Annotated in this window: 47 protein-coding genes and 1 tRNA gene (2 of these 48 only partly in view); 11 read left to right on the top strand and 37 right to left on the bottom strand. The window is 68.6% G+C overall.

The annotated features are described in order from the left end of the window. The 3 genes in view from CGZ91_RS03790 to CGZ91_RS03800 are tightly spaced (at most 43 nt apart) and all read right to left on the bottom strand, a layout consistent with a single transcriptional unit that may run on beyond the window. Window positions 1-1057: the 5' portion of an AAA family ATPase gene (locus CGZ91_RS03790; RefSeq protein WP_229116403.1), read on the bottom strand. The gene continues 38 nt to the left of window position 1, outside the view; only the first 1057 of its 1095 coding nucleotides appear in the window; it begins with the start codon at window positions 1055-1057; its stop codon lies off the left edge, out of view. Window positions 1058-1100: 43 nt separating this feature from the next. Continuing rightward, complete coding sequence (locus tag CGZ91_RS03795; protein WP_094452633.1) at window positions 1101-1445, bottom strand: hypothetical protein; 345 nt, start codon at window positions 1443-1445, stop codon at window positions 1101-1103. Beyond that, on the bottom strand, window positions 1442-2200 hold the full coding sequence (locus CGZ91_RS03800; RefSeq protein ID WP_094452635.1) for a DUF4129 domain-containing protein: 759 nt from the start codon (window positions 2198-2200) through the stop codon (window positions 1442-1444). The genes CGZ91_RS03795 and CGZ91_RS03800 overlap by 4 nt, the downstream gene beginning before the upstream one ends. A 101-nt stretch (window positions 2201-2301) precedes the next feature. Between CGZ91_RS03800 and CGZ91_RS03805 the strand changes: the two genes are divergently transcribed. Continuing rightward, window positions 2302-2799 carry a SixA phosphatase family protein gene (locus CGZ91_RS03805; RefSeq protein WP_179229197.1) on the top strand — a complete coding sequence of 166 codons (498 nt, stop codon included), beginning with the start codon at window positions 2302-2304 and terminating at the stop codon, window positions 2797-2799. Between the two features lie 44 nt (window positions 2800-2843). On the opposite strand, the gene CGZ91_RS03810 is transcribed toward CGZ91_RS03805, so the two are convergent. The 11 genes from CGZ91_RS03810 to CGZ91_RS03860 all read right to left on the bottom strand — a co-directional run bounded on the left by CGZ91_RS03810 (window position 2844) and on the right by CGZ91_RS03860 (window position 17026). Then, entirely contained in the window at window positions 2844-3098 is a 255-nt protein-coding gene (locus CGZ91_RS03810; protein WP_094452639.1) for a hypothetical protein, read from the bottom strand. A 141-nt stretch (window positions 3099-3239) separates the two neighbouring features. Further along, window positions 3240-5057 carry a DUF2207 domain-containing protein gene (locus CGZ91_RS03815; RefSeq protein ID WP_094452641.1) on the bottom strand — a complete coding sequence of 606 codons (1818 nt, stop codon included), beginning with the start codon at window positions 5055-5057 and terminating at the stop codon, window positions 3240-3242. Between the two features lie 56 nt (window positions 5058-5113). Next, window positions 5114-5189 (bottom strand) — tRNA-Thr (locus CGZ91_RS03820). 58 nt (window positions 5190-5247) lie between these two features. Beyond that, a complete protein-coding gene (locus CGZ91_RS03825; RefSeq protein ID WP_094452643.1) occupies window positions 5248-6882 on the bottom strand; it encodes an alpha/beta fold hydrolase in 1635 nt (544 codons plus the stop codon). 68 nt (window positions 6883-6950) lie between these two features. Continuing rightward, entirely contained in the window at window positions 6951-8282 is a 1332-nt protein-coding gene (locus CGZ91_RS03830; protein ID WP_094452645.1) for a DoxX family membrane protein, read from the bottom strand. A gap of 131 nt (window positions 8283-8413) precedes the next feature. Continuing rightward, complete coding sequence (locus CGZ91_RS03835; protein WP_094452647.1) at window positions 8414-9607, bottom strand: DNA polymerase III subunit delta'; 1194 nt, start codon at window positions 9605-9607, stop codon at window positions 8414-8416. Further along, the gene (tmk, locus tag CGZ91_RS03840) at window positions 9604-10230 is read right to left on the bottom strand and encodes a dTMP kinase (protein WP_094452649.1); all 627 of its coding nucleotides are present in this window, start codon (window positions 10228-10230) and stop codon (window positions 9604-9606) included. The genes CGZ91_RS03835 and tmk overlap by 4 nt, the downstream gene beginning before the upstream one ends. After that, a complete protein-coding gene (locus CGZ91_RS03845) occupies window positions 10227-11588 on the bottom strand; it encodes a CYTH domain-containing protein (protein ID WP_094452651.1) in 1362 nt (453 codons plus the stop codon). The genes tmk and CGZ91_RS03845 overlap by 4 nt, the downstream gene beginning before the upstream one ends. 53 nt (window positions 11589-11641) lie before the next feature. After that, window positions 11642-14401 carry a type I DNA topoisomerase gene (gene topA / locus CGZ91_RS03850; protein WP_094452653.1) on the bottom strand — a complete coding sequence of 920 codons (2760 nt, stop codon included), beginning with the start codon at window positions 14399-14401 and terminating at the stop codon, window positions 11642-11644. A 125-nt stretch (window positions 14402-14526) separates the two neighbouring features. Beyond that, complete coding sequence (locus tag CGZ91_RS03855; RefSeq protein ID WP_094452655.1) at window positions 14527-16032, bottom strand: DUF7059 domain-containing protein; 1506 nt, start codon at window positions 16030-16032, stop codon at window positions 14527-14529. A 34-nt stretch (window positions 16033-16066) separates the two neighbouring features. After that, a complete protein-coding gene (locus tag CGZ91_RS03860) occupies window positions 16067-17026 on the bottom strand; it encodes an alpha/beta hydrolase (protein WP_094452657.1) in 960 nt (319 codons plus the stop codon). Between the two features lie 438 nt (window positions 17027-17464). Here CGZ91_RS03860 and CGZ91_RS03865 point away from each other — a divergent pair, with 438 nt between their 5' ends. Further along, the gene (locus tag CGZ91_RS03865; protein WP_094452659.1) at window positions 17465-19018 is read left to right on the top strand and encodes a DUF222 domain-containing protein; all 1554 of its coding nucleotides are present in this window, start codon (window positions 17465-17467) and stop codon (window positions 19016-19018) included. A 198-nt stretch (window positions 19019-19216) separates the two neighbouring features. On the opposite strand, the gene CGZ91_RS03870 is transcribed toward CGZ91_RS03865, so the two are convergent. From CGZ91_RS03870 to CGZ91_RS03900, 7 genes are all read right to left on the bottom strand, one after another. After that, window positions 19217-20869 carry an extracellular solute-binding protein gene (locus CGZ91_RS03870; RefSeq protein ID WP_144276771.1) on the bottom strand — a complete coding sequence of 551 codons (1653 nt, stop codon included), beginning with the start codon at window positions 20867-20869 and terminating at the stop codon, window positions 19217-19219. A gap of 237 nt (window positions 20870-21106) precedes the next feature. Then, window positions 21107-22741 carry an extracellular solute-binding protein gene (locus tag CGZ91_RS03875; protein ID WP_179229198.1) on the bottom strand — a complete coding sequence of 545 codons (1635 nt, stop codon included), beginning with the start codon at window positions 22739-22741 and terminating at the stop codon, window positions 21107-21109. A 176-nt stretch (window positions 22742-22917) separates the two neighbouring features. After that, a complete protein-coding gene (locus CGZ91_RS03880; RefSeq protein ID WP_094452665.1) occupies window positions 22918-24540 on the bottom strand; it encodes an extracellular solute-binding protein in 1623 nt (540 codons plus the stop codon). A 137-nt stretch (window positions 24541-24677) separates the two neighbouring features. Further along, window positions 24678-26318, bottom strand: coding sequence for a type 2 periplasmic-binding domain-containing protein (locus CGZ91_RS03885; RefSeq protein ID WP_094452667.1), 1641 nt, complete (start codon window positions 26316-26318; stop codon window positions 24678-24680). Between the two features lie 271 nt (window positions 26319-26589). Next, window positions 26590-27579, bottom strand: coding sequence for a carbohydrate ABC transporter permease (locus CGZ91_RS03890; RefSeq protein WP_229116404.1), 990 nt, complete (start codon window positions 27577-27579; stop codon window positions 26590-26592). Beyond that, on the bottom strand, window positions 27576-28649 hold the full coding sequence (locus tag CGZ91_RS03895) for an ABC transporter permease (protein ID WP_094452669.1): 1074 nt from the start codon (window positions 28647-28649) through the stop codon (window positions 27576-27578). Before CGZ91_RS03895 ends, CGZ91_RS03890 begins: the two co-directional genes overlap by 4 nt. Before the next feature lie 298 nt (window positions 28650-28947). Continuing rightward, window positions 28948-29955, bottom strand: coding sequence for a hydroxyacid dehydrogenase (locus CGZ91_RS03900; RefSeq protein ID WP_179229199.1), 1008 nt, complete (start codon window positions 29953-29955; stop codon window positions 28948-28950). A gap of 105 nt (window positions 29956-30060) precedes the next feature. Here CGZ91_RS03900 and CGZ91_RS03905 point away from each other — a divergent pair, with 105 nt between their 5' ends. Then, window positions 30061-30537, top strand: coding sequence for an NfeD family protein (locus CGZ91_RS03905; RefSeq protein WP_094452673.1), 477 nt, complete (start codon window positions 30061-30063; stop codon window positions 30535-30537). Window positions 30538-30572: 35 nt separating this feature from the next. Further along, window positions 30573-31835 carry an SPFH domain-containing protein gene (locus CGZ91_RS03910; protein ID WP_094452675.1) on the top strand — a complete coding sequence of 421 codons (1263 nt, stop codon included), beginning with the start codon at window positions 30573-30575 and terminating at the stop codon, window positions 31833-31835. Window positions 31836-31853: 18 nt separating this feature from the next. On the opposite strand, the gene hrpB is transcribed toward CGZ91_RS03910, so the two are convergent. Genes hrpB through CGZ91_RS03940 form a run of 6 tightly spaced genes read right to left on the bottom strand, consistent with a single transcriptional unit; the run spans window position 31854 to window position 38075 of the window. Beyond that, on the bottom strand, window positions 31854-34310 hold the full coding sequence (gene hrpB, locus CGZ91_RS03915; protein ID WP_229116405.1) for an ATP-dependent helicase HrpB: 2457 nt from the start codon (window positions 34308-34310) through the stop codon (window positions 31854-31856). A gap of 19 nt (window positions 34311-34329) precedes the next feature. Further along, complete coding sequence (locus CGZ91_RS14505) at window positions 34330-34983, bottom strand: HAD family hydrolase (RefSeq protein ID WP_094452679.1); 654 nt, start codon at window positions 34981-34983, stop codon at window positions 34330-34332. After that, on the bottom strand, window positions 34980-35909 hold the full coding sequence (locus CGZ91_RS03925; protein WP_094452681.1) for an ABC transporter substrate-binding protein: 930 nt from the start codon (window positions 35907-35909) through the stop codon (window positions 34980-34982). Before CGZ91_RS03925 ends, CGZ91_RS14505 begins: the two co-directional genes overlap by 4 nt. Before the next feature lie 18 nt (window positions 35910-35927). Continuing rightward, the gene (locus CGZ91_RS03930) at window positions 35928-36587 is read right to left on the bottom strand and encodes an ABC transporter permease (RefSeq protein WP_094452683.1); all 660 of its coding nucleotides are present in this window, start codon (window positions 36585-36587) and stop codon (window positions 35928-35930) included. Next, window positions 36584-37249: an ABC transporter permease gene (locus CGZ91_RS03935; protein ID WP_094452685.1), complete on the bottom strand. Its 666-nt coding sequence runs from the start codon at window positions 37247-37249 to the stop codon at window positions 36584-36586. The genes CGZ91_RS03930 and CGZ91_RS03935 overlap by 4 nt, the downstream gene beginning before the upstream one ends. Window positions 37250-37256: 7 nt before the next feature. Beyond that, window positions 37257-38075, bottom strand: a complete 819-nt coding sequence (locus CGZ91_RS03940) for an ABC transporter ATP-binding protein (RefSeq protein ID WP_094452687.1) — start codon at window positions 38073-38075, stop codon at window positions 37257-37259. Between the two features lie 120 nt (window positions 38076-38195). Between CGZ91_RS03940 and pta the strand changes: the two genes are divergently transcribed. After that, window positions 38196-40304 carry a phosphate acetyltransferase gene (pta, locus tag CGZ91_RS03945; RefSeq protein ID WP_229116406.1) on the top strand — a complete coding sequence of 703 codons (2109 nt, stop codon included), beginning with the start codon at window positions 38196-38198 and terminating at the stop codon, window positions 40302-40304. 77 nt (window positions 40305-40381) lie between these two features. Beyond that, window positions 40382-41590, top strand: coding sequence for an acetate/propionate family kinase (locus tag CGZ91_RS03950; protein WP_094452689.1), 1209 nt, complete (start codon window positions 40382-40384; stop codon window positions 41588-41590). Between the two features lie 35 nt (window positions 41591-41625). Here CGZ91_RS03950 and CGZ91_RS03955 read toward each other — a convergent pair whose 3' ends face one another. From CGZ91_RS03955 to CGZ91_RS03965, 3 genes are all read right to left on the bottom strand, one after another. Further along, window positions 41626-44022, bottom strand: a complete 2397-nt coding sequence (locus CGZ91_RS03955; RefSeq protein ID WP_229116407.1) for a sodium-translocating pyrophosphatase — start codon at window positions 44020-44022, stop codon at window positions 41626-41628. 234 nt (window positions 44023-44256) lie between these two features. Then, entirely contained in the window at window positions 44257-45726 is a 1470-nt protein-coding gene (locus CGZ91_RS03960) for a catalase (protein ID WP_094452693.1), read from the bottom strand. A gap of 37 nt (window positions 45727-45763) precedes the next feature. Beyond that, window positions 45764-46183, bottom strand: coding sequence for a Fur family transcriptional regulator (locus tag CGZ91_RS03965; RefSeq protein WP_094451655.1), 420 nt, complete (start codon window positions 46181-46183; stop codon window positions 45764-45766). Window positions 46184-46242: 59 nt separating this feature from the next. On the opposite strand from CGZ91_RS03965, the gene CGZ91_RS03970 reads away from it, so the two are divergent. Beyond that, entirely contained in the window at window positions 46243-48600 is a 2358-nt protein-coding gene (locus tag CGZ91_RS03970; protein ID WP_094452695.1) for a DEAD/DEAH box helicase, read from the top strand. Between the two features lie 24 nt (window positions 48601-48624). On the opposite strand, the gene CGZ91_RS03975 is transcribed toward CGZ91_RS03970, so the two are convergent. From CGZ91_RS03975 to CGZ91_RS03985, 3 genes are all read right to left on the bottom strand, one after another. Further along, the gene (locus CGZ91_RS03975; RefSeq protein ID WP_094453005.1) at window positions 48625-49005 is read right to left on the bottom strand and encodes an Rv3654c family TadE-like protein; all 381 of its coding nucleotides are present in this window, start codon (window positions 49003-49005) and stop codon (window positions 48625-48627) included. A 26-nt stretch (window positions 49006-49031) separates the two neighbouring features. Continuing rightward, complete coding sequence (locus CGZ91_RS03980; protein ID WP_094452697.1) at window positions 49032-49424, bottom strand: TadE family type IV pilus minor pilin; 393 nt, start codon at window positions 49422-49424, stop codon at window positions 49032-49034. Window positions 49425-49491: 67 nt separating this feature from the next. Further along, window positions 49492-49716 carry a DUF4244 domain-containing protein gene (locus CGZ91_RS03985; protein ID WP_094452699.1) on the bottom strand — a complete coding sequence of 75 codons (225 nt, stop codon included), beginning with the start codon at window positions 49714-49716 and terminating at the stop codon, window positions 49492-49494. 252 nt (window positions 49717-49968) lie between these two features. On the opposite strand from CGZ91_RS03985, the gene CGZ91_RS03990 reads away from it, so the two are divergent. Next, entirely contained in the window at window positions 49969-50382 is a 414-nt protein-coding gene (locus tag CGZ91_RS03990; protein WP_094452701.1) for a hypothetical protein, read from the top strand. Window positions 50383-50410: 28 nt separating this feature from the next. Here CGZ91_RS03990 and CGZ91_RS03995 read toward each other — a convergent pair whose 3' ends face one another. From CGZ91_RS03995 to ssd, 4 genes are read right to left on the bottom strand one after another with little or no spacing between them, the layout of a single operon-like run. Then, the gene (locus tag CGZ91_RS03995; RefSeq protein WP_179229113.1) at window positions 50411-51202 is read right to left on the bottom strand and encodes a type II secretion system F family protein; all 792 of its coding nucleotides are present in this window, start codon (window positions 51200-51202) and stop codon (window positions 50411-50413) included. Continuing rightward, window positions 51199-52011 (bottom strand): type II secretion system F family protein, encoded by an 813-nt coding sequence (locus CGZ91_RS04000; RefSeq protein WP_094452703.1) that lies wholly within the window; start codon window positions 52009-52011, stop codon window positions 51199-51201. The genes CGZ91_RS03995 and CGZ91_RS04000 overlap by 4 nt, the downstream gene beginning before the upstream one ends. Beyond that, on the bottom strand, window positions 52008-53183 hold the full coding sequence (locus CGZ91_RS04005) for a TadA family conjugal transfer-associated ATPase (RefSeq protein ID WP_094452705.1): 1176 nt from the start codon (window positions 53181-53183) through the stop codon (window positions 52008-52010). Before CGZ91_RS04005 ends, CGZ91_RS04000 begins: the two co-directional genes overlap by 4 nt. Next, on the bottom strand, window positions 53183-54298 hold the full coding sequence (gene ssd / locus CGZ91_RS04010; RefSeq protein WP_179229112.1) for a septum site-determining protein Ssd: 1116 nt from the start codon (window positions 54296-54298) through the stop codon (window positions 53183-53185). Before ssd ends, CGZ91_RS04005 begins: the two co-directional genes overlap by 1 nt. 148 nt (window positions 54299-54446) lie before the next feature. Between ssd and CGZ91_RS04015 the strand changes: the two genes are divergently transcribed. The 3 genes from CGZ91_RS04015 to nhaA all read left to right on the top strand — a co-directional run. Then, window positions 54447-55193 carry a class I SAM-dependent methyltransferase gene (locus CGZ91_RS04015; RefSeq protein ID WP_094452707.1) on the top strand — a complete coding sequence of 249 codons (747 nt, stop codon included), beginning with the start codon at window positions 54447-54449 and terminating at the stop codon, window positions 55191-55193. A 117-nt stretch (window positions 55194-55310) separates the two neighbouring features. Next, window positions 55311-57266 (top strand): acetate--CoA ligase, encoded by a 1956-nt coding sequence (gene acs, locus CGZ91_RS04020; RefSeq protein ID WP_094452709.1) that lies wholly within the window; start codon window positions 55311-55313, stop codon window positions 57264-57266. Window positions 57267-57414: 148 nt separating this feature from the next. Next, on the top strand, window positions 57415-57671 hold the beginning of the coding sequence (gene nhaA, locus CGZ91_RS04025; protein ID WP_229116409.1) for a Na+/H+ antiporter NhaA. Its footprint extends 955 nt past the window's final position; the window shows 257 of its 1212 coding nt (coding positions 1-257); it begins with the start codon at window positions 57415-57417; the stop codon falls past the right edge of the window.

Raw genomic sequence — 57671 nt, forward strand, 5'->3', positions numbered from 1 at the left:
GCACGGGGACGCTGGCCAGCACCTCGGCGATGACCTGCTCGGCGGTGATCTGCTGGAGCCACAGCTCCGGCTTGATCGTGATGCGGTGCGCCAGCGCGTACACGGCGATGTCCTTGATGTCCTCGGGCACGACATAGTCGCGGCCGCGGATCAGGGCGACTGCCCGCGACACCGTCAGCAGGGCCTGCGAACCACGCGGCGAGGCGCCGACCAGGATCGAGTTGTGGCCGCGGGTCGCCGCGGCGACCCGGACGCAGTAGCGGCCGATCGACTCGTCGATGCGGACGTCCTCGACGGCCGACTGCAGTGCCAGCAGGCCTTCGGCGTCGATGACCTGCGGCACCGAGGTGTCGTCCGTACGCCGCTGCATGCGGCGCTCCAGGATGTCCCATTCCTGGTCCTGGTCGGGGTAGCCGAAGCCGAGCCGCAGCAGGAACCGGTCCAGCTGGGCCTCAGGCAGCGGATAAGTGCCCTCGTACTCGATCGGGTTGGCCGTGGCGAGCACGTGGAACGGCCGCGGCAGCTGATGCGTGGTGCCCTCGACGGTCACCTGCTTCTCCTGCATGGCCTCCAGCAGCGCCGACTGGGTCTTCGGAGGGGTTCGGTTGATCTCGTCGGCCAGCAACAGGCCGGTGAACAGCGGACCCTCGCGGAACTCGAATTCGTGGCTGCCCTGGTTGTAGAGGAAGGAGCCGGTGACGTCACTGGGCAGCAGGTCGGGGGTGAACTGCACCCGGTCGAACTTCAGCCCCAACGCCTGCGCCAGGCTGCGAGCGGCCAGCGTCTTGCCCAGACCGGGGTAGTCCTCCAGCAGCACGTGGCCGCCAGCCAGGATGCCGGCCAGCACGAAGGAGAGCTCCTCCTCCTTGCCGACCACCACGGTGGAGACCGCCTTGACCACGTCGGCGGCGGCCTGCACGGCCTGGTCGAACGGCATCGAGCCCGGCGCCTGACTGGACGTCTGACTGCTGGGTGCGTGGTGGCCCGATTCGGTCACCGCATGCTGTGGCACGGCGCCGGTCTCGGCCGCGTTCTGGGGATCCGGTGTGTTCGTCACGAGGTCCTCTCTTGGCCGTCAGTGGTGACGGCCGGGGGTCGGGTCAGGCGTGCTTGCTGGTCTGGTCGTGCTGGGTCTGGTGGTGCTGGTCCTGCTCGGCCTCGTCCGCCTCGGAGGTGGCCTGAGGTACGTCCAGCGGGGTGCTGTCGTCGGTGAGCCGGAAGCGCGGTTCGGGGCCGCGGTGCCACTCCCGGCCGGCGATGCCGCCGTCGGCCCGGCTCATCTGCCACCACAACACCGCCACGCTGAGCGCCACCACGGCTCCCAGCACAGTGAAGTAGATGGTCGAGGCCTGTCCGCCGGAGGAATTGGTGGCGAAGGCGAAGAAGACCACCGCGGCCGCGCCGAGCACGGCGATGGCGACGAGCACCCGGTTGGCTGTGATCATCGGTCCCCTCCTGAGGCGGCTTCCAGAGCGGCCAGGCGTTCCTGCTCGAGCCGCTCGGCTTCCTTGCGGTCGGCAGCGGCCTGGCGTTCGGCGGCCTCACGCACGGCGGTGATGATCGCGGTCAAGGCAGCCCGGGCCTGGTCCAGGTCCTCGCGGGAGGTTTCATGTCCCGAGAATCGGGCCCGCCGGTAGAGCCCGGCGAGATCGATGACGTCGGTCTGGGCGGCGCGCAGTTCGGCGGCGAGCCGGGTGGCGTACTCGGTGCTGGTCTCCCAATCCTCGCGGGGTTCGCTGACCGCAGCACCGGCGCGTTGCACCGCCTGCCAGGCGGCGATGATGCCTTCGAAGGAGTAGTCCTCCAACTGCAGCAGGGCTGCCTGTCCTTCTTCCTCGAGCTGATCGGCGACCTCGGTGCGGCGTACGCCTGGTTCCTTCGGCTTGGGCAGCTCGATGTTGCGTTCCCGCAACCAGTTGATGAAGCGGACCAGGAAATAGATGCCGACCGCGAGCAGCACCAGCCCGGCGATGACCAGCGCCACGTTGACCATGGACTGCAGCAGATCATCGCTGCCGTCGGGGGAAATCTGGGGCTGAGTCATCCCGGTCGGGACTGCGGGCGTGACCTGCTGCGGGGGCGGCGGTTCCCATCGGATGTCCGGCGCGAGATAGACCTGCTGTCCTCGGGCGACCGCAACAATCACGATGAACACACCGACCACAGCAAGGACGACTTGCCACCACCGTCGTTGGCTCATGGCCCCAAGGTAGCAGTAAGGCTTTACCGGTGCCGCTCGATGGCAACGCTGCGGGCGCGTCTAGGGTGGTCGCAAGCCGAACATCATCGTGGAGGTACGCCGTGAAACGCCAGCGACAGCTGTGGTTGTTGCGCCATGCCGAGGCAGCGCAGCCGGCCGCACGGGATCTGGACCGGCCACTGACGGAGCGGGGTCAGCGGCAGGCAGCCCAGTTGGGCGAGACGCTGGCGGCAAGCAACGTCCTGGTCGATCTGGTGCTGTGCTCGCCGGCCCGGCGCACCCGCGAGACGTTGGCGGGCCTGACGCTGGCCCCGGAGCCGGAGGTCCGGATCGTCGGCGGGATCTACGAGGCCGGCGTCGACACCCTGCACGAGCTGGTCCGCGAGATCGACGAGACCGCGACCACGGTGCTGATGGTGGGCCACGCCCCGGGCATTCCGGGGCTGCTGCACGCCTTGGCCGATGCCGACTCGACGACCCGGCTGGCCCCCGTGGCGCATCATTATCCGCCCGCAACAGCAGTACGCCTAGTCTCGCCGCTGCGCTGGCAGCAGTGGGACCAGGCGTACCTGTCACAGGTGCAGCTGCCTCAGGCCTGAGCCCGCGACCACTGCGGTCGGTTGATGGTCGTTGCAATTGCCCGTCAGTTGGCCGTGCCGTTGAACGGGCTGCCCTGCTGCGGCGCTGCGCCCGACTGGTTGCCGTCCGCGAGTGCGGCTGCTTCGGCCCCGGTCATCGGCCGGTGCTGCTGGCCATCGCTGGGAGCCTCGGCCACCTGCGCGTAGGCGTCGCTGGGCACCTCGGGCTCCTGGTTGGAATCCTGCTCCGTGGCGTAGATCGCCTCGCCGGTGCCGGGCTCCATCTCCTGCTTGGCCGGATCCTCTGGCGTCGTGCTCATCGGGTCCTCCTGTTGGTTGGGCGGCTACTGTGCCGCTTGGACCGGGCGGGGTGTACGCCCGTGACCACATTTTGCCGTATCGGGCTGCGACACTCTGCGCCGGGGTGTCCCTCAGGTGCGTGGCCGCCACCCATCTGTCGCTCACCAACCGCCGACCGAACCACCGCCGGCGCCACCGCCACCGGAGAAGCCAGAGCCACCACTGGAGGAGTCCGAGGGCGCTGTCATGGCTTCGGTGGTGGCGCTGCTGAAGCTGTCCAGTGCGCTGGTCAGGGAACCGCTCGACAGCAGCGATGAGGTCGCCATGGAACCGGCGTACCACGAGGTGTCGGCGGTGTACACGCCACGTTCGCGCAGCTCGTCGAAGACCTTCACCCAGCGCTCGGCCACCCCGAACACGACGGCGTAGGGCAGGTACTTCGAGAAGATGTCGACGCCCTCCTCGAACTTGATCTGCTCGGCCTCGGCGGTGGACAGGTACAGCCTGAAGCCCTCGATGCGAGCCTGCAGCGCGGTGCCGTCGGGGGTGCGCGACGGCATCTTGCCCGACAGCGCCATCACGACGACCCCGGCCAGCGCCACACCGACACCCAGCCAGCCCAGGCCGAACAGGAAGCCCAGTCCGAAGGCGGCTGCGCCGCCGACCAGCACCGCCGCCATGCCGATGCCGATCCAGCGTGCCCGGACCTTGGCGGGCGACTCCGCGAACCAGCCACGCTTGACGGTCTGCAGGTCCAGCTCGGACTTCACTGCGGTGACGGTCTCCGGGAAGGTGCCCTCGTTGAGGTCCTTCAGCCGAGCCTCGGCGCCGTCGGCGAAGAAGGCGTCATAGAGGCGTCGCTCCCAACCGGCCAACTCCCCCGGGTTGCGGTCTCCCTGCACCACGGTGAAGTCCTTCGGGTCGTCCTCGCGGATGCTGAGGAATCCTCGCACCGCCAGGTCGAGGATGGTCGCCGTGACGTCCTCGGAGTCGGCGGACTCGTCGACCACGGTGCCGATCAGACCGGGCTGAATGCCCTCGGGCGGAGCGAACTCGACCGCCACCGGCCCGGTGGACCTGGCGGTGGTGCTGGCCGCGTCACCGGACAGGCCCGGGGTGACGCCGGCGTACTGCTGGTCGCGACCCTTGCGGCGCACCTGCACTCCCATCAGCGCGGCACCGCCCACCGCGAACAGCCCGCCCAGCCCGATCGAGACCGGGGAGGGTTCGAACATGGTTTCCAACGACGCACGCCGGGAGGTGAAGAACTCGGGGTCCTGGAAGGTGCCGGCACCGACGCCGGCGACGATCTGCCAGCCGTCATTGGAGTTGGGGATGAGGATGTCTTCCTCGAATTCGGCGACCTCGCCGCTGTGCTTGGCCCCACACGGGTAGGTGTAGCCGTCCCCCGAGAAACAGGCCGACTGCTGGATCTCGCCGGGCATGGTCACCCGGGCGGTCAATCGCACCGTCGGGATCTCGGCCGCGCTGAGGATCGACCAGCTGAGCTCATCCATCCCCGACCCGGTCCGGTCGGCCGGGTTGACCAGTCCCCTGATCGTGGCCTTCACCTGATAGCTCTGCAGCCCGGTGACCTCGACGTCCTCGTCGCCGATCCGCAAATAGCGAATGCCCTTCTCGGTCTCCTCCTGAACGTCCGCGGGGGCGCCGGTGCTGGAGCTCGCCGACACGTTCTCGATCTTGTAGTTGCGCCAATGCTCCGGGTCGTCGGCCATCTCCTGCCGTTCCGGCAGCCCGATGACGGGCCCGTGCCCGGGCGTACCGAAGTCGAAGTCGAAGTCGTAGGTGACGTGGACCGTGCCGTCCGGATCGACGACCGCCTCGACGTGGAAGCGCTCGATCGCCCAGTCCTCGTCGTCGGCGTACGCCGGCGCAGCCAGCACCACCATCGGCGCCACCAGCAGCAGGGCCAGCAGAGCTCGGAGCATTCGGGTGGCGGGCCAGGTGGAGGTACGCATGCCCCAAGACTAAGGGGCCCCACGACAAACGGCCCCGGAAGCTTCCGGGGCCGTACTGGAGCCGCTTACCAGATTCGAACTGGTGACCTACGCTTTACGAGAGCGTCGCTCTACCACCTGAGCTAAAGCGGCGTACCGACGAACGAGTATACGCATCTGCTCGGCAGCCCGCACCTTCGCGATTTCCCCCTCAACAGGTGGCGTCCTGGTCCGGCAGCCCGGCCCCGGTCAGGTAGCGCACCACATGGTCATCCACGCAGGCATTGCCCATCCCGTAGCTGCCGTGGCCATCACCCTCGCGGGTCACCATCACGGATCCCACCATCGCCTGATGGGTCTTCAACGCCTCCTCGTACGGGGTGGCGGAGTCACCGGTGGACGCCACGATCAGCACGCCGGGAGCGCCCTCGCCGGTGATGTCGGGTTCGTCCCGGGCGCCGGTGGGCCACTGCTCACAGATCACCGAGGGACCGAAGTACTTCCCGAAGAAGGGGGCCTGCTCCTGGTCCTGCGCCCACTGTTCCCGCCCCACCGCCAGCCCGCGGTCCTTCCAGTCGACGCACTGGATCGCCCAGAACGCGTAGGTCAACGTGTCATAGCTGCCTGCGGCACTGCGGTCATTCATGGCATCAGCGACCCGCAACATCGCATCACCGTCGCCGCCTTCGGCCGAGGTGATCATCCGGGCCACGAACTGCCACGAATCCGGCCCGCCATAGAGCGGCAGGATGATCGCACTGACCGCCAGCGACAGGGTCAGTTGCCGGTCCCCGACGGGCAGCGGCGAGTGCCGCAGGCTCTCCACCAGCGCGGTGATCCGTTCGATGACCGCATCCGGGCTGTCGCCCAGGTCACAGCTGCGGTCCGCGACGCACCATTCGGCGTACGCCCGCAGTTGCCGGTCGAAGCCGATCGCCTGGATCGCGCCCTCCTCGTCGGAGATGTTGACCGGCGCGTCCAGCACGATGGCGCCGGCGTTCTCAGGGAAGACATGGGCATAGGTGGCGCCGATCTGGGTGCCGTAGGAGTACCCCAGGTAGCTGAGCTTGGCATCGCCAACCAGGTGGCGCATCAGGTCGAGGTCCCGGACGGTGTCCTCGGTGGAGATGTGGTCCAGCAGGTCCCCGGAGTGCTCGGCGCAGGCCTGCCCGAAGTCGAAGGCGGCCTGCCGGTAGGTCTCGTATTCGGCATCGGTCTCCGGAGCCGGGTTGGTCTCCAGGAAGGCGTCGGTGGCGGGTCCGTCGAGGCACTGGACGGGGGTGGATTCGCCGGTGCCGCGGGGGTCCCAGCCGACGATGTCGAAGTCCTCGAGGCCGTCGGTGCTGAAGGACTGGGCCAGCGACCGCCCGCCCTGGCCGGGACCGCCGGGGTTGACGAAGATGCTGCCGCGAGCCGGCTGCCGCTTGGCCGGCACCCGCAGCAGCTGCAACTCCAGCGAACGGTCCCCCGGATCCGACCAGTTGAGCGGGGCGCGGATCGCGGCGCACTCCGCGGTCCCGCAGCGCTCCCATTGGATGCCCTGGTCGAGGTACGCCTGCAGATCACCGAGCGCCGGGCCGATGCCGGGCACGGTGCTCGGAGCCAGGGCGGTGTCGGGGCGGTCCGGGGAGGTGCCCTGGACTCGGCCGGCCGCGTTGCGTTCCTCGTTCTGGCCCGGCTCGCGGGGCTCGCTGGGACCGCTGGTCGGTCCGGATCCGGCGGGCCCGGACCGCGGCCCGTCGGTCATGCCACCGGTGCCGGACGGCGTACATCCGGTCACCAGCAGGGCGGCAGTCAGGACTGCCACCAGGGTGATCCACCGGGAAGTGCGGGGCGACCGGTTCATGGGGGCAGCCTAACCGGACACAGTTCGGCCCCGGCCTGCGAACAGGACCGGGGCCGAGGGACTGCGTGTCAGGCGCGTGCTGCGGCCTTGCGGCGACGGCGGCCGCGAGTGAGCGCGGCATCCATGCTCCAGCCGCCGGCACCGATGGTGAGCAGCAGGAAGCCGGAGATCGCGAGCATCAGTTCGAGCTCACCGGAGAAGCCCGGCACGCCCGGCTGGAAGGGGCTGAAGGCGCCCCAGTAGACCAGCGCCAGGGCGCCGCCGGTGATGAGGGTGACGCCCAGGCCCGACAGGCGGGTGAGGAAGCCCGTGATCAGCGAGAGTGCGATCAGCACCTCGCAGACCGCCACGACGATCGCCAGGATCGACGGCTCGGGCAGCACGGTCTGGCCGAAGAACTCCTGGGTGCCGGGCAGGTCCTGGAAGTGCTGGATGCCGTGGATGCCCATGATGCCGCCAAGCACGACCCGGAAGAGGAAGAGCCCCAACGACGGGAAGAACTTGTGGGTCGTCGGCTTCTGCACCACCGGAGCGGCCGTCTGGGTCTGCTGGACCTGCTGCGTCGACTCCTCCGGCAGCCGCTCGCGGGTGCCGAGGGCGCGGTCGCGGGCCTGCCGGTCCGTGGTGCGGGGCTGCTCCGGGGCCGGCTTTTCCTGGACCGGCGGCATCTGCTGGGTCGGCGCCGGGTCATCGCGACGGCTGCTGGCGGCGGCACCGAGACCGGCACCGGCAGCGCCGGCACCCACGCCTGCGCCGGCTGCAGCGGAGTGGTCACGATCCTGGCCGCGCGTCGACTCTTGGCTGCGCGGGATCTGCTGGGTCGCCTCGGGATCGTCGACAGGCTGGTTCGACACCACCTGAGTCGGCTCGGCGTCGTCGTCGGCGCCCTCACCGTACGCCGCCGCGGCACCGGGAGTCCGGCTGCTGTCCTGAGTGCGGATGTCCTGCCCGACCGTCGAGGTGGTGTCACCGGGCAGGGCGCCGCCCAACTGCTGCCCCGGGGCCGAGCTGGTGGAGCCGGCGCCGCTGGTCGGGCTGTCGTTGGTCGGACCGTCGTTGGTCGGGCCGTCACTGGTCGGACTGTCGCTCGCCGGGTTCACGGCGCCAGTGTCCGGGCCGGTCTCGGCCGCGCTGTCCTGCGGCACGCCGGCCTGCTGGTCCGGCTGCTGACCCGGCGCGGGATCTGCTGCGGTCCCGCCATCGGTGGCCGGCTGCTGGCCCATGATCTTCTCCGCCACCGATGGTGTACCGGTCTGCTCCGGGTTGCCGCTGGCGCTGTCGGCGCGGTTGTCGCGGGCGTTCCGGAAGAGCGACTCGGTGGATTCCTGGTTGACGTCGGTACCCTCGCCTGCGGCAGACTCCTGCGGCACGGCGCTGTCGTCCTTGCTGTTGCTGGTCACGGGACCATCCTCACGTTCGGCCTCACGGCGGCGGGCATGGATACGGGACACATTCTCGCAGCCGCACCGCCACCAACCGGGCACGACACCCGGTCAGAGCGGGATTTCCTGCGACGCCACGGGTGAGTCGGTCAGGCCGGTAGCCCCAGTTTGACCATGAGCGCCTCCACCGCCAACAGCGGCGCAACATTGCCCTCGAGCGCCACCATGCAGGCCTCCAACGCATCGAGCCGACGCACCGTGACCTCCGGTGTACTGGCATCGGCGACCTGGGCCACCTCGGCGACCAGGTCCGGGTTGACCGGCTCGGCGGCTGCCCCCAACTGGCGGGCCATCACGTCCCGGTAGAACGCCGTCAGTTCACTGATCGCCGACGCCAGCCCGTCGCGTTGCAGCCGCTTGGAACGAAGCTTCTGCTGCTCCTCGAGGTCTCGGAAGGCGGCCGCGACGTGCCGTTGTCGGCGGCCCTTGCCGCCGCCCTCCCCCAACTGTTCGGCGAGTTCGGCGGCTTCGGTCTTGTCCAACTCACCGGTACGCCGGCTCGCCTCGGCCGCCGTGGAGTCGACCAACTTCTGGGCCGCAGTCAGGCACGCCGCCAGACTGGTCAGCCGGGTCGGCAGCAGCAACACCTCACGGCGCCGCTCCCTCACCTCGGGGTGGCGCGCCAACGCCCGGGCTCGCCCGATGTGCCCCTGGCTGGCGCGGGCGGCCAACCGTGCGGTCTCGGCATCGCAGCCATCCCGGCGTACCAACAAATCGGCGATCGCGTCGACACTGGGGGTCACCAGCCGCAGCTGTCGGCAGCGGGACCGGATCGTCACGATCAGGTCCTCCGGGGTCGGGGCGCACAGGATCCACACGGTCCGCGGCGCCGGCTCCTCGATGCTCTTCAGCAACGCGTCCGCGCCCCGCTCGGTGACCCGATCGGCATCCTCGACGACCATCACCTGGTGGCGGCCGGTCGCCGGCGCCAACGCCGCCGAGCGCACCAGCTCCCGCACCTCGTCGACGCCGATGGAGAGCTTCTCGGTCCGCACCGAGGTGACATCAGGGTGGTTGCCCGACATCACGCTGCGACAGGCGCGGCAGTCGCCACACCCGGTGCGCCGCTCGCACTGCAGCGCCGCGGCGAAGGCCAACGCCGCATTGGAACGCCCCGACCCGGGCGGTCCGGTGAACAGCCAGGCGTGGGACATCGCATGTCGGTCCCGGTCGGCGCCGGCGATCGCGGCGCGCTGCAGCACCTCCGCGGCCCGATGCTGGCCCACGACGTCCTGCCAGACACCGGTCATCACGGTCTGGTCCACTCCCGCAGCAGTCGTCATCCCAGCGCCTCCACCGCAGCCAACACCTGGGCCGCAATCCGGTGCACCGGTTCCCGCGCCGGCAGCACCAGGTAGCGCTCCGGCGCCGCGGCAGCCAGGTCGAGGAAGCCCTGCCGGACCCGGCGGTGAAACTCCAGCCCGGCCGACTCGAGCCGGTCCAACTCGGCCTTGCCGGCCAGCGCATCGGCGGGGTCCATGTCCAGGACCACGGTCAGGTCCGGCACCAACGCACCGGTGGCCCAGGCCGCCAGCCGAGCCAGGTCCTGCGCCGGTTCGCCGCGCCCGGGCCCTTGGTAGGCCAGCATCGAATCGACATAGCGGTCGCAGACCACGTCGCTGCCCTGCTGCAGCGCGGGATGGACCACCTGGTCGACGTGCTGGGCCTTGTCGGCGGCGTACAGGAGCGCCTCGCAACGATCGGACAAGGTGGCGTTCGGATCGAGCAGGATCTCGCGGATCCGGGTGCCGACCGCCTCCCCGCCGGGCTGTCGGGTCGCGACCACGGACCTGCCGGCGCCCTGCAGCGCCTCGGTCAGCAACCGCACCTGGGTCGACTTGCCGGCCCCGTCGCCGCCCTCGAAGACAATGAAGCGGCCCCGGCCGGCCGTCGCGGGCGACCTCACCGCTTGCCTCGCGGCTTGACCTGGCCGGTGACCTTCGCGCGCAGCTTGGGCCACCGCTTCGCGAATCGGCGGCGCGCCACCGCGCGTTCCCGGCGGTGCGCCTCGTAGTCGCGGCCGGCGTCGAAGGCATCCTCGACGGTCAACCCTGCAAAATCGGGCCGGGCCAACGGATCCGCCGCTGGTTCAGCCAGGGCGGCCAACCGGCGTACGCTGCGGCGCAGCCTGCGGGCCAGCTTCGGCTCCAGCCACCACACCAACTCGATCACCGAACCGAGCTCCTTGGTCGCGGTCAGCAACGCTCGCCAAGCATCGGTGGAGCCGGCTTCGGGCGCCGCCGCCAACGAGTCACCCAACGCCAACACCGCGGCTGCCTGTTGCTGCAGCCGTTCCCGGACCGCCTCGTCGGCGGCGCGGGCGCCGCCGTCGCCGAGCGCCGGGGCCCGGGAGGCGAGCACCAACCGGTCCAGCACCGAGGCATACAGGGCCGTACGCCAGGGCTGCTCGGTCGCCAACAGTTGGTCCAGGTCGGTGCGCAGTTCGCTCCACCACCGCGGCTCCCACCAGGCGCTGAATCCGGCGAGTTCCTCGCGGGTGCCGGCCAGGGTGCGGACCAGTTCCTCGGAGTCGGCAGCCTCGGCCCGGAAGGCGAGGTCACCGCGGACCAGCTGGCGCAGCCGGTGCCCGACGACCCCGACCGCGAGCTGTTCGACGGTCTCGTCCTGGCTCACCTTCACCGGCGGCGGCACATCGGACAGCCCGGTCGCCGGGGCGCCGATCCGCTGCTGCAGGGAAGGGAAGCGGGTCACCACGATCGCGCCTGAGGCGGTCAGCAGTCTTTCCAGGGCGGCGAACTGCTCATCGGTGGCGCGGTCGGAGACCAGCTTGACCTCGCGGTAGCGGGCGGTCGTCAGTCCGCCGCGCCGGACCGTCACCTGGTCATCGCGGACCCGCGCCAGCACCGCGCCGGCCTGATCGCGCAGTTGATAGGTCTGCCGCTGGCAGTCCAACCCGGCCACCGGACCCAGCGGGGCCCGGCGCCACAGCGGCACCAGCCGGTCCAGCAACTCCAGCGGCAGGTCGGCGCTGCCCATCGGCTCGGTGTACTCGCGGGGCAACATCGGCGCCCAGTTCGGGCAGGCCAGATACCAGTCGCCGGTGGAGCGCATCACCCGGTGGGCCAGCACCACGCCGCTGCGCAGCAGCCGAAAATCAGGGGCGTCGAAGACGGTCGCCTGCAGGTCGTAGGTGTCGCTGACCTGCCGCACCACCGCTGCCACGCCGGCATTGCCCCGGAACTGGAGCGGCGCCCCTGCGTACGACATCTCGCAGCGCAGGACACGCTGATGGTCCTTGGCCATCCCCACCTCCGATCGATCCGGGCCTCAGGCGCGGAGTCTATCGACCCGGTCCGTCAGGAAGGGGTCGACTTCCCCGCTGCCGGCTTGCGGGTGGCGCTGCTCTTGGCCGGGGCCTTCTTCGCGGCGGCCTTCTTCGCCGGCGCCTTCTTGGCGGGCGCCTTCCTGCGGGCCGGCGCCTTCTTGGCAGGCGCCTTCGCGCGACGTTCGGCGAGCAGCTCGGAGGCCCGCTCATCGGTCAGCGTCTCCAACGAGTCACCCGTCCGGAGGCTGGCATTGGTGACACCGTCAGTGACATAGGGACCGAAGCGGCCATCCTTGACGACCATCGGCTTCTCGGAGACCGGATCCACACCCAGCTCCTTCAGCGGCGGCTTGGCCGCGGCCCGGCCACGTCGCTTGGGCTGAGCGAACAGTTCCTCGGCCTGCTCCATCGTGACCGTGAAGATCTCGTCCTCCGACCCCAGCGAACGCGAGTCGGTGCCCTTCTTCACGAACGGCCCGTAGGGGCCGTTGCGGGCGATCACCTCGGTGCCGTCGTCGGTGGTGCCGACCACTCGCGGCAGCGACAACAGTTGCAGCGCTTCGGTGAGTGTCACGGTTTCGGGCTGCATCGACTTGAACAGCGAGGCGGTACGCGGCTTGGCCGACTTCGGCGCATCCTCGGGCAGCACCTCGGTGACGTAGGGGCCGAACCGGCCAGTCCGCGCCACGATCGGATTGCCGGTCTCGGGGTCGATGCCGACCTCGCGCTCCTCGCCCATCGGCCGGGCCAGGAACTCCTTGGCCTGTTCCAGCGTGAGCTCGTCGGGGGGCAGGTCGTCGGGGACATTGGCCCGCTTCTCCTTGCCCTCGGCGTCGGTCTCCTCGACATAGGTGCCGTAACGCCCGACGCGCACCACCACACCGCTGTCGAGATCGCCGACCGGGAAGGTCGACATGGCTCGGGCGTCGATCTCGCCGAGCTCGTTGACCAGAGCCTGCAGCCCTCGCTCGCCCTGATCGGGATTGCCGAAGAAAAACTCCGACAGCACCGCGACCCGTTCGGCGCGGCCGTTGGCGATCTCGTCGAGGGTCTGCTCCATCCCGGCCGTGAAGTCGTAGTCGACGAGCTGGCCGAAGTGCTCGACCAGCATCCGGGTGACCGCGAACGCCAACCAGGTCGGCACCAGCGCTGCACCCTTCTTGAAGACGTAGTCGCGGCTGGTGATGGTGCGGATGATCGAGGCGTACGTGGAGGGTCGGCCAATCTCCAACTCCTCCAGCCGCGCGACCAGCGTCGGCTCGGTGTAGCGGGCCGGCGGCTTGGTTTCGTGACCGTTGGGAGTCACCTCGGTGGCGGTGAGCTGCTGTTGCTGCGACAACTGCGGCAGCTTGGTCTCCTTGTCGCCGCGGCCGGCATCGTCGTAGACCCGCAGGAAGCCGTCGAAGGTGGTGGTGCGGCCGGTGGCGGTCAGCCCGTACTCGGCGACACTGCGCTCCCCCACCGCAATCGGCTCGGGAGTGGTCGCCTCGATCTGGACTGTGACCGATTCCACCTGGGCGTCGGCCATCTGGGAGGCCAGGGTACGCCGCCAGATCAGCTCGTAGAGCCGGAACTGGTCGCCAGTCAGGCCGGTCTGCGCCGGCGTCTTGAAGGTGTCGCCTGCGGGGCGGATCGCCTCGTGGGCTTCCTGGGCGTTCTTGACCTTCGACTTGTACATCCGCGGCGAATTGGGCAGATAGTTCTGCCCGTACAGCTGGCCCGCCTGGGATCGGGCCGCGCTGATCGCCTGGCTGGACAGCTCGATCGAGTCGGTACGCATGTAGGTGATGAAGCCGGCCTCGTAGAGCTGCTGGGCCACCTGCATGGTGCGCTGGGAGGAGAAACCGAGTTTGTTGCCGCCCTCCTGCTGCAAGGTCGTGGTGCGGAACGGGGCGTACGGCTGCCGCTTGCTGGCGCGCGATTCAACGCCGGTGACGACGTACGCCGCCTGCTCCAGCCCCGTGGCGATCCGGCGGGCACTGGACTCGTCCAGCTGTTCGACCGGATCCTTGGCCTTCACCTGGCCGCGGTCGTCGAAGTCACGGCTCTCCGCCACGCGTACGCCGCCGACGGTGCGCAACCGGGCCGGGAAGTGCGGCTCATCCTTGGCCGATGCCTGCTGATCCTGCGCCAACGCCATGGTGGCGGTGACGTCCCAGTAGCTGGCGGAGCGGAAGGCGATCCGTTCCCGCTCCCGGTCGACGATCAGGCGGGTCGCGACCGACTGGACTCGGCCCGCGGACAGCCGCGGCTTGACCTTCTTCCACAGCACCGGGGAGACCTCATAGCCGTAGAGCCGGTCCAGGATCCGGCGGGTTTCCTGGGCATCCACCAGGTCGGTGTCAAGATCGCGGGGATGCTCGACGGCCTCCAGGATCGCGGCCTTGGTGATCTCGTGGAAGACCATCCGGCGGGCCGGCACCTTGGGCTTGAGTTCCTCGAGCAGGTGCCACGCGATCGCCTCGCCCTCCCGGTCACCGTCGGTGGCGAGCAGGAGCTCGTCGGCGTCCTTGAGCGCGGCCTTCAACTCACGCATCGTGGATCGCTTGTCGGCGGCCACCACGTAGAGCGGGGCGAAGTCGTCGTCGACGTTGACGCCCGTGCGGGCCCACGGCTGGCCCTTGTACTTGGCCGGTACCTCGGCGGCGCCGGTCGGCAGGTCACGGATGTGACCCCGGGAGGAGAGCACCTCATAACCGGCGCCGAGATAGCTGGCGATCTTGGTGGCCTTGGTGGGCGACTCCACGACAACGAGTCGTTGTGCAGCACCGTTCTGGGGCTTGTTGGCCACGCCCTCACTCCTTTGAATGTTCGTTCCTACCGTCCCCAGCTGCCTTGATGCCGCGCGGTTCCACCGGTCAACACCGGCACACTCTACGTCACCGCCTCAGCGGGCCCGATCAGCGTTGCAGAAACTCAGCTTTGCAGAAAACCGAGCAGGATCAGCTCCCGCAGCCGCGGCGCGAGCCGAGCCCGGAGCCCCGATGCCGGTTCGTCGAGCACCTGCCCGACCGCATCAACCAGGACGCCCAGGGTCAGGTCGCCGTCGCAGGCGCCGACCACCGCCGCAGTCGCGGTGTCGACGATCTCAGCCCGTCCCAGTCCGAACCGCTGCCGCAACACGATCGCCTCGGGGTCGTCGGCACCGGGCTGCCCGATCGCCTCCTGGGAGACCCCCTCGACCGGTCGCGGTGCCAGCTGCCACAGCTCCGTCTCGCTCGCGCGGGCCAGCCACAGGCTGTCGCGGGTGGCGGCGTACGCCTGCCCCACCGGTTGGTGGACCTGGTGCGGCCACGCCTCATAGCGGCGTACCGGATCCTCGCGGTGGGAGTTGACCACCAGCACCCAGCCCATCGACACCCCGGTGATGCGCTGCTGGGCGAAGTAGTCCAGCCAGGCGTCGTACCGATGCCGCCAGTGCGGCGTACGGTCCAATCCGGCGTCGGTGAGCCAGACCTCGATGTATTCGTAGGGATCCAGCGACTCCCGTTCCAGGAACCACGCGTCGGCGCCGGCCGGCAGCCACGCCGCCACCCGGTCCTGCCAGTCCTGGCCGTCGATCTGAGCCCAGTTGCCCAGCACCTGCAGACAGCCGCCCTCGGTCAGGTGGGCGCCGCTGCCGCTGATCACCTGGGCCACCAAACCGTCGGCCTCGAAACCGCCCTCGCGGTAGGTCAGCGCTGCCGTGTCGGGCGGGCTCATCACGTACGGCGGATTGGTGACGATCAGATCGAAGCGTTCCGAGACGGGTTCGTAGAGGCTGCCGAGCCGCAGTTCGGCGCTCGCCCCGGACAGCGCCAGGGTGAGCTCGGCGAGCTCCAGGGCGCGCCGGTTGAGGTCGGTGGCGACCACGTGGTTGGCGTGTTGGGTCAGGTGCAGGGCCTGGACGCCACAACCAGTCCCGAGGTCCAGCGCCGAGTCGACCGGGGTCGGCATGGTGAGCTGGGTCAGCGTGGTCGAGGCGGGCGAGACCCCGAGCACATAGTCGGCAGCCGGGTCCGGGGCGACATGGTCCAGCCCCGGGGTGAGGTCGGAGACGATCCATCCCAGATCGCCGGCGTCGCTGGCGTACGGCCGGACATCCACGGCGGCGCGCACCCGTCCGGCGCCGGCAGGGTCGGGTACGCCGGTGATGAGGCCGGCCGCGGTGACGGCCTCGAAGCTGTCAGGCAGGGCGGCGCGGACCTGCTCGGCGGGCAAGTCCTGTTGCAGCGTCCAGAGCCGGATCAGGGTCGCCAGCGGGTCATCCGCGCCGGCCAGCGCATGGTGTTCAGTGAGGGCACGGTCGGCAGCGACGGTCGTGTTGCGACCCAACCCGAGCTGACCGGCATCGCCGATCCGCTCCAGGAGTCGGTCGACCCGATAGTCGGCGGCCTCGAGGTCGGGCCGCAATTGCTGGGCCAGCTCGGCTGCGTCGGGCATTCAGCGCACCTCTCTGTTCAACGCACGGCTCTGTTCAACGCACTTCGGCGATCCGGTCAGCGATCCACGAGATGGCGCGGTCGATCATCTCGCTGCCGATCGCAACGCCGTCGGGGCCTTCGAAGACATGGCCGCCGTCGGTGACCACCAGCTCGACTTGGTTGCCGGTCTGTTCCAGATCCTTGGCCAACCCTTCGGACTGCGCCAGCGGCACCACGTCGTCGTCGCGACCGTGCACCAGCAGGGTGGGCGGCAGGCCCGGACGGACCAGACCGCTCGGAGATGAGCCCGGGGTCTCCCAGCCCTGGGCCTCCAGAGCGAGCAGCCGGCGCACCAGCGAACGATCAACCCCGGCGGGCAAGTTGGCCGGAATCGCCGACAGCGGCACCGGCCGGTGGGTGTCGAGCCCCAGCGAGGCCGCCAGCAGGGTGACGCCACTGCCGGGCTGGGCGCCGGGAGAATGGAAGGACAGCAACGACATCAGGTCGGTCGGACCATAGAAGTCGACCATCGCGCGCACCGGTGAGCCTTCGGCGTACGCCGCCAGCAGCCCCAGATGCCCGCCGGCCGATTCGCCCCACAGGGCGAGGCGACGGTGGTCGTATCCAAAGGCCTCGGAGTTGTCGACCAGCCAGGCCAGCGCATCGCGTACGTCATCGCGCGGCGCCGGGAAGGGCGCCTCGTCCAGCAGTCGATAGTCCAGGCTCGCGACGGCCATGCCCGCCTCGAGCACCCGACCGAACAGGGGCTGCAGGTTGATCGGCAGCATCCGACGAGTGCCATGCTCCCAGGAGCCGCCGTGGACCCAGACCACCAGCGGTGGCCGGTCGACGCCGGCGGGCGCCCGCAGATCGAGGCTGAGCGGCCGATAGCCGTCCCAGGCGGCGTAGTGCAGTTCCTGCCACACCTTCTCCCCCAGCGCGCCGACGGTGGGCGCCGGCACGGGCACCCGCTCCACGCCGAGGCTGGTGGGGAGAGTCACGAGTGGTTCCATGGGGATCACGCTAGCGAGGTGGGGGCCAGCGTGGTGCGCGCGGGCTCAGTTCGGTCGCGGCGAATCACCTGCGACGGCAGGTGAAGGCACGTCGGCGACGTGCCGGTTGGGATCAACGACGCAGCAACGACGACGTGGCGGGTCGGCAGGTTGGTCTGCCGTCACGGCTGGCCGTGCACAACTGCACGATGCTGTAGTTGTGCAGGTGAAACCGGCACGGCTTCATTGCTGCGTCTGTGATCCCACCCGGCACTTCATCGGAGTGGACGTACGCCGACGCACCCAGCTCGGACGGCGTCCGACCGCAGCGCCACAACTCCAAATCTTCTCGAACATTCGTTCGGTTGATCGCCGCCTTCTCTAGTTTTTGTCGGTATGACGGCGTAGGCTGAAGGCATTCAATCGAACGCCGGTTCGACCCTCAAGGAAGTGACCGTCATGACCGATCCCCACGCCGCAGCAGCGCTCCAGGTGGTCTCTGAGATCCGTGCTGCGAAGGCCGAGAAGCTTCGGGCGGAGGCGCGGGAGTTCATGAAGGTCGCCGACTTCGCCGACCTCTACGACGCGGACTGGTACGCCATCGAATACCCGGGCGGTTCCGGCCCTGTCGGCGAACGGCTGGTGCGTCCGGGCGGGGAGGGTACGCCGCTGGTTGGTGAGTTCTGCGTCCTCGAGTTGGGCGCCGCACTCGGCATGTCCAGGGACGAGGCCCATGTCGAGTTGGCTCATGCGTTGGCGCTGCGGGGCCGATTCCCGATGACCTGGAAAGTGCTCGGTGAAGGCAAGCTGCGAGTGTGGCAGGCGCATCATCTGGTCGGCCAAACCAGCAACCTGCCCGTCGAACTGTGTGCCCGGATCGATGCGCAAGTCGCCGAGTTCGGGACCTCGATGGGCAAACAAGCCCTGAAGCACATGATCGACGCGATCGTCCTGGAACACTCACCTGAGACGGCACAGACTGCACACGAGGCCGAACTGGCCCGCCGGCACGTCTCCATCAACCACCGAGGCGAGGGCGTAACCCGACACATCGAAGCCACCGTTGACGTCACCACCGCAATCCACCTCGATGCCCAACTGAATCGGCTCGCGACCATCATCGGCCAAAGTCAACTCCACAACCGCCGCGCCGAGAGCACCGCGGGCGATGTGCCGGCGACGATGGACCCGCGCGACGTACGGCGAGCCCTCGCGCTCGGGATCCTCGCCACCCCAGCCCGGGCACTGCACCTGCTGCAAGACTCATTGATCGACGAGCTCGACGACATCGAACTCGCCCACGCGCCCGACGAGGACCACCTGGAGCCTGGTTCGGGGTGCCCGACGGCGAGCTCCCCGGCCCACACCTGCGGGCAGGTCACCGTCGATCCAGCCAAGCTGTTGCCGAAGGCCCGGCTCGTCGTCCACGTCACTGATGCCAGCCTCAAAGACGGTGGGATCGCCCGCGTCGAGGGCGTCGGACCGGTCCTCACCAGCTGGTTGAAAGGCCTGCTGGCCGACTCCCACGTCACCGTCCGCCCCGTCCTCGCACCAGATCAGGCCTGGGCGACCGAGGCGTACGAGATCCCCGAGGCCATGCGCGAATGGGTGACACTCAGAAATCCGAGGTCGATGTTCCCGTTCTCCAACCGCAACAGCGGCCACCTCGACATCGACCACACCCAACCCTGGAAGCTCCCACCGCTCGCGATCCTCCCCGACCCAGACCCACCAGACGACCCATCGGACGACGGCCCGTCGGACCAGACATCACCCGACGGCCATCCACCGGACGATCCGCCACCAACTCGCCCCGGCAACCTCTCCCCGCTCGCCAGACGAGAACACCGCGCCAAAACCCACGCCAGCTGGCATGTCGTCCAACCCAGCCCAGGCATCCTCCTGTGGACCTCACCACTCGGATTCCAATACCTCGTCACCGCCAGCCACTGCTGGCTCATCCACGACCCCCACGACACCATCAACGAAGACGCCACAGCAGCAGCCGCCTGACCTACCTGACAGCCCCCGGCCCCCCATGACGCGCGCCCCGCCCTGGCCGCTGGGCTCACGCCGCGCCCGATCGCCGCAACCGCCCAGGACACCCGCACGTGGCTCGACGCCGACCCGACCGCCCGGATCACCGGCATCACCACCGAACGTGAGGCCGACCTGCTCGCCCGGCGGCGCCACCGCTAGCTGTCCTGACGCTCAGCCGTTCAGCTGGGCGTACGCCTCCTGGTATTCAATGCGGGACTCGTCGCCGGAGCGGCGGCGCCACTCCTGCACGATGTCGGTCCAAGTCGACGCGGAACGGTTGCCGCGGATGATCTCGTGGCGCGCGTCCTTGAGCTGGGTGTCCATCGCCGCGCCCTCGGTGGTCGCGGTCTCCGAGTAGAGCCCCAGGCTCGCGTCGGCGACACCGGTGGGCAGCTTCTCCTTGAGGTAGGTGTGCTGGCGGGTGGTGAGTTCCTCGTTGCCCGGGATGTAGACCTGCGAGAACTCCCTGGAGCCGGCGTACTCCAGACCGCCGAACCAGTCCGCCGCACGCCCCTCGGCATTGGTCTGGGCATTGCCCTCGGCGTCGCGGTCCCAGTGCTTGCCTTCGATGCCGAAGATGAAGTTGAGGTATTCCTTGGTGCCGAACGGGCTCGCGACGTAGTCGAACACCCGCAGGATCTCCTTGACCCGCTCCTCGGAGTCCTGCTTGGGGATGCCAATGAAGTTGCCGAAGCCGGGCGCGGACTTGTAGATGTTGGTCTCGCCGCCACCCTCCCACTTGGGCAGGCTGACGTAGCTGAGGTTCCAGGTCGGGAACCGGCGCGCGAACGACACCCACGCGGTGAACTGCTGAACCACCATCGACGTCACACCGGCCTGCTGCCAGTTGAGGAGATTGCCCGCATTCGAGATCGAATCCGGGTGCATCACGCCGTCGGCCCACAGCTGCGAGGCCACGTCCAGCGCCTCGATGTAGATCTCCGACTCCAGCGCATGACTGAAGGTGCCATCCTCGGCAACGCCCCAGCCATTGTTGGCCCCCATCATCTGCAGGGTGACCTCGAGGATCGAGCCGATCGGATCCTGACCCAGCGCGAAGTTGCCACCACCGCTGACCTCCTTGAGCAGGTCACGGAACTCCTCCCCGTTGGCCGGCTCGGGGATGAGCGGCAGACCCCGCTGCTCCATCAGATCGCCGCGCACCTGCAGCATCTGCCCCGCCGGCGGCCGCTGCTGCGGGATGCCCCAGATCTTGCCGTTGACCATCGGGATCATCCAGGTCTCCGGCAGGATCGATGCCAGGCCGGGGTACTCCTTGATCGCGTCGCCGCTGAGGAAGGGCGTCAGGTCGGTCATCTTCGCGTCCAGCAGCTGCGGGAACTGCGCGACCTTGAGCATCATCATGGCCTCGGGCAGATCATTGGAGGCCAGCTGCACCTGGTACTTGTTCAGGTAGTCGGCGGCACCGCCGGCGATCAACTCGAACTTGTTGCCGATCTCGGTGCTGAGCATGTCGTACCAGGGGTTGTTGCTGCCCGGCAGATACTCGACACCGATCGACGCCAAGAAGTGGATCGGATCGGTCTCCGGCAGCGGCAGGTTGTCCCGCATCGGCTCCACGTCGGCCGGATGGGCAAAGTACGCCGGCGGCACTCCCAAGTCAGGATCACCGGGCAGATCCGGTTCGGCGCCCTCGAAGGGCACGTACGCCGGCATCTGGGTGCCGGCCTGCTGGCTGCCGGCGCGGGGCTCGTCGGCGCCACCCGCGCCGCCATCGGTGCTGCAGCCCGCCAACGTTCCAGCGCCCAGGGTCATCCCTGCCAAACCGATACCAGCCAGCAAATTCCGTCGTGAAACCGCCATCTCTGCACATCCTTGTCCTCAGCACGGACCGCGCGACAACTCCGCACGGTGCGAGCCAGTGAACCCGCCGCGAGGGTCTCCTGCAAGCGCGTTCCTGAGGCGCGAACGGCCGTGACCGAATCGGTATCGGCTGTCCCGGAAACCGGAAGCACCCGGGCGTACGCACGGCAAACGGGGGCCGCCGAAGCGAGCCCCCGTTCGTGGTGCAGGTGTCGTCGTGGTGCAGCGGTACGCCGGTCAGCCGTTCTGGGACGCGGCGAACGCTTCCTGGTATTCGGCGCGGGTGTCATCGCCCGAACTCCGCCGCCACTGCTCGACGATGCCGTCCCAGTCCTCCACGGGCTTGCGGCCCTGGATGATCTCCAACGTGTCGGACTTGATCTGGACCGCCATCGCGGCACCCTTGGTGGTCTCGCTCTCCGAATAGAGACCGGTGGCCGCGTTCGGCACCGCCTCCGGCAGCTTCGTCGTCAGGTATTCGTGCTGGGCCTGGACGAGCTCCTGCTGACCGGGCAGGTAGAGCTGGGAGAACGCCTTGGAGCCGGCGTATCCCAGACCGCCGACCTGGTCGCGCTTGCGCGCATCCGCGATGATCGTCGGGTTGCCGCCCTCGTCGAAGTTGTAGTGGGTCCCCTCGACACCCCACGACAGCGCGGTGTATTCGGTCGAGCCGAACGGCGAGGCGATGTAGTCGAGGATGCCGAGCAGTTCCAGTACCCGCTCCTCGTTGTCCTGCTTGGGGATGCCGACCCAGTTCGGATAACCGGGGACGCCCTGGTGGATCGCGACCGCGCCGCCGCCGTCCCATTGCGGCATCTCGACATAGGAAATGTCCCACTCGGGGTTGCTCTGCGCGAAGGTCTGCCAGCCGGTGAAGGCCTGGATGTAGAGGGCGGTGACGTCACTGGTGAGCCACATCGAGTTGTTGCCCGGGTTCGAGATCGACTCCGGATGCAGCAGCCCCTCATCCCAGATCCGGGCAGTCGCGGCAAGCGCTTCCTTGTACTGCTCCGTCTCGTACTGGTGAGTGAACTGGCCACCCTCCTCGGCCCAGCCGTTGGGTGCGCCCATCATCTCCAGGATCGCGACCAGCAGCCACGAGGCCGGATCCGCGCCCATGGCAAACTTTCCGCCGCCGGTGAGCTCGCGCATCAAGTCGATGAACTCCTCGCCGTTGGCCGGCGCCGGAGTGTTCTCGATGCCACGCTCGGCGAGCATGTCGCCGCGGCAGGAGATGATCCGGCCGGCCGGCGGCCGCGCCTGCGCGACACCCCAGTACTTCCCGTTGAGCAGCGGCAGCTGCCAGGTCTGCGGCAGCGTCGAGGCCAGGCCCGGGAACTGATTGATCGCATCCCCGGACAGGTACGGGGTGAGGTCGGTCATTTGCTGTTCGAGCAGCTTGGGGAACTGCGGCACGGTCTGCATCTGCAGCAGGTCAGGCAGGTCGCCCGACGCCATCATCACCTGGAACTTGTCGCGGTACTCCGCCGAGGTGGCAGCGATCAGTTCGAACTCGGCGCCCATCTGCTCCGACAGCAGCTTGCCCCAGCTGTTGTCCGCCGTCGGGATGCCGGTGGCCTGCGCCATGATCGAGAAAGGAGCGATCTCCGGTCGCGGCACCTGACCGGCGTCACTGATCTCCGGATAGGAGAAGTACGCAGCCGGCACACCCGACTCCGGATCGGCCGGCAGGTCCGGCTCCGGGGCACCCGGGAACGGGGTGTACGCCGGTTCGAGGGTGTCACCCTGCTGCGAGCCTGAACTGTTTCCACCTCCGCCGCCATCGCTCGAGCAGGCGCTGAGACCTGCGATGGCCAGAGCAGCGCCGCCGGCGCCACCCAACAGCTGTCGACGTGAAATGGAAATAACCATCACTCCCATGATGTTGGATTTTTCGGCAAACTTCCTTGCAGTAATCGGTTACCCGAGGCTAGCTCGCGCCCCGTCCACAGACAAACCGGGCTCGCTCCATGCCCGCTTGCGGCAACACAAAGGCGGGGCCCGCCGAAGCGAGCCCCGCCTGTCGCCCGATCAGGCGTACGGCTTGATCACCCGTTCTGGGCTGCCGCGAACGCGTCCTCGTACTCCTTGCGGCTCGCGTCACCGGACTGGCCTTTCCACTCGGTGACGACCGCGTCCCAGGAGTCGACCGGCTTGCGGCCCTGGATGATCTCCAGCGCTTCGGACTTGATCTGCTGGCTCATGCCGGCCCCCTTCGAGGTCGCCGACTCCGAGTAGAGGCCGGTGGCGGCGTTGGCCACGGCATCGGGCAGCTTCTTGGTGAGGTACTCGTGCTGGGCTTCAACGAGTTCCTTCTGTCCCGGCAGGTAGAGCTGGGAGTAGGCCTTGGAGCCGGCATAGCCGATGCCGCCGACCTGGTCCCGCTCGCGGGCCGCTGCCACGATCGCGGGGTTGCCGGACTCGTCGAGGTTGTAGTGGGTCCCCTCGACACCCCACGACAGCGCGGTGTATTCGGTCGATCCGAACGGCGAGGCGATGTAGTCGAGGATGCCGAGCAGCTCGAGCACCCGTTCTTCGCTGTCCTGCTTGGTGATGCCCACCCACGCGCCGTAGCCGGCCGGGCCGGCGTGGATCGGGGCCGGGCCACCGCCGTCCCACTGCGGCAGTTCGAGATAGGAGATGCCCCAGTCGGGGTAGTTCTGGGCGAAGGTCTGCCAGCCAGTGAAGGCTTGGATGTAGAGCGAGGTGACACCACCGGTGAGCCACATCGAGTTGTTACCCGGGTTGGAAATCGACTCCGGATGCAGCAGCCCCTCATCCCAGACCTGGGCCGCCACCGCAAGCGCTTCCTTGTAGATCGGCGACTCGAACTGGTGGGTGAACTTGCCACCCTCCTCGGACCAGGCGTTGGGCGCACCCATCATCTCCAACAGCGCGGGCAGCAGCCAGCCATACGGGTCGGCGCCCATCGCGAACTTCCCGCCGCCGCTCAGCTCGCGCAGGATGTCCAGGAACTCCTCGCCGTTGGCGGGGCTCTGGGTTGCCTCCAACCCACGCTCGGCCAGAATGTCGCCACGGGTCGAGATGATTCGGCCGGCCGGCGGCCGCGACTGGGAGACACCCCAGTACTTGCCGTTGACCAGCGGAATTTCCCAGGTCTTCGGCATGATCGAGGCGAGCCCCGGATAGTTGTTGATCGCGTCGCCGGCCAGATAAGGCGTCAGATCGGTCATCTTCGCCTCGAGCAGCTGCGGGAACTGCGGCACCGTCGCGATCTGCAGCAGGTCGGGCAAGTCGTTCGAGGCCATCATCACCTGGAACTTGCTGGTGTACTCCGCCGACGGCGCCGCGATCAGCTCAAACTTGGCACCCATCTGCTCCGCCAACAGCGCGCTCCAGGTGTTGTCGCCGGCGGGGATGCCGGTCGCCTGCGCCATGATCGAGAAGGGCGCAATCTCGGGCCGCGGCAACGGGCCGGCATCGCTGATCTCCGGATAGGAGAAGTACGCCGGCGGCACGCCCGCGTCCGGATCGGCGGGCAGGTCCGGCTCCGGGGCACCCGGGAACGGGGTGTAGGTCGGCTGCTGGGTGTCACCCTGCTGACTGCCGGAGGTGGTCTCGCCACCGCCGTCGCTCGAGCAGGCGCTCAGCCCCGCGATCGCCAACGCAGCGCCACCTGCGCCACCCAACAACTGCCGACGTGAAACCACGGTCCATCACTCCTCTGAGACGGTTACCCTCAACAACAATTACCGGTAGTAATCGTTTGCCTGAAGTATCCACCCCGGCACCGAAAGCGCAATGGGGCCCGTCGACACAGTGTCGACGGGCCCCAGCGGGAGGGCGCTCAGCCGTTGGCCTCCGCGTACGCCTCCTCATACTCACCGCGTACGGTGTCGCCGGTGCCGTTCTTCCAATCCTGGACCACATCCGCCCAGGTCGACAGACTCTGTCGGCCCTGGATGATCTGGAGGCGGGCGTCCTTGGCGGTCTTGCTGAAGGACTGGTCCCCGCCCGTCGCCGTCTCGGAGTAGAGGCCGCTGGAGGCGTTCGCCTTGGCGGTGGGCAGCTTCTCGGTGAGGTAGGCGTGCTGGGCCCGCACCAGCTCCTCCTGGCCGGGCAGATACAGCTGCGAGTAGGGCCGGGTGCCGGCGTACCGAAGCCCGCCGAACTTCTCGGACTCGACGGCCGCTGAGATCGGGGTCGGGTTGCCGCCATCGTCGAAGTTGAAGTGTCGTCCCTCGATGCCGTACTCGATGGTCTGGTACTCTTGCGTGCCGAACGGTGAGGCGAGGTAGTCCAGGATCCGCAGCAGCGCGAGCGTACGCTCCTCGCTGGGCTGCTTGGACATGCCGATGAAGGTGGCGTAGCCCGCCTCGCTCTTGTGGATGTCGGCCACTCCGCCGCCGTCCCACTTGGGCAGCTCGATGAAGCCCATGTTCCAGTCAGGGTATTGCTGGGCGTAAGTCGCCCACCCCGTGAACCCCTGGGCGTACAGGGTGGAGACGCCGCCACTGAGCCAGGCGAAGTTGTTACCGGGGTTGGCAATCGCCTCGGGGTGGATCAGCTTCTCCTGCCACATCTGCTGGGTGATCTCCAGCGCCTGTTCGTACGCCTCGGTCTCGTACCAGTTGGTGAACTTGCCGCCCTCGACTGACCAGTTGTTCGGCGCTCCGGTCATCTCGAGGATGACCCGCAGCACCCACGCATCCGGGTCACTGGCGAAGGCGAACTTGCCGTCCCCGGTCAGCTCCCGGCACAGGTCCAAGAACTCCTCACCGTTGGCGACGGTGGGATTCTCCTCGATCCCGCGCTCGGCAAGCAGGTCGTTGCGCACCGACAGGATCCGACCGGCCGGCGGCCGCGGCTGCACGACACCCCAGAACTTGCCGTTGACCAGCGGAATGTTCCAACTCTCCGTCGGGATCGACGCCAGACCGGGGAACTCCTTGATGTTGTCCCCAGAGATGTAGGGGGTGAAGTCGGTGAAGTTCTTCTCGAGCATCGCGGGATACTGCGGCACCGACTGCATCTGCAAGAAGTCGGGCAGGTCACCGGAGGCCAGGACCACGGTGTACTTGCTCTTGTACTCGGTGAAGGTGCCGTTGATCATCTCGAACTTGTTGCCCATGTCAGTGGCGAGCTTCTGATACCACTGGTTGTCAGGGCGGATCGATTCGTCCGGGTTCATCTGGGCCATCATCGAGAACGGCTCGGACTCCGGGAAGGGCAACTCGTGCAGCGCCTCGCTGCTGTCGGGGAAGCTGAAGTATCCGGCCGGGATCGAGTTCTCGCCATCGCTGGGCAGATCCGGCGTGCTGAACTCGAGCGGGACATAGGTGGGGAACTCCACGCCGGCATTGGCGTCTCCCCCACCACCGCCGCCTCGACCGCCTGCCGGGGTGTCATTGGGCCCGCAGGCGCTGAGGCCCGCCACCGCCAGGGCGGCGGCTCCAGTGCCACCGAGCAGTTGTCGTCGTGAAACCATGGCCAACTCCTACGTTGTCCGTACCGGCTCTGCAACCGGTGGTGGGTGTCGGCGCAGATGCGCCGGAATTGCGTTACTACCGTCATATGGCCCTACGGAAAGCGCAACCCAAACCCGCTGACCGTAATCAATCCTTGACCAAACAGGGCCATCTGCATGACGTTTCACGTAATCACTCCCACCTGACCTGGAACGCCGACGGCGGGTCCTGCCGAAGCAGGACCCGCCGCTGGTTGTCGTTGTGGTCGTGCGGTGCGGTGCGCGGTGGGCGTCAGCCCTTGACCGCACCGGTGAGCATGCCCTTGGTGAAGTGCTTCTGGAGGAAGGGGTACACCATGGCAATCGGTACCAGCGCGACCACCAGGATCGCCATCTGCAGTGCCGGCTGTGGCGGCATCATTTCCGCGACGATGTCCATCTGGTCGGGGTTGATCTGGCTCTGGTTCACCAGGTACTGACGCAGGATCAACTGGATCGGCCACTTCGAGGCGTCGTTGAGGTAGAGCAACGCGGAGAAGTAGACGTTCCAGTAGGTCACGGCGTAGAACAGGCCGATCGCAGCCAGAATCGGCTTCGACAGCGGCAGCACGATGTTGGCAAAGATGCGCATCTCACTGGCACCGTCGATCCGGGCTGCCTGGCTCAACTCCTGCGGCAGGTTCATGAAGAACGCGCGCATCACGATGGTGTTGAAGCCACTGATCAGCACCGGGAAGATCAGCGACCACACCGAATTCAGCAGGCCCACCTGGCGCACCGTCAGGTACACCGGGATCATGCCGGCCGAGAACAGCATGGTCAGCAGCACCATGAACAGGATGAACTTGTTGAACAGCATCTGCCGCTGCGACAGCGCGTACGCCAGCATGGTCGTCGCCAGCAGCGACAGGCCGGTACCGACGAGGGTGACGAAGATCGACACACCGAGCGCCTGGGTGACCTGACCGCCACCGAGGATCGCCTTGTACGCGGTGAGGCTCGGGTTCTGCGGCCAGAAGACCAGGCCACCCTCCCGACCGATCTGCACCTCGTCGGCAAAGCTGGTCATGATGACCATCCAGAACGGCACCACCACCAGCGCCGCAGCGATGAAGAGGACCAGACCTCGGAAGAAGGCCGCCACCGGGGAGGACTTCGACCCCACATACATGCCTGGCTGGTCGGTGTTGTACTTCTGCTTGACGTTGAGCGCGTTCTTGGACTTCTTGGTGTCCTTCTCGTAGTCCGCGACCGCGTCGACGTGCCCCATTCCGCCGCTCATGCCTTGTCAGCTCCTTGGTAGATACCGGCCTCGCCGAAGACGTGAGCCAACTTGTTGGCGCCGAGCACGAGGATGACTGCCAGCACGCCCTTGACCAGGCCGACTGCGGCGGACTCGCCCCAGCCACCGGCCACGATGCCGTTGTTGTAGACGTAGGTGTCGAGCACTTCTGATGCTTGTATACCCACGGCGTTCTGCTGCAGCTGAATCTGTTCGAAGCCGACCGACAGGATGTCGCCGATACGCAGGATCAGCAGCAGGATGATGACCGGACGGATGCCGGGCAGGGTGACATTCCACAGCTGCGACCACTTGGAGGCGCCGTCCACGGCTGCCGCCTCGTACAGCTCAGCATCAATGCCTGCCAGCGCCGCCAGGAAGAGAATGGTGCCCCAGCCCGCACTCTTCCAGATGTCCTGGATGATCAGCAGCGGCTTGAACACATCCGGGTTGCCGATGATGTTCGGCTCACCCAGGTCGAGCCCGGCCATGCCGTGCCACAGCGGGCCGTTGTAGCCGAGGATGCTCTGGAACAGTGCCACCACGACCACCCACGAGAGGAAGTGCGGGAGGTAAAGAATCGACTGCACGATCCGCTTGGCAGTCTGGTTCATCATCGCGTTCATCAGCAGCGCCAGGATGATCGGCGCCGGGAACGTGAAGACCAGCTGCAGGAACGTGATGATCATGGTGTTGGCCAGCGCGTTCAGGAACTGTGGATCACCGTTGAAGATGATCTCGAAGTTCTCGAAGCCCACCCAGTCGGACTCCAGGATGCCGATGAACGGCTGGTAGTCCTTGAAGGCGATCACGTTGCCCAACAGGGGCAAGTAATGGAACGTGACGAAGTAGATCACGCCCGGGAGGGCGAACAGCAGCAGTGGCCAGTCATTGCGGAACCGGGCTGCGAAACTCTTCTTGCGGGGGTTCTCGAGAAGGGCAATGCCAGTCGGCTTCTTGTCCTTCTTCCCGCGCTTCTTCTTGGTCGACGTGGCATCGTCCAACGCGTCGGGTGCGTCTTCGCGCTTGTCAACTGCTGAACCAGCAGTACGCGGATCAATAGCGGTCATGTGAGACCCCCATCGAGTCGCCGACGTTGCAGGCTGCTCCGGGGCACGGCCCCTCCCTTCCTGATCCTTCACACCGAACCGTCCGTGGATCGGCGTGCTCGCACCCTACGGAGCGAACCGATTCTTGGCAATGGCGTGAAACAACTTCGTCACGCAACCGTTACTGCCGTAGAACACGGTTTCCCGTAGGACACTCCGCACAGTACCCCAGGGTGGGGCATGTGGCCAACGATTGGCATCAACCCGGACCTGAGGTGAGACCCGGAAGGGACGGTCGTGCGGTCCTTCAACGGGGCCGTCAGGCAAGCGCGTCATAGCGCTCGGCGGGCACCTCGCGCTCCAAGGTCCCGTCGCGGAAAAAGCTCACCACGTCGTCCACGGCGGCCCGCCCCATCAGGGACACCTCGGTGCCGATGGAGCCCGCAATGTGCGGCGTCAGCACGACGTTGGGCAGCTCCCACAGCGGCGAGTCGGCGACTGGCGGCTCGGGCCAGGTCACGTCCAGGACCGCCTCGAACCGACCGGTCTGCAGCTCAGCGATCATGGCCTGCTCGTCCACGAGTGCGCCGCGCGCGGTGTTGATGAAGGTGGCGCCGTCACGCATCGCCCGAAACGCGGCCGCATCCACCATCCCCTCGGTCGACTTCAGCCACGGGGCGTGCAGTGAGACCACGTCGCTGCGACTCATCAGGTCGGGCAGCTCGCGTACCAGCGTGACCCCCAGCTCGGCCGCGGTGGCCTCGTCGACGTAGGGGTCGTAGAGGCACAGGTCCAGGGTGAAACGGGACAGCCGCTCCATCACCATCCGTCCGATCGTGGAGGCGCCGATGATGCCGACGGTCCGGTGCGCGATGCCGTCAGTGACGTGCGGCGGCACCATCTGGCGGGCCTCACGGTATCGCCGCTGTTGGGCCCAGGTGTCCTTCAACGCCAGCAGAATCACGCCGAGGGTGAACTCGGCCACCGGCACTGCGTTGACCCCGGCTTGGGCGGTCACCCGTACGCCGGCCGCGTACAGCGAGGGGTCGTAGACCGCCTTGATGCTGCCCGCGGTGTACGCCACCAGCTCCACCGGGGTGCCAGCCACCAGGTCCGCATCCAGTCGCGGCGTCCCCCAGCCGGCGACGACGACCTTGGCCCGGGACAACTGCTCAGCGGTGGCGGGGTCGCGCCAGTCGATCTGACCCGAGGTCCGCTCCACCGGTGCCAGCGCCTCCAGGCGGGCCAGATCCTCGGGCCGCAGCACCTTTTCCTCCAGTCCTGCAGGCAGGGCGATGAGAATGATGGGTGCGGGCGAGGAGTGCACAGTCGGGCCTCTCAGTCACGGTGGATGGTGTCTGGTCAATCTATCGCTGGCAGCGAGGAGAGGGAGGCATGGTCTGACCACTAGACTTCGGACAGGAGGGCAACGATGTTCGACTGGATTCGGGACAACCCGTGGGCGGTGTGGCTGGCCGGCGCACTGGGCCTGAGCGCCCTGGAGTTGCTCTCCGGCGACTTCGTGCTGCTGATGCTGGCCGGCGGTGCGCTGGGCGGCACCCTGGCCGCAGTGCTGCTGCCCGGAGTGGTGTGGGCCCAGGTCATCATCGCGCTTGCCACGGCCACCCTGTTGTTGCTGCTGGTGCGCCCGGCGCTCAAGCGCCGGATGGCGCTGTCGAAGGGCTATCGGACCCTGCACGACCAGCTGCTCGGCGCGGAGGGACGCACCACCAGCGCGGTCGGCGAGGTTGACGGCACGGTCAAGATCGAGGGTCAGGACTGGACCGCTCGCCCGTACGTGCCGGGCACCACCATCGAGGCCGGGCAGCCAGTCGAAGTGTTGGGCGTGGAGGGTGTCGTCGCGCTGGTCCATCCGCTGCACCAGCCGCTGGACCCGGTGCGGGACTGATCGGACGATTCGGGACCGACCAGTAGAGTGCGGTCATGGAGTACGTTCTGCTCGTCCTTCTCGCAGTCCTGGTCATCGGCGCCCTGATCTCCTCGATCCGACTGGTACGCCAGCAACAGGTCTTCCTGGTCGAACGGCTGGGCAAATACCACGGGCCGCCGTTGGACCCGGGGCTGCACCTGATCGTGCCGTTCGTGGACAAGGTCCGCTACAAGCTCGACATGCGTGAGGCCGTGGTGCCGTTCCCGCCGCAGGGAGTGATCACCGAGGACAACCTGATGGTGTCGATCGACTCGGTCATCTACTACCAGATCATGGATCCGGAGCGGGCTGCGTACGAGGCGCAGAACTACATCCAGGCCATCGAACAGCTCACCCAGACCACGCTGCGCAACATCATCGGCGGCCTGGACCTGGAACAGACGTTGACCAGCCGCGAGGAGATCAACGCCCAGCTGCGGGCCGTCCTCGACGACGCCACCGGCAAGTGGGGCATCAAGGTCAACCGCGTCGAGCTGCGCTCCATCGAACCACCGGCCACCATCCGCGATGCCATGGAGAAGGGCGCCCGCGCCGAACGCGACAAGCGCGCCCAGATCCTGCTGGCCGAGGGCCAGCGGCAATCCCAGATCCTGTCGGCCGGCGGTGATCGGGAGTCCGCGATCCTGAGGGCGCAGGGTGAACGCGAGGCCGCCGTGCTGCGAGCCCAGGCCGATCGGCAGTCCTCGATGCTGCGGGCCGAAGGTGAGGCCCAGGCCATCTCGACGGTGTTCAACGCGATCCATGCCGGCAAGCCGGACCAGGCGCTGCTGAGCTATCAGTACCTGCAGATGATGCCGCAGCTGGCGAAGGGTGATTCCAACAAGATGTGGATCATTCCCAGCGAGGTCACCCAGGCCCTGCAGGGCATCGGCGGCCAGCTCAAGGAGGGCCTGTCGGGGGTGCCGCAGAAGACCGAAGGCGAGTTCCAGGCGCCCGAGAAGATCGACGTCTTCAAGGAGATCCAGGAGCAGTCCAAGGCCGACGAGGCCAAGACCAGGGCCACCGTGGACCAGGCGATCGCCGAGGCCAAGCAGATCGAGAACGCCGGCACCTCGCCCAAGCCGAAGAAGAAGTCCTCGCTGAGCCGGGGCGTCCTGGACGCCAAGGGGCCAGCGGGGATCGGCACCGGGGGACCGGAGACGCCGGCACCCGAACAGAGTGCGCCCGCACCGCAGAGCCAACCCCAGTTCGACCCCGGGCAGGCTCCCTACGATCCGGGCCAGCCGTACGGGCAGGGCCAGCCGCCGCAGCGCTGAGCTGCGGTGCCGACGGAATCAGCGACCGGACCTGCTGGTGCCCTTGCGCGGCGGCGCGGTCAGCGGATCCTCGGGCCAGGGATGTTTGCTGTAGCGGCCGCGATTCTCGGCGCGCACCGCGGGGTAGGCGTTCACCCAGAACGATGCGAGGTCGTCGGTCACCGCGAGCGGACGCCCTGCCGGTGACAGCAGGTGCAGCAACACCGGCACCCGCCCGTCGACAATCCGGGGCGTGTCGAGCAGTCCGAAGCATTCCTGCAACTTGACCGGCAGCACCACTCGCTCGGTCGGCAGCTCGGGATAGTCCAGCCGGATCCGCGACCCGGTCGGCACCTGCAACCGTTCCGGCGCCAACGTGTCGAACTGACTGGCGGCCGGCCACGGCAGCAGTCGCCGCAGGGCCGCCACCAGGTCAATCCGAGATGCGGCGACCCCGCGAGCCAGGTCACCCAGCTCGGGACCGAGCCATTCCTCGGCCCGCTGCACCAAAGCCTCATCATCGACCTGCGGCCATGGCTCTCCCAGCTGGTCGCGCAGCAGCGCGAGTCGGCGCCGCAGCCGCTCCACCTCCTCACCCCAGCCCAGCACCTCGGGCAGACCTCGGTCGGCCAGTGCCCGGCGTGCCGCTTCCCGGCCCTGGTCAGCGGTCGGCTGCACCGGCGTGCTCGACAGCTCTATCACGCCCAGGCGCACGGTGCTGCGCGCCGTCACCCGGCCGCCGGACCAGGTGGCCTGGCTGGCCTCGCTCAGCAGTGCTGACCCCAGGTCGGTGGCCGCCACCTCGGTCAGCGGGACCGCCGCCCGGATCACGGCCCTCTCCCCTACCCGACCGATCTGCGCCACCGCCAGCCATTGCTGGCCGTGGAGTCTGGACTTCGGCGGCAGCGATCCGGCCGTCCCCGACGCCAACAGATAGTCATCGCCATCCCTGCGTCGCCGCGCGATCCGGTCCGGGAACGCGGCGGTCACCACGGTCGCCACCAACTCATCGTCCTCGAGCCCGGTCGGCCGCGGGTGGTGGTCGACCAGCCGGGTCAGTCGGGTGGATTCGACCTGTAATTGTCGACTCGCCGGTGCGCGCCACGCGCCGACCAGGTCGGCTCCGGCCGGGCGTACGTCCGAGGACAACAAGGCCACCACCTCGGCGGCCTGCCTGGTGCCGACCGACGCCGCGGTCTCCAGCAGGGCGCGCCCGAGCCTGGGCTCCACCGGCAGCCCCGCCAGGCGTCGGCCCAGCACGGTCGGCTGCTCGTCCTCGTCCAGCGCCGCCAAACTGCGCAGGGTCTGGGTCGCGGCCTCCATGGCAGCCGGGTTCGGGGCGTCGGGCAGCGCCAGCCCCACACCCCGGGGCGCACCCCAGACGGCCAGGTCCAGGGCGGTCTGGGTGAGGTCAGCAGTGAGGATCTCGGGGGTGGTGAAGGGCCTCATGCCGACCCAGTCGCTCTCCGGGAAGCACCGCACCGCCAGTCCTGGGCCGAGTCGCGCGGCCCGACCGGAGCGCTGTTCGGCAGAGGATCGTGCCTCGGAGACCGTCACCAGCCCGGTCATCGCCCGTCCCGCGTCATGACGCGGTTCCCGGGCCAAGCCGGAGTCCACCACTGCGCGTACGCCGGGCACGGTCAGCGCCGACTCGGCGAGCGAGGTCGCCACGATCACCCGCGGATCGGAACGGGCCAGCACCTCGTTCTGGGCCGCCGGCGCCAGCGATCCGTGAAGCACCTGCACCGGCACGCCGTGGGTCCGGACCCGATCGGCCACCTCGTCGCATTCCCGGGCGCCGGGCGCGAACACCAGCACGGCGCTGTCGGTCTCGGCGAGCGCGGCAACGGCCTGTCCGGCGAGATGGTCCAGGAACGGCCGGGTCAGGCCGCGCTGGTCCAGTCGCTGCGGACCGGGCGCCCAGCGGATCACCAGCGGGTGCAGGTCCGCGGCCACCGACAACACCGGCGCGCCGCCCAGCAGGTCGGCCCAGCGGGTGGCGTCCAGGGTCGCGGACATCACCACCAGTGCCAGGTCGGGGCGTAGTTCGCGCAGCTCGGCCACCATCGCGAAGGCCAGATCGGTCTCGATGGCGCGCTCGTGCACCTCGTCCAGCACCACCGCATCGATGCCCTCGAGGTCCGGAGCAGTCAACAACCGTCGCAGCAGTACGCCGGCCGTGCAGAACTCCACCCGGGTCCGCGCCGAGACGGCTTGGTCGCCGCGCACAACGAAACCGACCTCGTCACCGAGTGTGGTCGCCGACAGTTGGGCGAGTCGCCGAGCGCCCGCGCGGGCAGCGATCCGGCGGGGTTGGGTCACCACGACCTTGCCGTCGACGAGGTTCGCCAAGGCAGGCGGGACCAGCGTGGTCTTGCCGGTGCCCGGCGGCGCGTGGACGACCGCCACACCGCCATCCGCGAGGGCCGCCGTCAGCCCCGGCAACGCTTCCCGGACCGGCAACCCGGCACCGATGGCAGCGAGATCGAAGGGCATCCGGCCAGTCTGCCACCGGTCAGTCAGCCACGAAGGCGACCGCCTGCCATCCGAAGGCCTGCGCCGCGGTGACGTTGTCCTCCCGGTCGTCGGTGAACACCACCGCCGATCGCTCGAGCGGATGTCCCGCCCGAGCTTCGATCGCGGCATGTGCGGCGGCGTACGCCCGAGGGTCAGGCTTGGCGACGCCCAACTCGGCGCTGTTGAGCACGGAGTCGACGAGGTGTGCCAGCCCGACCTGACGCATCTCGTTCGCGACGTTGTCGGTGCCGTTGGTGAAGACGAACACGGGAGTGCCGATAGCGTCCAGCTCCTCGATGAGGTCGGCCGTCTCGCGGATCGGCATCCCACGGTGGTCCTCCCAGCGGCGCAACGCCGCCAGCGCGGACTCCGGCTCAGCGCCGAGCTCTACCAGTTTGCGGTGGCTGAGATCGGCCCATTCAGCAAAGCTCGTGTCGCCGACCACAACCTTGGCCATGACGTCTGGCGCGAACAGGACTCCGACGAACTGCTCGGATTCCAACCCGAGGGAGTTCGCCGCGAGTCGGGTCGGTTCAGTGTCGAACTCGCGCACGACACCGTCGAGGTCGAAGACAACGGCGTCCGCCGCCAGCGCCAAGGTGCGGACCCGATTCAGAACGGCGGCGAAACGGGGCACCTCCTGACTGCTCACAGCAGGCCGTTGGTCTCCAGCCAGTCCTTGGCGATCACCTCGGAGTTGGCTTGGTCGTTGACGCTGCGCGCGTTCATCTCCCGCAGCGCCTCGAGCGTCAGCAGGTCGGTCACCTGCTGGATCGCTGCGGCGGCCTCGTCGTCGATCCGTTCGGAAACCAGCGGGGTGACGTTCTGGGGCAGGATCAGCGACTCCGGATCCTCCAGCACGACCAGATTCTCGGTGTCGATGACCGGGCTGGCGGTGTAGATGTCGGCCAGGTTGGCGTCCCCGTCCAGCAGCGCCTTCACCGTCAGCGGGCCACCGGAATCCTCGACCGGCAACAGCGTGGCGCTCGCCCCGTAGACCGACTGCAGGCCGTCGGGACCGTAGGGCCGGGTGCCGAATTCGCTGTTGGCCGCGACGATCAGGTCGACTCCGGCCCCGGCCAGATCCGCCAACGAGGTCAAGCCGTGTTCCTCGCTGAAGGCCTGCGTGCAGACATAGGCGTCCTGGTCAGTCGCCGCCGCGTAAGGGAGCACCCGAAGCCCGGCCGGCGCGACCTCGGCGAGCGCAGCCTGGATCTCATCGGAGGTGGTGGCGCTGGTCTGGTCGTCGAAGTACTGGAGCAGGTTGCCGCCGTACTCGGGCAGCAGGTCGATCCGGCCTGCCTCCAACTCCGGCAGATACACCTCACGCTGACCGATCTGATACTGCCGATCGACCTCGCGACCAGCCGCCTCGAGGATCTGGGCGTACAGCTCGGCAATGATCTCGTTGGAGTAGTACTGCTGCGATCCGATCACCAGTGGGCCGCCCTCGCCGCCACCGCTTCCGCCGCCGTCGCCGCCCGTGAGCGGGTCATTGTTCGAACAGCCGGCCGCGACCAGCGCCAGCCCGCCGACTCCGGCGAGCAGATGCCGTCGGGACAGGGAGGTGGGATACATGAGGGGTCCTTTCGTCGGTCAGGCGAGTTGGTGGCCGATGCTGGTGCGTTTCAGCGCGGCGCCTGCCGCCACGAAGACGATCTCCGAGACGAGTGCCAATCCCATCACGAGGATGGAGCCGGCCAGCATCTGGGGGTAGTCGTTGGCCTTCAGTCCGGTGAAGATGTAGCCGCCGAGGCCGCCACCACCCACGTACGCCGCCAACGTCGCGGTGGCAATGATCTGCAGCATGGCGCTGCGGGTCGATCCGACCAGCAGCGGCAGCCCGAGTGGGATCTCGACCTTGGTCATCACCTGCAGTTCGGTCATGCCCGTGGCGCGGGCGGCATCGACCACGCGCCGGTCCACCGCTTCCACGCCGGAATAGGCACCGGCCAGCAGGCTGGGCAGCGCCAACACGACCAAGGCAATCGTCGGGGCAGCAATCCCGACGCCCAGCCACAGCCCCAGCAGGGTCAACAGACCCAGCGTCGGGAGAGCTCGGGCGGCGCCGGCGCTGGCGACCGCAATCTCGCGGCCCTTGCCGGTGTGGCCGATCCACCAGCCCAGCGGGATGCCGATGACCGCCGCGATGGCCAGCACCAACAGGCTGTAGAGCACGTGTTCGGCCACCCGACCCCAGATCTCGGCAGCGGGTTGGGAGCCGATCCAACCGAAGGCTTCGGACACGATCCTCATACGCTCGCCTCCTGCAGCACCGGCGTGGGACTACTGGTCAGCCACGGCGTCAACCGGCCGCCCAGCCAGGCCAGCAGCCGGTCGAAGAGCAGCGCCAGCGCCGCGGTCAGCACGATGCCGGTGAGAATCTCGGAGATGATGCCGCGCTGCAGCCCATCGGTGAAGAGCAGCCCCAGGCTGGGCACGCCCAACACCGCACCGACCGTCGTCAGCGAGATGGTGCTCACCGCGACCACCCGCAACCCGGCGATGATCGGGGGGATCGCCAGCGGCAGCTCGACGGTGAAGAACCGTGCCGTCGGGGTGTAGCCGAGCGCCTCGGCGGCCCCGCGTACCGCGGGATCGACGCCGCGCAGGGCATCCACGGTGGCCGGCACCATCAACGCCAGCCCATAGAGGGTGAGCGCCAGCACCACGTTGACCGGGTTGCGGATGCCGGTGCCGATCATCAGCGGGATCACGATGAACAGCGGCAGTGAGGGGATGGCGTACATCAGAGAGGCCAGCGCGGTGATCGGGCCGCGCAACCAGCTCACTCGCAGCGCCAACCAAGCGATCGGGATCGCCAGGGCCAGCGACAGCAGAATCGGCGGCAAGGCCATCCCGAGGTGCCCGAGCAGCCGTTCCAGGATCAGCTCGTAGTTGCTGAGGATCCAGGTCATGTTGGGCTCAGCTGTCCTCGCGCAGCACGCCGACCGCACGACCGTGGTTGTCCACCAGCACGGGTACGCCGTCGGTGCCCGGCCGAGTGTGGAACTGGCGGCGGCCTCGGTCCAGGCCCAGGAAGCGCTCCACGAAGGGGTCGGCCGGGGCGGCCAGGATCTCCTCGCCGCTGCCGCGCTGCACCACCTTGCCGCCGACCGCGAGGATGATGATCTGCTCCCCCAGCAGCAGCGCCTCGTCGATGTCGTGGGTGACGAAGAGCACCGTCTTGCCGAGCTCGCCCTGCAGCCGCAACAGTTCCAGCTGCAGGTCCTGGCGCACCAACGGGTCAACCGCACCGAAGGGTTCATCCATCAACAGGATGTTCGGATCCGGCGCCAACGCCCGGGCCACGCCGACCCGTTGCTGCTGGCCGCCAGAGAGCTGGTGGGGATAACGCCGCGCCAGGTCCCGGTCCAGTCCGACCAGTTCCATCAACTCATGGGCGCGGCGGATCGCGTCACTACGGGCCGTCCCCTGCAACAGCGGCACCGTGGCGATGTTGTCCTCGACCCGCTTGTGCGGCAACAGACCACCGTTCTGCATCACGTAGCCGATGGAGCGGCGCAACTCGACCTTGTTGCGGTGGGCGACGTCCTCCCCATCGATGCGGACCTGCCCGGCCGAGGCGTCGACCATCCGGTTCACCATCCTCAGCAGGGTGGTCTTGCCGCAGCCGGACGAGCCCACCAGGACGGTGGTGGTGTGAGCAGCAACGGTCGCGGAGAAATCCCCCACGGCAGTGTGGTCGCCGTAGGTCTTGGCGACGTGGTCGAACTCGATCATGCGCGAGCCTCTCGGACGTGAGTGCTGATCGTAGCCCGGGGCTCGGACAGCCCTTCGGCGGCCCCGGCAGTGACCAACCTCACCTCCGCCACGCCGGCTTGCCTCGGTAGGCTGGCAGCCGTGACCTCGACCTCTGATTCAGTGTCCCAGGACCACCCCGCCACCCGGATCGTGATCGCCTCCGCCGAGGGTCACACCGGCAAGTCGATCGTGGCCCTCGGCCTCGTCGCGGCGTTGAGCCGTCGCGTGCGCCGGGTCGGTGTGTTCCGTCCGGTTGCCCGGGGCGCCGAGGACGATGTGCTGGCCGCGCTGTTGGATCATGAGGCCATCGATCTGGGCCCCGAGGAGGCGACCGGGGTCAGCTATGACGACGTGCATCGCGACCCCGAGGCTGCGCTGGCCACCATCGTGGAACGCTTCCATGCCATCGAGGACCGCTTCGATGCGATGGTCATCCTCGGCTCGGACTACACCGACGTCGCCAGCCCCACCGAGCTCGGCTTCAATGCCCGCATCGCCGCCAACCTGGGCGCCTCCGTCGTGCTGGTGCTGGGCGGCATCGATCCGGACCGCCGCGAGCCGCGCACGCCGGCTGACCTGCAGCAGTTGGGGCAGCTGGCGATGGATGAACTCGCCTCCTCCCACGCCACGCTGGGCGCGATCATCGTCAACCGGGCCGCCACCGACCCCGACGAAGCAGTCCGGACGCTGTCCTCGCTGGCCGCCGACGTGCCGGTCTGGGCGATCCCGGAGAATCCGGTCCTCGGCGCACCCACGTTCGGGCAACTCCTCGAGGCCACCCGAGCCACGCTGACCAGTGGCGAGGAGGCGCTGTTGGACCGGGAGGTGCTCGGCGTGGTGGTGGCCGGCATGTCGATGGAGAACGTGCTGGAACGCCTCATCGAGGGTGCCGTCATCGTCATTCCTGCCGACCGTTCCGATGTCATCGTCGGCACCCTGCTGGCGCAGCAGTCCGGCACCTTCCCCACCCTGTCGGGCATCATCCTCAACGGCGGTTTCGAGCTGGCGGCGCCGGTGCAACGCCTGTTGGACGGCCTCAGGGTGACGCTGCCGGTCGCCGCGAGCCCGCTCGGCACCTACGACACCGCCCGCAGCATTGCCCACACCCGTGGTTCGTTGCTGCGCGGCACCCGACAGCGGCGCGAACTCGCGCTGGCGACCTTTGAGGACCGGGTCGATGTGGATGCGCTGCTGGAGCACCTCCACGTCAGCCCCACCACCGTGATCACGCCGCTGATCTTCGAACATCAGTTGGTGAGTCGGGCACGCGCCAACCGGCGTCGGATCGTGTTGCCGGAGGGATCGGACGACCGAGTGCTGGAGGCGGCGTCATTGGTGCTGCGACGCGGCATCGCCGACATCACCCTGCTCGGTGAGGAGGAGCAGATCCTGGGGCGGGCTGCCGAACTCGGGCTGGACCTTGACCAGGCCAGCATCCTCAGCACCTCGGGACCACAGTTGCGCGGCTACGCCGAGGAGTACGCCCGGCTCCGGGCCCACAAGGGGATGACCCTGGAGGCGGCGCTGGACCGGGTCAAGGACGTCAGCTACTTCGGCACCATGATGGTCCAGACCGGTGACGCCGACGGCATGGTGTCGGGGGCGATGCACACCACCGCCCACACCATCCGGCCCTCCTTCGAGGTCATCAAGACCAAGCCAGGGGTGAAGGTGGTCTCCAGCGTCTTCCTGATGGCCTTGGCCGACCGGGTGTTGGTCTACGGCGACTGCGCCGTGATTCCCGAGCCCAGCCCCGAGGAACTGGCGGACATCGCGATCACCTCGGCCGCCACCGCGCGGGAGTTCGGCATCGAGCCGAGGGTCGCGATGTTGTCCTACTCCACCGGCGAGTCCGGTTCGGGCGCCGAGGTGGACCGCGTACGCGAGGCCACCGCGCTGGTCCGCGAACGTGCACCCGAGCTGCTGGTCGCGGGCCCGATCCAGTACGACGCGGCCGCCGATCCGAGTGTCGGCGCCAAGAAAATGCCCGACAACCCGGTCGCCGGCAACGCCACCGTCTTCGTCTTCCCCGACCTCAACACCGGCAACAACACCTACAAGGCGGTGCAACGGTCCGCCGGCGCCGTGGCGATGGGACCGGTGTTGCAGGGCCTCAACAAGCCCGTCAACGACCTGTCCCGCGGTGCGACGGTGCCCGACATCGTCAACACGATCGCGATCACCGCGATCCAGGCTGGTGCGAAGTAACAGATCCCCGTCATCCCCAGATCCCCGTCATCACCAGTCCACGTAGGGCCGCGATCCAACCACCGAAGGGAATTTCGATGAGCGCCAGTGTCTTCGTCGTCAATGCCGGGTCCTCGAGCCTGAAGTACCAGTTGCTCGACGCCACGTCAGGACAGTGCTACGCCACCGGCCTGGTGGACCGGATCGGCGAATCGCGCTCGACAGCCAAGCACCAGCCCACCGACGGCGAGAAGATTGTCGAGGACCTCCACATCCGCGACCACGAGAAAGCGCTGCAGTGGGTGATGGACCAGTTCGCGAAGGCCGGCCCCGACCTCGACCGGGCCGGTCTGATCGGTGTCGGACACCGGGTGGTCCAGGGCGGCGCCCGGTTCGACGGCCCGGCGGTGGTCACCGATGACGTGATCTCCCAGATCGACGAGCTCGCCCCGCTGGCGCCGCTGCACAACCCGGCCAACCTGCTGGGCATCCGGGCGGCCCAGGCTGCCTTCCCCGACCTGCCGCACGTGGCCGTCTTCGACACCGCCTTCCACCTCACCATTCCGCCGGCGGCGCACCTGTACGCCATCGACCGCCAGGTCGCCGCGGCGAATCGGATCCGCAAGTACGGCTTCCACGGCACCAGCCACAGCTTCGTGTCCAAGCGGATGGCGACCCTGCTGGACCGGCCGCTGGCCGAGGTCAACACGATCGTGTTGCACCTGGGCAACGGCGCCTCGGCGTGCGCGGTCCGCGGTGGCGACTCGATCGAAACGTCGATGGGCATGACGCCGCTGGCCGGGTTGGTGATGGGCACCCGGTCCGGGGACATCGACGCCGGCGTGATCTTCCATCTGCACCACCAGGCCGGGATGAGTGCTGCTGAAATCGACCAGCTGCTCAACAAGCGCTCCGGCATGTACGGGTTGACCGGCACCGGCGACATGCGTGACGTGCAGGCAGCCGCCGACGCCGGATTGGCCCATGCCACCGCGGCGCTGGAGGTCTATGCCCACCGGTTGCGCGGCGTGATCGGCTCCTACTTGGTGCACCTGGGGCGTACCGATGCGATCGCCTTCACCGCCGGCGTCGGCGAGAACAGCCCGCAGGTGCGCGCCGACGCGCTGCGTGACCTTGAGGGGCTCGGCATTGTGCTGGACCCGGCCCGCAACGAGGGCGGCGGCCCCGACGGCGATGCGCCGGAGCGGCGTATCTCCGCTGACGAGTCCGCCATCCAGGTCTGGGTGGTGCCGACCAACGAAGAGCTCGAGATCGCCCGCCAGACGCGGCAGGCAACCCAAGCCTGAGGCGTACGCCAGGAGCCCAACCTGACGCTGCGCGCTCAGTCGCGTTCGGGCTCCTCGACCTTGGCCGAGAGGTCGGATCGGGCTGCCAGATCGACGTGCGGGGCGTGCCGGGTGGCCTCCCACTCCTCGTTACCGGGCAGCCCGTCCAGGCCGGGGTTGGGCTCGGGAGCGGCGATGGCCACGCCGCGGGAGGCGCTCCACACCACGACGCCGATGGCCACCAGCGCCGCCACGCCGCCGATGACGAAGCGCAGCGGGCTGGGGGTGTCGTTGAGGCTGGACCAACCCACCACCGCGGGGGCGATGAGGACGGCGACCAGGTTCATCACCTTCAGCAGCGGGTTGATGGCCGGGCCGGCGGTGTCCTTGAAGGGGTCGCCGATGGTGTCACCGATGACGGTGGCGGCGTGGGCCTCGGAGCCCTTGCCGCCGTGGTGTCCGTCCTCGACGAGCTTCTTGGCGTTGTCCCAGGATCCGCCGGCGTTGGCGAGGAAGACCGCCATCAGCGTGCCGGCTGCGATGGCGCCGCCCAGATAGCCGGCCAGCGCCGGGGCTCCCAGCAGGAAGCCGACCGAGATCGGCGCGCAGACAGCGAGCAGGCCCGGGGTGACGAGCTCCCGCAGCGAGTCCCGGGTGCAGATGTCGACGACCTTGCCGTACTCGGGCCGGCCGGTGCCCTCCATGATTCCGGCGATCTCGCGGAACTGCCGGCGTACCTCGAACACCACCGCACCGGCGGCGCGGCTGACCGCACTGATCGCCAGTCCGGAGAAGAGGAAGACCACGGCGGCGCCGGTGATGATGCCGACCAGCGTCTCGGGGGCAAACACCACCGCCTGCTCCAGGAAGCGGTCGTAGTTCTCGCCGAGGACGCCGTGGATGGCGTCGGTGAAGGCCCCGAACAGGGCGGTGGCGGCCAGCACGGCGGTGGCGATTGCGATGCCCTTGGTGATGGCCTTGGTGGTGTTGCCGACCGCATCCAGTTCGGTGAGGATCTGGGCGCCCTCGCCGTCGACGTCACCCGACATCTCGGCGATGCCCTGCGCGTTGTCCGACACCGGTCCGAAGGTGTCCATCGCCACGATCACGCCGACGGTGGTCAGCAGGCCACAGCCGGCCAGCGCGATGGCGAACAGACCGACCACACCGGCGCCACCGATGAGGAAGGCACCCAGCATCGCCCCGGCGATCACCAGACCGGTCAGCACCGCCGACTCGAAGCCCAGCGCCAGACCGGACAGCACCACGGTGGCGGCACCGGTGACCGACGTACGCCCGACGTCCTGGACGGGACGATGTTCGGTGCCGGTGTAGAAGCCGGTCACCGCCAAGATGATGGCGGCGAGCACGATGCCGATGACAACGGAACCGGCGGCCACGATCCGAGGATCGTCGATGGGGCCGGCGAAGTCGTTGGCGACGCCCAGCGCGGTGAAGTCGGCCGGCAGGAAGACGAAGGCCGCTGCGATCGACAGCACCGCGGCAATGGCCGAGGAGACGTAGAAGGCTCGGTTCAGAGTGATGAGGCCGTTCTCGGTGCCGCGCGGGCGGGTGATGATGATGCCGATGATCGCGGTGATGACGCCGATGCCGGTGATGATCAGCGGCAGCACCAGACCGGCCTGCCCGAAGGCGGCCTTGCCCAGGATCAGCGAGGCGACCAGCACCACGGCGTACGACTCGAAGAGGTCGGCGGCCATGCCGGCGCAGTCGCCCACGTTGTCACCGACGTTGTCGGCGATGGTGGCGGCGTTGCGGGGGTCGTCCTCGGGAATGTTCTGCTCGACCTTGCCGACCAGGTCGGCGCCGACGTCGGCGGCCTTGGTGAAGATGCCGCCACCGACGCGCATGAACATCGCGAGCACGGCAGCGCCCAGACCGAAGCCTTCCAGGATGGTGGGGGCGTCGCCGGCGAAGACCAGGACCACCACGGCAGCGCCGAACAGGCCCAGCCCGATGGTGGCCATGCCGACGGCAGCGCCGGTGCGGAAGGCGATCTTCATGGCTGGGTTGCGGCCCTCGTCGCGAGCTGCGGCAGCGACCCGGACGTTCGCGCGGGTGGCCAGCCACATGCCCAGATAGCCGATGACGCCCGAGAAGGCCGCACCGACCAGGAAGGCGACCGACCGCAGCGCCCGCAGCAGCCAGTCGTTCAGTCCGGTCTCCGAGTGCGCCGGGAGCGCCAACAACAGCAGGAAGATGATGGCGGCAAACGGACTCAGCGTCTTGAACTGGCGGGTCAGGTACGCCGAGGCGCCTTCCTGGACCGCCACCCCGATGGTGCGCATGTTGTCGGTGCCCTCGGCGGCTTTGAGCACCTGGCCGCGAAACACCAGTGACATCGCCACGGCGATGAGCGCCAGCACGGCCACCACCGCCACGATGGCGATGTTGCTCGGAATGAGTACGTCGGTCTGCATGGTTGTCGGCACTTCTTCGTCCTCTCCCCGGACTGCTCCGGCGCCGCGACGCCGCGGCTCGGCCCAAATTAGCCATTTCGTGGCTGTTTGGGAAGCATCCACCCAGGTCGGGACTCCCGCGGGCTGACCGGCGCCGGACACTGACCCACAAGTGCCAGCCCGCCGGCCCAGAGCCAAGCCACTGACCGGAGAGTCTGGTCATCGAACGCGGCCCGCCCCCGGATCGGGGGCGGGCCGTGGTGTCGATCAGGCGATCGGGCGACGGTTCGCCTTGTAGGTGTCCTCGATGCGCTTGCCGACCTCGGCATCGATCTTGGTCCAGTACTCGAAGACCCGCGACAGCACCGGCTCCTCGACACCGTCCTTCAGGCTGCCTACGACGGTCTCGACCAAGCCGTCACGGTCCGCATCGGTGTAGACGTCGCGGACCAGGGTGTGGGCCTGACCGAAGTCGTCGTCCTCGGCATGCAGCGTGTACGCCGCGCGCACCAGCTCGCCGTCAGCCTCCCAGCCGTTGTCCACCGGGCCCTGTTCGTCCTGGTAGGCGCGACCGTAGGAGTTGGGCGCGTACACCGGAGCGTTGCCGCTGTGGTGGTATTGCATCGCGCCCTCCTTGTCGTAGGAGTTCGTCGGATTGCTGGGCTGGTTGACCGGCAACTGGTTGAAGTTGGTGCCGAGTCGGTTGCGCTGCGCATCCGGGTAGGAGAAGACGCGAGCCAGCAGCATCTTGTCCGGCGACACACCGGTGCCCGGGACAGTGTTGGAGGGGCTGAAGGCCGCCTGCTCGATCTGGGCGAAGTGGTTGACCGGGTTCTCGTTGAGGGTGAACTTGCCAACCTCGTGGAGCGGGTAGTCCTTCTTCGACCAAGTCTTGGTGAGGTCGAAGGGGTTGAACCGGTAGTCCTTGGCCTCGGCGTACGGCATCACCTGCACGCTGAGGGTCCAGCTCGGGAAGTCACCGCGCTCGATCGCCTCGAAGAGGTCACGGCGGTGCACGTCGCCGTCCTCACCGGCGAGCTTGCTGGCCTCCTCATTGGTCATGTTCTCCACACCCTGGTTGGTGTGGAAGTGGTACTGCACCCAGAACTTCTCACCCGCGGCGTTGACCCACATGTAGGTGTGCGAGGAGTAGCCGTTCATGTGGCGCCACGACTTCGGCAAGCCACGCGGGCCCATCAGGTAGGAGACTTGGTGCGCCGACTCAGGGCTCAGGGTCCAGAAGTCCCACTGCATGTTGGTGGAACGCAGACCCGAGTCCGGGGTGCGCTTCTGCGAGTGGATGAAGTCGGGGAACTTCATGGGGTCACGCACGAAGAAGATCGGGGTGTTGTTGCCCACCATGTCGAAGTTGCCTTCGTCGGTGTAGAACTTCAGCGCGAAGCCGCGCACGTCACGCCACGAGTCGGGTGAGCCGAGCTCACCGGCAACGGTGGAGAAACGAGCCATCATCCGGGTCTTCTTGCCCGGCTGCAGGAAGTCGGCCTTGGTCCACTTGCTGACGTCCTGGGTCACCTCGAACTCACCGAAGGCACCCGAGCCCTTGGCGTGCGGGCTGCGCTCCGGGATCCGCTCGCGGTCGAAGCGGGCCAGCTTCTCGACCAGGGCAACGTCGTGGAGCAGCAGCGGGCCATTGGGGCCGACGCTGAGCGAGTGGGAGTCGGACCCTCGGGGTGCGCCCGATTCAGTGGTGGAAGGAATCGTCGGATCGGTGGTCATGTCCTGTCCTTTCGGTTGGGGGATGGATGGGGGAAACTCAGGAGCCGCGGCAGTCACGGCACAGGCCGCGGTAGGTGACCTCGGCGACCTCGAGGGCGAAACCGTGGTCATCGGCCGGGGTCATACAGGGCACGTCGGCGCCGTTGCAGGGCACGTCTTCGATGCGGCCGCAGTTGTGACACACCAGATGGTGGTGGTTGTCGTGGGTCTGCAACTCATAGCGGGTGCGACGACTGTCGACATTGACCCGGCGCAGCAGGCCAGTCTCGGTGAGTGCATTGAGCACGTCGTAGACAGCCTGCCGGGAGACCGACCCGAGTCGGTCGCGCACCTGACTGGCAATCGCCTCGGCGTCGGCGTGGGCCTGCTCGGTCACGACGGCCATGGTCGCCAGTCGCGCAGCGGTGACGCGCAGCCCTGCCTGCTTCAGCAGCGTGGCGGGTTCTGTTGCAGTCATGTCCCTGACCTTATCAGTTTTTTGGACATAGTCCAACAAACGAGGGTTTCTGACCATAGATGCTGTACGCCGGTCGTCAGCAGCAACCGGCCACAGCTGTCGGACCCTCGTGCCAGACTCGTCCGGTGGCGGGATTCGAGTGGCAGACGCAGGAGCAGACGGTGCACCACCGGGTGCTGCCGGCGCGTTCTGGCGTGCGCGTGCCGTGGCCGGATTGGGTGCCGACCGAACTGGTCACTGCTTGGCAGTCGCGCGGCATCTCACTGCCCTGGCAGCACCAGGTCGAGGCGGCTGAGGCCGCGTACGCCGGTGGCTCGGTGGCGCTGGCGACCGGGACCGCGTCGGGCAAGTCGCTGGCGTACTGGATGCCGGTGTTGTCGGCGATCCGGGGCGATGCGTTGGCCCATCCCGAGCGCGAGCCCACCCAGAGTCCACTGACGGTGCAGCGGCGACGCCGCCACACCGCGCTCTATCTGGCGCCGACCAAGGCGCTGGCCTGGGACCAGCTGCGCAGTCTGGAGCAGCTCGGCGTCGACGTCCAAGCGACCTGTGTCGATGGTGACACCGGGTTCGAGGAGCGACGCTGGGCGAAGGAGTTCGCCAGCCTGATCCTCACCAATCCGGACCTGCTGCACCACACCTTGCTGCCCGATCACGCCAACTGGCGCAGCTTCCTGGCGAGCCTGCGCTACATCGTCGTGGACGAGTCGCACCGCTCCAGGGGCGTGTTCGGCGCCCATGTCGGGATGGTGCTGCGGCGGCTATGCCGGATCTGCCACCACCACGGCGCCGACCCGGTGGTCATCACCGCCTCGGCGACCACGGCGGAGCCGGGCCTGAGCGCCGCGATGCTGACCGGCGTACCGGAATCGGAGATCACGGTCATCGACCAGGACACGGCCGCGCATCCCCGCCGGGAGCTGGTGCTGTGGGTCGATGACGAGGCCTCGATGACCCGGCAGGCGGCGGAGCTGTTGGCGCGGCTGGTGTTGCAGGGTCAGCGGGCGGTCTGTTTCGTGCCGTCTCGCAACGGCGCCGAGGCGGTGGCGATCCGGGCCCGGGAGTTGCTCGCCGATGACAATCCGACGGGGAGTTGGGTCGCCAGTTATCGCTCCGGCTATCTGGCCGGGGACCGGCGCCGGTTGGAGGCTGCACTGCAGGAGGGCACCGTACGCGGGGTCGCAGCCACCAATGCACTGGAGCTCGGGATCGACATCAGTGGTCTCGATGCGGTGGTGATGGCGGGATTTCCGCAGACCTTGGCGTCCTTCTGGCAGCAGGCCGGTCGGGCCGGCCGCGACGTGTCCCGGGACGCGTTGGTGGTGTGCATGGCCCGACCCGATCCGCTGGATCGGTATCTGTTCAACCATCCCGAGCTGCTGCTCGACAGCCCGGTGGAGCGGACCGTGATCGACCCGAGCAACAGGTATGTGCTGGGTCCGCACCTGGCTGCGGCGGCGCAGGAGTTGCCGGTCAGTGCGGCCGATGAGGTCTGGTTCGGTGCCGGGCTGGAACCGGTGCTGGATGCCCTGACCCAGCAGGGTGCGCTGCGCCGGCGGGAGCGTCGCACGGGGCCGTGGTGGTATTGGCCGCACCCGCAACGGGCCACCGATTCGATCGACCTGCGGGGCAGTCAGGGGCATCCGGTCGAGGTGACGGTCGCCGGCACCGGGCAGGTGATCGGCACGGTGGATCTGGGAGCGGCGGACCGAACCGTCCACGAGGGCGCCATCCATCTGTTGCAGGGCAACCCGTGGCTGGTGACCTCCTACCAGCCGGCAGAGCTGTTGGCGGAGGTGGAGCCGGCGTCGGGGCGCTGGACCACCCAGGCGTTAGCGGCCTCGGAGGTCCGGCTGATCGCCGAAGCGGAACGGCGCCCGTTGGCCGACGGCTGGCTGTGCCACGGCGAGGTGGAACTGACCGAACAGGTCACCGGCTATCTGCGCCGCGACGCCAACACCGGCAAGGTGTGGGACCAGACGCCCTTGGAGCTGCCCGAGCACAGCATGCGCACCCACGCGGTGTGGTGGACCGCTCCGGGGGCCACCGAACTCGGCCTGTCGGACAACCGCCTCGCGGGGGCCGCTCACGCCGCCGAACACTGCGCGATCGGCCTGTTGCCCGCTTTCGTGGCCTGTGACCGGTGGGACCTGGGCGGCCTGTCGACGGCAGTCCACCCCGACACCGGCACGCTGACCATCATCGTCCACGACGGCCTGCCCGGCGGATCGGGTTGTGCCGAGGCCGCGTACGCCGCCGCCGAACGCTGGCTGGCAGCCACGGCGGAGCGGCTGCAGAGCTGCCCCTGTGAGATGGGTTGTCCGAGCTGCATCATCTCCCCCAAGTGCGGCAATGCCAACCAGGTCCTCGACAAGGCTGGCGCCCAGCAGCTGATGCGGCTGTTGTTGGGCAACTGAGGAGCGTCCGCCGACGGCCGTCCATCAGCTCACCCGACCGGCCACCGCGGTGGCCTGCAGCGGTGGCAGCGGACTTGGCAACGGCAGCCGCACGGTGATGGTGAGCGCAAACTCGACCTGGTCGCCGGCCAGCTCACAGCTGACCAGTTCGGCGCCGTTGGCGGACACGGTGGCGGCAGCGGCCTCGCAGGCGTCCTGGCCGGTCGTGTGCGCCGAGGCGCCGGCCAGTGCGCCCAGGTCGGCGGCAGCCCGGGCCTGCTGCCCCTGGACGACCACCGCCAGGGTGAGGGCCAGGACGAGCCCGACCAGGACGAGGACTCCGGCTGCGGTGGCGGTCAGCATGGTGCCGGCGCCACGCTCATCGGCCTCGATGCGCGCCCGCAGCCGGCCAACACGCACGTTCATGACACGCACGTTCATGACACGCGAATTCATGACACACCGGGCTCGACGGGCACCCGCGCGGTGGCACTGATCGGCACCGGGAGGATCTCGGTGCCCGGCAGCAACGGCACCGCCATGCTGACCACCACGACCACCTCGCCCGCGCCTCGTTCCAGGTCCACGGCTGCTCCGGCAGGCCGGTCGCGGGCGGCGCGTTGGGCAGTCACCTCGTCGCCGCGGGCGTACTGCCGGGCAACTTCGGTGGCGGTGGTGGTGAGGTCGATCTGGATGAAGACGATGCGCAGCAGGCAGCCCAGCAGGACCATGACGATGGCCAGGGCGAGGGTGCCGAGCGCGAGCTCGGCCGTCACCATGCCGCGCTGGTCGCGGCCTCGGGTGGCGCTGGGCCGGGTGGCGTTGGGTGGCGTACGGATGGTCATCGTTTCCTCCGAGGACGGCCAGTGCCCCGGACGGCTGAGCGGACCGCCCGGGGCCTGGGGGTGGGGATCAGCCGAACAGGCCGCCGAAGATCTCGAGGATGAACATGATGATCTGCCAGAGCAGCTCGAAGAAGCGGGGATCCTGGAAGATGCTGACCAGGACGCCGGCGGCGGTGACAGCTGCCAGCGTGCCGACGGCGTACTCTGCGGTGCTCATGCCACGCTCATCGCGGCTCGGCTGGGCCGGGTCGCAGTCGTGGTCCGGCTGGACGGGCAGGTGGAGACGGGTCATGAGGAACTCCTTCGGTGACGGGAACGATCCCGGTCTGTCACCCGGCCGAGCGCCGACCGGGTGGTGCCCCGTTCTGGGGGTACACCTTCACCAAGCGGTCGCCTACCCCGACTTTTCGCCACTGAATTCTGGAGCTGTGGACAGCGCTTGCGAGCGCTGCCCGACTGTGGATGACTGAGCCCGCCACAGCGGCCCCGGTGTTGTCCCGGTCAACACCGGGCAAACGGACCACACCACCAGTACGCTGCCGCCATGGTTGAGGGGCAGCGATTCAGCGGCGTCGTCCGCCCACGCGCGGTGGTGTGGGAGCAGCTCGGGTGGATCATCGCCGGGCTGGTGATCGGCGCCTGGGCGGGGTTCATCCTCGTCGACAACGCGAGCCTGTGGTACTCCGAGAACGACGTTGTGGCGGAGTGGAGTGACGAGTCCCGTGAGCATCGATGGGCTGAATGGCGCAGCTCAGCCAGGAACCGCTTCACCACGGCCGCGTTGCCGGTGCTGCTGGCCGCCCTCAGCAGCATCGGGCTGGTCTGCCTGGTGCTGCGAACACTGCTGCCCAACCACGACGGCGCACGCAAGGCGGTCACGCTGTTGCTGACCGCGGTGATGTCTTTTGTCGCTGTGGTGTCGGCGGCGACCGCACTCGCCTTCCTGCCGCCGGTCTGAGCCTCACGCCGCCCGACGGGCCCCGAGCTCAGGACAACCAGGCGAGCACCGCCCCGGCGACGATCGGCACGACGCCGACCAACGCGAAGGCCGGCAGGAAGCAGACCATCAACGGCAGCACGCTGCGGACGCCGACCGTCCGCGCAGCAGTCTGGAGCCGACCCCGTTGGTCCTCGCGGAGGTCCTCCCCCAGCCGGACCAACAGCGGCCCGGCCGGGGTGCCATTGGCCTCGGCACGCCCCAGGTCGTCAGCGACCCGGGCCCATGCGGGCTGGCCCCGCAACACCGCCCAGGCCTCCCGAGGTCGCTGTCCGAGCGCCGTACGCCGCGCAACCCCCGCCAGATCCTCGCTGATCGGCGCTCCGGCGACCTCCGCCACCACCGACACCGCACGCTGCAGCGGCAGTCCGGCCTCCACTGCAGCAGTCAACAACTCGATCACGGTCGGGAGTTGCATTGCCACCAGCTCCCGACGCCGAGCCGCCGCCGGTGACACCACCCGGCCCAGCCCAACGGTGACGCTCACCGACACCAGCAGCCCGCCCAGCACCGCGAGCGCCCAGCTCGGCGCCCCCGACATCGGCACCAACTGCCGAGTCAGCAGTCCCAGCGCCGCACCCGATCCAATGCCCAGCGAACGACGGATCGACAACGGCCAAGCATCAGGATGCACCGGCCACCGCTGCGGCGGCCATCGCACCACCGCCCCGCTGGCTGCGTCTCGGGCCCCCGCCACACTCAGCCGGTGGGTGGCCGGCAACTGGGCCCACCACACGGCCAGGGCGACCAGACCTGCCACGATCAGCGGTCCGGGCGTCATGGCTTCGCCACCTCCGTGGTCAGCCCGGGCACCCGGGCGAGGGCTTCGGTCCACAGCAATCCCAGGCATGCCAGCAACACCCCGGCGACCAGGCAGATCTGACCCACGACGTGCCCCAGCAGGAAGGCCACCGGGTCGCCACCCAGGCCGGCGCCCAGGGCCAGTCCGACCACTGGCAGCCCCACCAGCAGCTGGCCTGTCATCCGCGCCGTGCCCAGCTCAGTCTCCACCATCCGTTGCAGCTCTCGATCCCGCCGCAGCTGCTCTCCCATCCGTTGCAGCGTCGGCCCCATCGGCCCGCCGGCAGCCACCGCCACTTGCCATGCCCGGGCCAGGTCCAACAAAGCGTCGGCGCCCTGCTCCCGGCTCTGTCGGCGCCACACCGGCACCGGACTGCCCCCGAGCCCGACCACCGCCGCCGCCTCGGACAGCACCGGGCACTCGGCCGCCACCGTCGGCAGTGCCGCCGCCACCGACTGCCCCAGGCCGAGTTGGGCCGCCAGCGCATCGCAGGCCTGGCCGACCTCCTCGCGGCGCCGGCGTACGGCGGCCCGTTGTCGCCAGCGCAGCAGACTGACCAGCGCGGTGCAGCCAGTCAGCGCGACCACCAACGCCACCGTGATCCCGATCGCGCCCCAGCCGATGCCACACAGCAGCACCACCACCGCAACCAAGGCCAGTGCCGGCAGCACGGGTCTGCGGCGGGAGGCTGCCCGCGTCGGGGGGACTGGTGCCAACCGGCGCGACCGCGCCGGCGGAAACCAGCACCACGCCGCCATCCCGGCCAGCACCGCAACCGCGAGAGTCACCAGCCCAACCGTTCACTCAGTTGCCGATGACCGGGGCCGCGGCGGACCGGTTCGTGGACCGTACGCCGACCCGCGTCCGCAGCGGCGGGTCCCGGATCGAACCGCAACGCCGTGACACATGACAGCTCTCCGCCCGGGCCGGTCGTGAGGACGCCGATCTCGGCGATCCGGCGCTGTCCACCGCGCCGTTCCACGTGCACGATCACGTCCAACGCGGCCAGCGCCTGCGCGCGTACGGCCGATTCCTGCCATCCCGCCAACGCGCCCAGCGCGGCGAGTCGAGCCGGTAACTCCGCCACCCCGTTGGCGTGGACCGTGCCGCAGCCACCCTCGTGGCCGGTGTTGAGGGCGGTCAGCAGGTCGGTCAGTTCGGCGCCACGGACCTCGCCCACCACCAGCCGGTCCGGTCGCATCCGCAGCGCCTGCCGGATCAGGTCGGTGAGATCCACCCGGCCCCGACCCTCAGCATTGGCCGGGCGAGCTTCCAACCGCACCAGGTGAGGGTGGCGCGGATTGATCTCACGAGAGTCCTCGACGACCACGATCCGTTCTCCCGGATCCACCAGCGCCAGCATGGAGGACAACAAGGTGGTCTTGCCGCTACCGGTGCCGCCGGTGACCAGGAAGCTGGCCCGTTGCGCCACCACGTCACCGACCGCGGCCACCGCAGCCTCACCGGCCGCGTCACCGGCCCACGCGGCCAGGTCCAGGGTCCGTCGTGCCGGCACCCGCAGGCTGATGCAGGTGCCCGGATCAGCAACCGGCGCCAGGATCGCGTGGACCCGGGTGCCGTCCGGCAGGCGGGCGTCGACGTACGGGCTGCCTTCGTCCAGCCGGCGGCCGGCCGCGGCGGCGATCCGGGTGGCCAACTGTCGCACCGCCGCGTCATCCTCGAACTGGACCTGACAGCGTTCCAGGCCCTGACCCCGGTCCAGGTAGACCTCCTCGGGCCCGTTCACCAGCACGTCGGTGACGCCGTCGAGGCGCAACAAGTCGTCGAGCAGTCCGGCGCCTCGGCTGTGGCGGCGCAGCTGACGTACGGCGGCCAGCACCCCTTCCTCGTCGACCGGTTGCCCGTGCCGACGCAGCACCCGGGCGACGTCGACCACGCCGGGGTCGTCGGTCAGCTCGGCCAACTCCGAGCGCAGCAGTTCCAGATCCACCCCCGCCATCACGACCAGCCCCCTCGGCGCGACAGCGCGGTCACTGGCGCGGCGGCCGCGCGGCAGGCGCGCCGCCAGCCCCGACCGGCACCGGAGGCGGCCGGCAACCCTGCGTCCGCGGCCCGGCGTACCGCGGGATCGTGGGGGATCACCCCGGACAAGGGCAGCCCCAACGCATCGGCGACCACCACCGGCGCCAACGAGCTCGGCCGCCACTGGCGTACCCACAACTCCACCGCCCCGGCGCCCAGCCGGGCCGTGATGGTGCGGGCCTGGGCAATCGATCGCAGCTCTGTCGCCACCACCAGCAGGATCCGGTCGGCGCGTTCCAACACGACAGCATGTTCGGCTGCCTCGCCCCGGCCCAGGTCGGCGATCACCGCGTCGAACTCGTTCGCCGCCGCTTCCAGCACCACCGCCAACGCTCCGCGTGGGACCTGCCCGGGGGCACCCGCTGGGTCTCGGTCGACCGCCAGCACCGAGAGTTGGTCCTCACTCGGCAGCCGACCTGACAATCCCGACAGGCCGCCGCGAGCCGCGGCCAGGTCGCGCCACCGCCAGCCCTCCTGAGCCTCCAGGCCCAGCAGCAGGTCCAGCCCGCCACCGGCGGCATCGACGTCCAGCAGCACCGTCGGGCCGCGGTCGGTGCAGGCCTGGCCAAGCCCGGTGACGAAGGTCGACACCCCGACCCCGCCACTGGCGCCGACCACCGCCAGCACCGAACCACCACCGCCGACCGCTGGCCCCCGGATCACCTGCGAGAGCCACGGTTGGCCGGCGGGGAGATCGATCACGGCCGCACCCAACTGCATGGACCAGCCGCTCACCGGGTGATCCGCATCGCCGACCAGGTGGACCCCGGCGCGACTCGGCAGGCGGAGGGCAGCCACCTGTTCGGCCACATCAGCGCCCACCACCACGGTGCTCGCCTCCTCCCACCTGCTCACCACCTCGCTGAGTCCGCAGACGACGACCTCGGCGTCAGCCGCGGCAGCCGCTGCCAGATAGGGGTCACGCCAGCGGTCCTCCTCGCTGACCAGCAGCGGGACGGGCGAGTTCGGTCCCGGTGCCGGACCAGAGGAGGTGACGGGAGTGGTGTCAGAGCGGGACAGTGTTGTTTCCACACCGGCACCATCGGCACCGAACTCCGCTCTGCGCCGGACTTCTGACGATCTGTGGACAACTTCGTCGGTCTTCCTGCCTGTGGACGACGCCGCTCGGATCCAGCCTGGGGTCCCCCGCCGCAGTGACGTGGGCAACTAGCCTGAGGGCATGACCAGCACCAGCCGCACCGCGTACGCCGCCGCCAGCGTCGAATGGCTGCTCGGCTCGCGCCCAGCGCGGGTGTTGGTGCTGGGGCACACCTCGGCTGCGCTGATCGACGAGGCCGTCACCGCCGGCCACCAGGTCACCCTGATCGACAAGAGCACCTTCCGCGCCAACCGCGCCCGGGAACGCTGGGGCATCACCGCGATCGCCGCCCGCGCCGAGGCCCTGCCCTTCCGGCCGCAGCGCTTCGACATCGCGCTGGCGTCGCAGAACCTGCACAAGTTCGCCCCCGGTCTGGCGCTGCCCGAGGTGGCGCGAGTCCTCAAGCCGGGTGGCCACATCGCCGTCAGCTACACCGTTCGGGACGACGGAGTGCCGTGGGTACGCCGAATGGCAGCGATCCTGCGCGAGGTCGACGACACCATGATGCGCGGCGACTACGGCGACGACTCGATCAATGACGTGTTGGCCAGCCCCTACTTCGCACCGGCCGACCAGCGCGACTTCCGCAGCTGGGTGCCGATCGATCGGGCGGGCATGGTCGCGATGGTCGCCTCGGCCACCAAGCACCTCTCGGAGGCGGAACGTGATCGGGTCGCCGAGGACGTGGGCCGGCTCTACGACACCTCCGCACGGCCGCCCGAACCGCTGCTGCTGCCCTATCGGGTGGCGTGCTGGCGGGCGGTGGTGGACCAGAGCGAGATGACCGGCCCGCTGCGTTTCGAGGACGGCGTCGCGATCCAGCTCTGAGTCGGATCGAGGAGAATTCGGGCCATCCCATCGCACGCCCGCTGTTCAAACTGGGCGTCGAGGTGGCTAGGGTGCTGCCAACACTTCGACGAAGATGATCCTGCAGGAGGAACCGCAGTGAGCGAGCAAAGCTCTTCTACACCGGTGTTCGACCCGCCCGCGGAGCTGGCCGCCAACGCCAACGTCACGGCCCAGACCTACGAGACCGCAGCGGCGGACCCTGAGGCTTTCTGGGTCGAAGCGGCCAAGCGTCTCAGCTGGGACACCGAGCCGACCGAAGGCCTGAACTTCAGCAACCCGCCCTTCGCCACCTGGTTTGCCGACGGCAAGCTGAACGCGGCGTACAACTGTCTCGACCGCCATGTCGAGGCCGGCAATGGCGATCGGGTTGCGTTCCACTGGGTCGGCGAGCCCGCGAACGACACCCGCGACATCACCTACGCCCAGCTGACCGCCGAGGTCTCCCAGGCTGCGAACGCCCTGACCGAGCTCGGCGTCAAGCCCGGTGACCGAGTCGCAATCTACATGCCGATGATCCCGGAGGCGGTCGTCGCGATGCTGGCCTGCGCCCGCATTGGCGCCCCGCACGTGGTGGTCTTCGCAGGTTTCTCGGCCGACGCGCTGTCGTCGCGGATCAACGACTGTGACTGCCAAGTGGTCATCACTGCCGATGGTCAGTACCGCCGCGGCAAGCCCGCCGGCCTGAAGCCCGCCGTGGACGAAGCCCTCAAGGCGACCCCCGGCGTACGCAATGTCCTGGTGGTGCAGCGCACTGGCCAGGAGACCGCGATGGAAGAGGGCCGTGACCTGTGGTGGCACGACGTCGTCGGCAAGCAGTCGACCGAGCACACCCCGGAGGCCTTCGACGCCGAGCACCCGCTGTACGTGATGTACACCTCGGGCTCCACCGGCAAGCCCAAGGGCATCCTGCACACCACCGGCGGCTACCTGACCGGCGTGGCGTACACCCACTGGGCCACCTTCGACCTGAAGCCGGACACCGACATCTTCTGGACCGCGGCCGACATCGGCTGGGTCACCGGCCACTCCTACCTGGTCTACGGTCCGCTGGCCAACGGCACCACCTCGGTGATGTACGAGGGCACCCCTGACACCCCGCACCAGGGCCGCTGGTGGGAGATCATCCAGCAGTACAAGGTGACCATCCTCTACTGCGCCCCGACCGCGATCCGCACCTTCATGAAGTGGGGCGAGGACATCCCGGCGAAGTACGACCTGTCCAGCCTGCGACTGCTCGGCTCGGTCGGTGAGCCGATCAACCCCGAGGCCTACCTCTGGTATCGCAAGCACATCGGCTCGGACCAGTGCCCGGTTGCTGACACCTGGTGGCAGACCGAGACCGGTCAGCACCTGATCACGCCGATGCCTGGTGTGTCCAAGGGCAAGCCCGGTGCAGCGCTGACCCCGTTCCCCGGCATCAGCGCCGAGATCGTCAACGATGAGGGCCAGCCGGTCGGAGCGGACGAGCAGGGCTACCTGGTCATCACCCAGCCGTGGCCGGCGATGCTGCGCACACTGTGGGGCGATGACCAGCGCTACCAGGACACCTACTGGTCGCGTTTCCCGGGCAAGTACTTCGCCGGTGACGGCGCCAAGTACGACGCCGACGGTGACGTCTGGCTGCTGGGTCGCGTCGATGACGTGATGAACATCTCCGGTCACCGGCTGTCGACCGCCGAGATCGAGTCGGCGCTGGTCTCTCATCCGACCGTCGCCGAGGCGGCCGTCGTGGGTGCCAGTGATGCCACCACCGGTCAGGCCATCGTCGCCTTCGTGATCCTGCGGTCCGATGCCGCCGAGCACGCCGAGGGCGAGGAACTGATCAAGGAGCTGCGCAACCATGTGGCCAAGGAGATCAGCCCGATCGCCAAGCCGCGCCAGATCATGATCGTGGAGGAACTGCCCAAGACCCGGTCGGGCAAGATCATGCGCCGCCTGCTGCGTGACGTCGCCGAAAACCGGGAGCTGGGTGACGTCACCACGCTGACCGACTCCTCGGTGATGTCGCTGATCAAGGAAGGCCTCAGCTCCAAGACGAGCTCTGAGGACTGACCTCACCGCCCGTACGCGACCCGCGGCGCCCGTTGGCGTCGCGGGTCGTGTCGTTTTCGGGGCCAGATCCGGGCCGGAGGTCCTGAGACGGCCAACCGGTGGCGGCCGCCGACGCGAGTACAGTCACCGCCACCGAGAGGAGTCACCCGTGGCGAAATCCCCTGCGCACCCCAGCGCCTTCGAGCGACTGACGAACCTTCGTCAGCGCCAGTTGGGCGATGTCCTGCGCAGCGAAACCACCGGCGGCTTCATCATGCTGGCGGCCACCGTGGTCGCGCTGCTGTGGGCCAACCTGCATCACCGTTCCTACGAGGCGATCCGGGAGCTGCCGATCCCCTTCACCGGCGGCGCCTTCGACCTGCATGCGCTGGCAGTGGATGGCCTGCTGACGATCTTCTTCTTCGT

This window comes from Parenemella sanctibonifatiensis, assembly GCF_002250565.1.
GTDB lineage: Bacteria > Actinomycetota > Actinomycetes > Propionibacteriales > Propionibacteriaceae > Parenemella > Parenemella sanctibonifatiensis.

What these genes read in the sequence shown, in the direction of transcription:
- CGZ91_RS03795 (WP_094452633.1), bottom strand. Translation starts at nt 1,445, where the DNA reads ATGATCACAGCCAACCGGGTGCTCGTCGCCATCGCCGTGCTCGGCGCG.
- CGZ91_RS03800 (WP_094452635.1), bottom strand. Translation starts at nt 2,200, where the DNA reads ATGAGCCAACGACGGTGGTGGCAAGTCGTCCTTGCTGTGGTCGGTGTG.
- CGZ91_RS03810 (WP_094452639.1), bottom strand. Translation starts at nt 3,098, where the DNA reads ATGAGCACGACGCCAGAGGATCCGGCCAAGCAGGAGATGGAGCCCGGC.
- CGZ91_RS03815 (WP_094452641.1), bottom strand. Translation starts at nt 5,057, where the DNA reads ATGCGTACCTCCACCTGGCCCGCCACCCGAATGCTCCGAGCTCTGCTG.
- CGZ91_RS03825 (WP_094452643.1), bottom strand. Translation starts at nt 6,882, where the DNA reads ATGAACCGGTCGCCCCGCACTTCCCGGTGGATCACCCTGGTGGCAGTC.
- CGZ91_RS03835 (WP_094452647.1), bottom strand. Translation starts at nt 9,607, where the DNA reads ATGACGACTGCTGCGGGAGTGGACCAGACCGTGATGACCGGTGTCTGG.
- CGZ91_RS03845 (WP_094452651.1), bottom strand. Translation starts at nt 11,588, where the DNA reads ATGGCCAAGGACCATCAGCGTGTCCTGCGCTGCGAGATGTCGTACGCA.
- CGZ91_RS03855 (WP_094452655.1), bottom strand. Translation starts at nt 16,032, where the DNA reads ATGCCCGACGCAGCCGAGCTGGCCCAGCAATTGCGGCCCGACCTCGAG.
- CGZ91_RS03860 (WP_094452657.1), bottom strand. Translation starts at nt 17,026, where the DNA reads ATGGAACCACTCGTGACTCTCCCCACCAGCCTCGGCGTGGAGCGGGTG.
- CGZ91_RS03865 (WP_094452659.1), top strand. Translation starts at nt 17,465, where the DNA reads ATGACCGATCCCCACGCCGCAGCAGCGCTCCAGGTGGTCTCTGAGATC.
- CGZ91_RS03870 (WP_144276771.1), bottom strand. Translation starts at nt 20,869, where the DNA reads ATGGCGGTTTCACGACGGAATTTGCTGGCTGGTATCGGTTTGGCAGGG.
- CGZ91_RS03875 (WP_179229198.1), bottom strand. Translation starts at nt 22,741, where the DNA reads ATGGTTATTTCCATTTCACGTCGACAGCTGTTGGGTGGCGCCGGCGGC.
- CGZ91_RS03885 (WP_094452667.1), bottom strand. Translation starts at nt 26,318, where the DNA reads ATGGTTTCACGACGACAACTGCTCGGTGGCACTGGAGCCGCCGCCCTG.
- CGZ91_RS03890 (WP_229116404.1), bottom strand. Translation starts at nt 27,579, where the DNA reads ATGAGCGGCGGAATGGGGCACGTCGACGCGGTCGCGGACTACGAGAAG.
- CGZ91_RS03895 (WP_094452669.1), bottom strand. Translation starts at nt 28,649, where the DNA reads ATGACCGCTATTGATCCGCGTACTGCTGGTTCAGCAGTTGACAAGCGC.
- CGZ91_RS03905 (WP_094452673.1), top strand. Translation starts at nt 30,061, where the DNA reads ATGTTCGACTGGATTCGGGACAACCCGTGGGCGGTGTGGCTGGCCGGC.
- CGZ91_RS03910 (WP_094452675.1), top strand. Translation starts at nt 30,573, where the DNA reads ATGGAGTACGTTCTGCTCGTCCTTCTCGCAGTCCTGGTCATCGGCGCC.
- hrpB (WP_229116405.1), bottom strand. Translation starts at nt 34,310, where the DNA reads ATGCCCTTCGATCTCGCTGCCATCGGTGCCGGGTTGCCGGTCCGGGAA.
- CGZ91_RS03925 (WP_094452681.1), bottom strand. Translation starts at nt 35,909, where the DNA reads ATGTATCCCACCTCCCTGTCCCGACGGCATCTGCTCGCCGGAGTCGGC.
- CGZ91_RS03930 (WP_094452683.1), bottom strand. Translation starts at nt 36,587, where the DNA reads ATGAGGATCGTGTCCGAAGCCTTCGGTTGGATCGGCTCCCAACCCGCT.
- CGZ91_RS03935 (WP_094452685.1), bottom strand. Translation starts at nt 37,249, where the DNA reads ATGACCTGGATCCTCAGCAACTACGAGCTGATCCTGGAACGGCTGCTC.
- CGZ91_RS03940 (WP_094452687.1), bottom strand. Translation starts at nt 38,075, where the DNA reads ATGATCGAGTTCGACCACGTCGCCAAGACCTACGGCGACCACACTGCC.
- CGZ91_RS03950 (WP_094452689.1), top strand. Translation starts at nt 40,382, where the DNA reads ATGAGCGCCAGTGTCTTCGTCGTCAATGCCGGGTCCTCGAGCCTGAAG.
- CGZ91_RS03960 (WP_094452693.1), bottom strand. Translation starts at nt 45,726, where the DNA reads ATGACCACCGATCCGACGATTCCTTCCACCACTGAATCGGGCGCACCC.
- CGZ91_RS03965 (WP_094451655.1), bottom strand. Translation starts at nt 46,183, where the DNA reads ATGACTGCAACAGAACCCGCCACGCTGCTGAAGCAGGCAGGGCTGCGC.
- CGZ91_RS03970 (WP_094452695.1), top strand. Translation starts at nt 46,243, where the DNA reads ATGCTGTACGCCGGTCGTCAGCAGCAACCGGCCACAGCTGTCGGACCC.
- CGZ91_RS03975 (WP_094453005.1), bottom strand. Translation starts at nt 49,005, where the DNA reads ATGAACGTGCGTGTTGGCCGGCTGCGGGCGCGCATCGAGGCCGATGAG.
- CGZ91_RS03980 (WP_094452697.1), bottom strand. Translation starts at nt 49,424, where the DNA reads ATGACCATCCGTACGCCACCCAACGCCACCCGGCCCAGCGCCACCCGA.
- CGZ91_RS03985 (WP_094452699.1), bottom strand. Translation starts at nt 49,716, where the DNA reads ATGACCCGTCTCCACCTGCCCGTCCAGCCGGACCACGACTGCGACCCG.
- CGZ91_RS03990 (WP_094452701.1), top strand. Translation starts at nt 49,969, where the DNA reads ATGGTTGAGGGGCAGCGATTCAGCGGCGTCGTCCGCCCACGCGCGGTG.
- CGZ91_RS03995 (WP_179229113.1), bottom strand. Translation starts at nt 51,202, where the DNA reads ATGACGCCCGGACCGCTGATCGTGGCAGGTCTGGTCGCCCTGGCCGTG.
- CGZ91_RS04005 (WP_094452705.1), bottom strand. Translation starts at nt 53,183, where the DNA reads ATGGCGGGGGTGGATCTGGAACTGCTGCGCTCGGAGTTGGCCGAGCTG.
- CGZ91_RS04015 (WP_094452707.1), top strand. Translation starts at nt 54,447, where the DNA reads ATGACCAGCACCAGCCGCACCGCGTACGCCGCCGCCAGCGTCGAATGG.